Raw genomic sequence first — 56,631 nt, forward strand, 5'->3', positions numbered from 1 at the left:
CAAGATCCGGGGGCAACGCCCGAGTGACGGTGATCCACACCCCGGGCCACACAGCCGGCCATATCTGCCTCTACCACCACGCAAGCAAGACCCTCATCGCCGGAGACGCGCTGAACATCCTGCACGGAGAGCTGGTCGGTCCGAACGAGGATCCGATGGCCGAGGACGGCGTTGTGGCGGACGATGCCATTTCTGCTCTCGAGAAGCTCACGGAGTACGACATCGCGGCCATCATCACCTATCACGGAGGCCTGTTCGACACCGAACCCAACAAAAACCTCGGCGAGGTCATCGCCCAGCGAAAGCTCTACAGCTATAGGCGTTAGGAATGAGTTGCCAGGCGGCGCGGCAGTGGTTCTACATGGTGTCGGCCGCTGGCACCTAACAAGTTCAAAGCTCGCTTCGTGGTAGCCGCCTTGCAGCAACCCGAAGATGCCGGCCTCGACCAGGTGGAGAGCTCTCCAACGTCGAACGCAATCCTGGTCGCGTCACGGCGGGCACGGCCCATCGCCTGCGTGCCGCGGCTGCGGATTTGACCGCAGCAGAAACCGAATGCCTGGACGGCACCGGCGTTGACACGAATGTGCTGCATGACCCGGCGGCCGAGGTCACCGCCGGCCAGGAGTTCGAGGTGATCCGGAACTTGCAGCACAGGCTGGCCGCGGCCCACCCGGGCCTGGCCATCGACGCCGGCAGCCGCTACCACGTGGCGATGCGTGACAGGAGCGGTGCGCGACGCCCTGCGCCGCAGACCGGGGCCGCTGCCGACGCTGCCGGAGGTCGCCGGAGACCTGGGCAGGAGCGTCCGAACGCTGTCCCGCCGACTCGACGCGGAACATTCGTCGTTCCGCGCACTCGCCGACGAGGTCCGGCAGGCACAAGCCGAGGCACTGCTCACGACCGGCATGACGACGGACCAGGTCGCCCAGCGCCTGGGCTACGCGGAGACATCCAGCTTCATCCGGGCATTCGGCCGGTGAACCGGCCGCGCTCCCCAGACTTACCGCCGCGAGCGGCAGACCTCGACGCCCGACCGGCTGCGGTAGGTCATGCGTGATGGGTGCTCAGGTGCCGGCGGGGCGGCGTCCAGCCCGTTCGGCAAGACCCTTGTCTGGCGATCAGCGTGATCGTGGCAGGACTGGTCTCGTTCAGTGAGCCGCGTAGGACTACACCCAGGCTCGAACGGTGATCACGTACGAGCCATGGCACGGCGGCCCGGCAGAAGCCGTCAGCGGCCGCGGCTCACCGGCCAATCAGGCCGCATGACTTGATCTGTCACCTATCGGTGCAGCAGACCCGCCTGGGACGATGCGAGCAACAAGGTACGAGCTATCGAAAACGGCTGCGCCGCGTGTGCGCCGACCGGTGGCGGGGCTTGGCTCTAGTCTTGACGAGAGTGGCGGCCATCAGCCGATCGTGCACCGGGTCGGCGATCAACATCCAGACGTGAAACGATCATGGCCGCTGCTGTCGTGGCATCCGTGCCGGTCGTCGCCGCGCAGCGATTCACCGCCGCCGACGTGACCACCGGCGGCAGTCAGGAACTGAAAGGCGGGCCGTGGGCGCCGACTCGACATTTTCCATCCAGGACATCCCGTTCAGCTGTCGCGGATCCTGGTTCGGCATCTCCCCGGTCATCGCGCAAGATACTTACGCTGACCATCTGCACCTGGTCTCGCACCAGTCCGGCATGCATCCCGTGCTGCGTTTCGAGGTTCGCGGCGATCCGGCGGTCGTGGCGACGCCGGCCATGCTGTCGTGGCACGGCGAAGGGGGCCGGATCGACCTGGTCTTCGAGGGCTCCGACACGATCCGCATCCGCGGCGAGCACCTCGGCTTGCGTATCGCTGCGGCCGCCGCGGAACTGACCCCGTTCAGCGGAACCTACCTCTACCACGACCCGGTCGACGGAGCGCACGTTTTCACGTCGTACGAGACCGGTCGGCGCTACCGGATCACTGTGCTCGCCGGCGACGTCGCAGGGTCGGCCGGCGTACAGCTGCTGGGCGCGGGAGAGCGCCACGTCGACCTGCCCGCCGGCGCCGACTGGGAGATCTCCATCATGGAGTACGAGGCGGGCCGGTCGCCGTACTCCGCCGACGCCACCTTCGAGCAGGCCGCCCATGCTGCCCGGACACGATTCGCCACCTTCGCCGATGCGGTGGCGCCCTGGCGCAGCGAACGAACCCCGGCCGCCGAGCTCGCCGCGTACGTGGTGTGGTCCGCCACCGTGGCACCGTCGGGTTTCGTCACCCGACCGGCCGTACTGATGTCCAAACACTGGATGGACAAGGTGTGGAGCTGGGACCACTGCTTCAACGCGATCGCCCTCGCAGCGGGCGACCCAGAGCTGGCCTGGCATCAGTTCCAGCTGCCCTTCGACCACCAGGATCCCTCCGGGGCGCTGCCGGACTCGGTGACCCACTCCGAGGTCCTCTACAACTTCGTCAAGCCACCCATCCACGGCTGGGCACTCGCCCGGCTGCGTGAACAGACACCGCTCGACCGGCAACAACTGAGCGAGGCTTACCAGCGGATCAGCCGCTGGACGCAGTTCTGGCTCACCCACCGCCGCGTTCCCGGCCATGAACTCGCGCACTACCAGCACGGCAACGACAGCGGCTGGGACAACGCCACCGCCTTCGACGACGAACGGCTCCTCGAGACCGCCGACCTCGCCGCCTTCCTGGTGACACAGTCACGCGAGCTGGCCGTGCTCGCCGACGACCTTGACGAACCGGGCGCGGCCCGGCGCTGGACCGACATCGCCGATCGGATGCGCGCTGCTCTGCTCGAGCAACTCTGGGACGGCAATGCCTTCACCGCGCGAAGCGCCGTGACCGGGCAGCCGCTCTCGAGCACCAGCCTGCTCGCCTTCCTGCCCCTCGTGCTCGGTGACGAACTCCCGGCCGAGATCGTCGACCAGCTCACCGCCGCGCTGCGGTCGCACTTGACAGGCCACGGCCTGGCCACCGAACCGGTCAGCTCGCCCCACTACACCGCCGACGGCTACTGGCGCGGTCCGATCTGGGCGCCGTCCACCGTGCTGATCGAGGACGGCCTTCGCCGAGCAGAGCAGACCGAGCTGGCCGACGAAATCAGCCGGCGGTTCCGGACCTTGTGCGAAACGTCCGGCTTCGCCGAGAACTTCGACGCCGAAACCGGCACCGGGCTGCGCGACCGCGCATACACCTGGACGGCGAGCAGCTACCTCATTCTCGCCGCCGCTCATGAGCGGCGCCACGCCGGTCTCCAGTGATCTGCCGGCTCACGTCCGGGCCGGGCGAGGGTGACGCTGTTTGCCGGCATCAGCTTGCGGCCACAATCTTCCAGCGCTGGTTGACACTGGTGGAATCGCTGTACTGGCCGATACTCGCCCCGTTCGCTGTGCGGCCCATGCCGTCGAGATAGAGCCCGCTGCCCACGTTCCTGACCCGTACGTAGGTGCCTGAGTTCTCGATTACCCTCGCCCCGGTGTAGGTGTTCCAGTAGCCGGCCACGGTCGGCTCGTTCCATCGCTGGTTGGCCGCGCCGGTGCAGGACCAGATCCGCGCCCGGGCACCGGTGGAGGCGCTCGGGGCATCGAGGCACTTGTTGCCGTACACAACCAGCTGACTGCTTGAGGTCGCCGTCCAGCTCCGGTTCGCGCAGCCGTTGCCGTCCCAGATCTGAACGACCACCCCGTCGAACTGGCTCTGGCCGTTGACGTCCAGATAGCGGCACCACCCCCCACCGCGGATCTCCCCGGTGGGGGGTGGTGCCGTCAATGGCGGCGGTCAGGGTGCTGCCGTTGAGGGTGAGTGACAGCCGCTGCATCATCGGGCCCCGAGGGGATGGCGACTTGACGAGCAATGGGGCGGGGCTGGGTCGTGTCGTCGGTCAGGGGCTGGTGCAGGAGATGGCGCCCGGGGCCGTGTCGGCGCTCCCGTTGGCCAGGAAGCCGAACGTGGTCGAGGCGTTCGCGCCGACCGAGCCGTTGTAGGTGGCGTTGCGCACGCTGACCGTGCCGCTGGTGCCGGTGTTGACGCCGTTCCAGACATTGGCGATGCTCTGCCCACCGCCGAGCGTCAGCAGCACGGTCCAGCCGCTGAGCGCGGTGGACCCGTTGTTGGCCACCGTGACTTCCCCCTGGAAGCCGCCGCTCCACGGGTTGACCAGGCGGTACGTCGCGGTGCAGCCGCCGGGCTGACCCGTGACAGGCGGCGTGCTGGGAGGGGTGCTCGGTGGCGTGCTCGTCCCCGGCACCGAGGTGGAGGCGGCGTTGAGGGCGTTGAGGACCGACGTGTACGCGGCCTTGGGGTTGCTGTTGCGGTCGAACAGCAGTGGGTTCTCGCTGCCGCGCCAGGAGTCGCTGTCCCGCACGCCCCAGGTCGTGATGCCGACGCAGCGGGGAACGTTCATGCACGCCTGGGTCAGCCCCGCGTACTGCGTGGTGGACGCGTTGGTGACGTCGGCCTCCGTCAACGCCACGTCCACCCCGAGGTCCGCGAAGCTCGACAGCGTCTGCTGAAAATTGCCCGGCAGCGAACTGCCACCGGTGAAGTGTGTCTGCAGACCTACACAGTCGACGGGTACGCCGCGGGACTTGAAGTCCCTGATCATGTTGTAGACGCCCTGCGTCTTGGCGTACGTCCAGTTCTCGATGTTGTAGTCGTTGTAACACAGTTTCACGCTCGGGTCGGCGGCCCGGGCGGCCCGGAACGCCGCCTCGATCCAGTCGTTGCCGGTGGACTGCAGGTTCGACGACCGGCGGCCGCCGTTCTCGGCGAAGGCCTCGTTGACCACGTCCCAGTAGGCGAGTTTGCCCTTGTAGTGGGTCATGACGCCGTTGATGTGCTCGATCATCGCGGCTCGCAGGCTGCTGCTGCTGAGGCTCCCCCAGAACCTCGGCTGCTGTCCGTGCCAGGCCAGGGTGTGACCCCGGACCCGCATGCCGTGCTGGGTGGCCCAGTTGTAGATCGCATCACCGGCCCGGAAGTCGAACTGGCCCTGGTTGGGCTCCGTCGCGTCGGGCTTCATCTCGTTGACGGCCGTCATCATGTCGAACTCGCGGTTCGCGATTGTGAGGAAACCCTGGTCGCTGAGGCGATCTCCGCCCATGGCGGCACCGAAATACCGGCCACTGCGCTCGGCGGCCGCCTTGAGCGTGGCCCCGGGTGGGCCCGTGAGATCGGCGTGGGCAAAAGTGGCCACCGCCACCGAGGACACGGCGATCGCCACGGTGCAGGCAGCGCCGAGAAGCAGCCTGGCGCGGCTGCCGGCACGGCGTTTCCGGTGTGCGTTGACGTCCTTCATCCTTACGTCCTCCTCATAGTTCAGCTGACGGTGACGGAGACGGTGAGGGGCGGGTCGTTCACGCCGGTCACCGAGGCGATCAACCCGAAACTGGTGGCGGCACCGGGAGCGAGGGCACCGTTGTACGCGGCGTTGGTCACCGTCACCGTCGTGCCGCTCTGGGTGCAGGCGCCGTTCCAGACCTGGCTGATGTGCTGCCCACCGGGAAAGGTCCAGGACACGGTCCATCCCTTGATCGCCGTTGCACCGGCGGTCACCGTCACCTCGGCCTGGAAACCGCCGGACCACGAACTCGTCACCGCGTACGCCGCTCGTGCGCCGGTTGGCGACGGGGGTGACATCGTCGGTTCGGCCGAGGGCGGCACACTGGTGGAGGCCGTTGCCGACGGCGACGGTGTCACGCCGGGCCGCAGAGCCTGGTAGGTGTGGCCGGCGCGCATGGTGAGCTGCACGCAGTCGGACTCCGGGCGGGTAACGACCGGGGTGGTGCCATCGGTGACGTCGACGAGGGTGAAGCTCGCCGCGAACAGCCGGGCGCGGAGCTTCACGGCGCCGTCGCGATCAGCCTTGATCACCAGCTCGTCCGCCTGACCGGCGCTCCACGCCATGCTCACGGTGAATCCGCCCCGCCCCCGCAGGCCGGCTACCCGGCCGGTGGGCCAGGTGCTCGGCAACGCCGGCAGCAGGTGCAGCTCGTTGTTGTGACTCTGGAGCAGCATCTCGGCGATGCCGGAGGTCGCGCCGAAGTTGCCGTCGATCTGGAAGGGCGGATGCAGGTCGAACATGTTGGGCGCGAGCCGGTCCGTGCGCACCAGGTCACCGAGCAGCTTGCGCGCCCGGCCGGCATCCTCCAGCCGCGCCCAGAAATTGATCTTCCAGGCGAGCGACCAGCCGGTCCCGTCGTCGCCGCGCAACTCCAGGGTCCGGCGCGCGGCCTGGTAAAGCTCGGGAGTGCCGCGCCTGGTGATCTGATTGCTGGGGTGCAGCCCGTACAGGTGCGAGACGTGCCGGTGGTTCGGTTCGGTCTCCACCCAGTCGGCGAGCCATTCCTGGATGTTTCCCCGGGAGCCGACGCGCATCGGTGGGAGCCGGTCCTTCGTCGCCCGTACCCGGATCTGGAAGTCGTCGTCGACGCCGAGGACCTCACCGGCCCGGGCCACCCCGTCGAACAGGTCACGCAGGATCTGGTTGTCCATGGTGGGGCCGGCGCACACGCTGGCGTTCGCGTGGTGGGCGAGTTCCGGCGAGTTCGACGGATTGGTGACCAGGTAGCCGCGCGCCGGATCGGTGACCAGGGTGTCCAGGAAGAACTGGGCGGCGCCCTTCATGGCCGGGTAGTTGGCCCGCAGGAAGCCGAGGTCACCGGTGAACCGGTAATGATCCCAGATCAGGGTGGACAGCCAGGCGCCACCGGTCTGCCACATGCCCCACAGCGCCCCGTCGACCACCGACGTGCCCCGCCAGGCATCGGTGTTGTGGTGGGAGACCCAGCCGCCGGCGCCGTACTGCACCTGCGCTGTACGGGCGCCGCTGACCGCCAGATCTTTGATCATCTCGAAGACCGGTTGGTAGCACTCCGCCAGGTTGGTGGTGTCGACCGGCCAGTAGTTCATCGGCAGGTTCGCGTTGAGGGTGTACTTCGAGTCCCATTGCGGACTCGTCGAGTCGTTCCAGATGCCCTGCAGATTGGCCGGCTGGGTGCCCGGTCGCGACGAGGAGATCAGCAGGTACCGGCCGAACTGGAACAGCAGTGCGGAGAACTGCGGGTCGTTGACGGTGGCGTGTTGCGCGATCCGCACATCGGTCGGCTGGTCGGCGGCGGCGGTGCGGCCCAGATCGATCGTCACCCGGACGAACAACGCCTGGTAGTCGGCGATGTGCCGGCTCCGGAGCTGGTCGTACGCGACGGCGCGGGCGGCCGTCAACCGGCTGCGGGCGAGGCCTTGGTAGTCGCCGTTGACGGTGCGGTAGTCGACGTAGCTCGAGCCGATCGACACCAGCAGCGTCACGCTGGTGGCGCCGGACACCCGCAGGGTCCCGCCGGAGCTCGTGACCGAACCGCCGGTGACGACCGCCTGCGCCAGGGCGAGGAAGCGGACGGAGCCGGTGACGCCCTCCATGGTGCCGGAGATCCCGTCGAGGGCGATCGTGGCGCCGTCCGGGCTGGACATCGTCGTGCGTTGCGGGCTGGCGAAGGTGCCGCTGAAAGAGATCGCGCCGGCCCGGTCCGCGGTCAGCCGGACGACCAGCACCTGGTCCGGTGCGCTCGCGAACACCTCGCGCTGATGGCGTACACCGTTCAGCACGTACGTCGTGGTGGCGATGGCGGTCGTCAGGTCGAGCACCCGGCGGTACTGCGTCGCGCCGGCGGCCGAGCCGAGGGCGAGCCGGAGGTCACCGACCGTCTGGTACGCCAGCTGACCGCTGGGCGTACCCATCATGGTCTGGTCGATCAGATCCTGCGCCGACGTCCACTGGTCGGCCGATACCCGCCGCCGGATCTCGGCCAGCGCGGCCGCACCCCGGGGGTTGCTCGAGTCGTAGGGGCCACCGGCCCAGATCGTGTCCTCGTTGAGCTGGAGCCGTTCGGTATCGACGTTGCCGAACACCATGGCGCCGAGTCGTCCGTTGCCGATCGGCAGCGCCCTCAGCCAGTCGGAGCCGGCCGGCTCGTCGTACCACAAGGCGAGGTCGCCGGACGCCAGCACCTCCGGGGGCGCAACAGAGTCGGCTCGGGCGACCGCCGTCCATCCCAGAGGCAGAAGCGCCGCGCCGGCCGCACCCCCGAAGATCAGGCGCCTGCGTGTCACCTCAGGCATGGTTGTCCCTTCCATGAAGAAGAGCAGGGTCAGGCGCCGGACAATGCTGGGAGCGCTCCCAAAAGCGGCATCCCTAGATTGCCAGATTGTTTCCGACCCATCAAGTGATGGGCGTCAATCTTTTATCTATTTCTTGGCGGTTCGACGGCGTAACAATTTTTGCTCATTGGTTCTTGGAGAATGGCGAAAATGTCTATTGATCGCCTCACGCCCGCATTCAGCACCGCCCGGCCTGTCCCGTCGGTCGTCTACCCCGCATCATCCGCGTACGCCGACGTCCCGGCCTCACCGGCCGGGTCCGGGTCGCCGCTCCGCGGGGCGGCACGGCAGCGGTCGACTGCGCCGGCACCGACGAGGCGCTCGACGTCTCCCTGGAGCTGGTGCCCAACCTCGACCCGTCCACAGTGGCGGCTGACCTGCACGTCTCGGTCCGGGCCCTGCCGCACCTTCGCCCAGGACCAGCAGACCGTCATAGCTTACGTACGGCAGCGGCGCCTCGAACGCATCACCGCGGAACTGATATCCACCTCCTGGCCAATCGCCGAACTCGCAGGCCGCTGGTATTCACCGATGAGAGCCATCTCGGCGAGGCGTACAAGAAGCATCTCGGCGAAACCCGGGGAACGCGGAGCGGTACGCCATGACAGTGGGGTCAGCGTTCAGGTTGCGACGATCTGCCGGTCGTGGTGAGGCTGGTCCGGAACGCGATCGGCGTCAGGCCGGCTCGCGCGCGGAAGTATTCGGTGAAGTTTGTGCCGCTGGCGAACCCGAGGCGGGCCGCGATCTGAGCTGCGTTGTGGTCGCTGTGCGCGAGCATTCGTTTGGCCTCCAGGACGATGCGTCGATCGATGAAGTCCTTGCCGTTGACGCCCGCGGTGGCCATGGTCGCCCGGCTCAGGGTGCAAGCCGAGTAGCCGACTGAACGGGCGTAGTCGTCGAGCCGATGGATGCGGGTGAAGTCGCGTTCGAGGGCGGTCCGGAACCGTTGAAAGGTATCGCCGGTTTCGAGGTTCTGGTCGGCGGTGGACGCGCCGAGGTGTGTTGCCGAGCAGGGCGTCACCATGGTCTACGACACCGTGCACAAGGTCATCGCCGAGGGCAACTTCGTTCTGACCGTGTCGGAGGGTTCGTTCGGCCCGGCGCCGACGGCGTTCTACGACCTGTTCCGCGTCGACAACGGCAAGATCGTCGAGCACTGGGACATCACCCCGGAGATCGTGGCCGACCTGCCGCACAGCAACGGCCCGTTCTGATCACTCGTGTTCCGCCGGGCCGGGCTCGGCGGAACACGATCCACCTTGGAGAGCATTAGGGGCGGGCGAGGACTCCGGGGAAGGGCAATTCGGGTACGGCGGACCGCCGGGCATCCGTCGTCCGGCGCTGCTCCGGCGCCACGTGACAGGTGACGTCCCGGTTCGGGAGGACACCGGTGGCCAGGTATGAGTTGGCCACCGCGACCGCGCACGGGTTGCCGTCGTCGTACACACCGTGGTTCTTGGCCTTCTCGACCATGACCAGACGGGATTCTCGCAGCGCACGGTGCATGCCCACACCCATCGGGCCGGGCGTCTGCAGGTCCCACTCGTTCTGCAGGAGCAGCACCGGGACCTTGTTGTCGATCCGGAGGTCCGGCTCGGTGTGCGGCAGCGACCAGAAGCTGCACGGGTTGGCATTGACCAGGAAATCGCCGACCAGCGGATACCGGCGGATGGTTCGCTTGATGTCGTCGAGGGTGGCCTTCTCGCCCAGCGGCCAGGTCGAGCTGTCGTTGCACAACACCGACCAGAACGGCGAGGTGAACGCGTCGTCCTGCCCGCCGTCATCGGGGATGCTCAGGTCATGCGGCTTGCCGTCGAGGGCGCCGCGCAGCTCGCGGACATAGGCCACGCCGGCCTCCGGGCCGTCGATCGTCGCGCTCACCATGTCGGACCGCGCCTCCAAAGCGGAGTAGGACCTCCCGTCGATCTGGATCGGGTGCTGCGCGACCCGCGCGGCCAGATCCCAGAAGGACTTCTCGACGGCCCCGGGTGTGCGGCCGAGATGGTAGATGGCGTCCCGCTCGGCGGTCCACCGGGTGAACCGGTCGAAGTACGCGGTGGCGCCATCGGCCATCGCGTCGTAGACGCCCCGCCAGATTCGTGCCGGGTCCAGGTTGCTGTCCAGCACGACGCGGTCGGTCCGATCGGGGAAAAGCTGGGTGTACGCCGCGCCCAGGAAGGTGCCGTACGAGAGGCCGTAGTAGGAGATCTTCGGCTCGCCGAGGACCGCGCGGATCAGATCCATGTCGCGTGCGGTGTTCCGGGTCGAGATCTGCCCGGCCGTCGGGGTCGCCGCACACTTGGCGGCCACCGCTTTGGCCACCGCCACATCGCGCGTGAACCGCTGCGGCCGGTAGGGCCTGCTCTGCACCGCCTCGTCGCCGACCAGGCCGCAGGTCAGGGCACTGCTCCGGCCGATACCGCGCGGGTCGAAGCCGATCAGGTCGTACTGCTCGCGCACCTCCTGGGGTAGCCCCTCCCCGCGCCACAGTGGCTCGTCCAGCCCGGGTGCGCCGGGGCCGCCGGGGTTGAGGAAGAGGACACCGCGGCGCTTGGCGGGGACGCTGGTGGCGAGCTTGGAGAACGTGATCCGCAGGGTGCCGGCGTCCGGCCGCAGGTAGTCGACCGGCGCGTCGATGGTGGCGCACTGCAGCTCGGATTCGTCGTCGCAGGCGGCCCAGGTGACCGGCTGCTCGGTGAACCGCCGCGAGGGCGTGCCCGGGGTCGGCGACGGCTCTGTCGCCGCGCCGGCGTGCGGCGCGACCAGCAGCGCGGCCACGGCGGCCAGGGCGCCGCCAAGACCGGCGAGCGCTGGTGTGCGGAGGGGGCTTCGCCGCCGTGCCCGACGGGCCGGATACTCGGCGTCAGTCATCGGCGTCTCGGTGGCGTCGTTGGTACTCATAGTTGTAGATCGCTCCGAGCCCCCCGCCAGGTTTCGTCAGAGACTATGAGGTGGATCATATTCAGCACGTCTGCTGGATCGGGCCGTCCCTCGTCGCCAGTTCGTCCACGGAGACAATCCGTTCGTGGCGTTGCACAGCCGCGTCACCCTCATTTCCGCCTTCATCAAACTGTCCGCACATCCTCGAGAGGCGTACCGGCGCCCGCACGGAGCGCGACCTGGCTCCGGCGATCTTCGATGAGTTCGACCCGGAAGCCTGGTCGAGCTCCTGGGGGCACTCGGCGGCCGAGATCCGCGAACGAATAGCCGGCAACGGACCGTAATCGGACCGCCCGGTGTTCCGTACGCCTGGGGCGCGATCAAGAGTTGGCCGGCACTCACGGATGTCAGTCTGGGGTGAGATTCGCGGTTGGCTGTGGCTCACCAGGCTCACCAGGCTCACGGTCACGAGCGACCCGCACAACATCGTCGAGGAACTCACGAGGGTAGAGCTTGGGCACAGAACATATTCCAGCCCGCCGTCACGGCAAGCCGTCTCAGCTGTCACCTATCGGTGCAGCAGGTCCAGACATGAACGCGCTCGGTCGGTTGTCACTGTGACGCCCGACCGAACGGCGGGCCGCGTGAACTGGGCCGGTTCCGGTCGGCTGCGCGTGCGGATCAGCGGGTGACGGTGACCGGGACGGTGAACATGGCCGCATCCACTTTCGGGCTCCCGCCGTAGCTGATGACGACCTTGCCGGCGCCGGCCTTGGTGCTGGTTTTGATGGGCACGGTTATCTGGCCGTTGCTGTTGGTGGTGTGCGCTTGGTGGACCGTTCTGCCGCCGGGAAGCGTGACCCGCACGCTGAACTGTGCGGACGCCATGGGTGTCCCGTTGGTGCTGCTCGTAAACGTGAAGATCCGCCTGACGGTCTTCGACGTGCGGACCTTGATCGTGGACGTGCCGGACGCGCGGACCTCAGCCGGAACGGTTGTCGTCGGTGCCGGTACCGCAGGAGGTGTCGGCTTCGGGGGCGGCGGCGCGGTGCCACCGGCAGGTGCGTCTCCGACAGCTCTGATGATGGCGGTGTACGTGTTGTACGTCGAGGCGGGTTTTGGCGAGCCCCAGGTGCCCTGGATGAGGGCCCGCAGCGGGTCCTTCAGGTTGGTGGCGATGTCGTTCTCGGGCTCGTCACGGCCGGGCTCGCCCCAGAGGCTGAGTTGGGAGCCCAGCAAGTGCGGGTCCGACCTTGCGATGGTGGTGTTGCCGGTGCCGAAGGCGAACTGGTTGGGAACGAACGATTCGTAGATGGCAGCCGGGTCGGGCCGGCTGATGCCGACGATGTAGTACAGCTGGTTCCAGTTGGCGTTGATGAGGTCGTGGCCGCGGTCGGCAAGAGTCTGCGGGGTCATGTCGGTCGAGCCGTACCAGTGTGCAATCTGGACGGTCGGCGCGACGTTGACGACGGTTCCCGGGACGAGTTGGTCGTTCCAGATCCGTAGGGTCTTACCGTTGGCCCGTACCAGATGGTTGATCTTGTTGATGAAGTCGTATTGCAGGTCCCGGCCGGTAGCGGACTTGCCGAACAACTGGTGAGCGCGCTGGTCGAGCTGCGGGAACTGGGACATTTCCGCGGCGCTGAGCCATTCATCGGCGCCGAGATGCCAGTAGGGGCCGGTGAAGAGAGGTAGGTACTCGGTGATCAGATCACGGGCCAAGGGCCATGCCTGGTCGCTGGACAGGTCCAGGCTGCGTGTGCCGTTGTTGCGCACCAGGCTGAGACTGGGTTTGTCCCGCAGGATGCGGGTCATGTGTCCAGGCATGTCGATCTCGGGAACGATCGTGATCCGGTACTGCGCCGCGTAGGCCACGAGTTCGGCGATCTGCGCTTTGGTGTAGTGCGTTGCCGACACGACCTCGGGGTGGCTGCTGCTCTCGATACGGAATTCCTGGTCGTCGCTCAGGTGCAGGTTCAGCCGGTTGTACTTCAGGTATGCCAGTTCGCGTACCCGAGCGTGTAGCCAGTCGATGGTGTAGAACTTGCGGCCGGTGTCGATCATGAAGCCGCGATCGCGGTAGACCGGTGCGTCGGTGGCGGTGCCTTGGGGCAGGGATCGGTTCTGCTTGAGCATCTGCAGCAGGGTCTGGGTTCCGTAGAAGACACCGGCGGTGCTGCCGCTGATCGTGGCGGTGCCCGCCAGAGCGAGCCGATAGCCCTCGTCGCCGAAACTGCCTGCGGTGAGGACGACGTCACCGACGGCTGGGGTGCCGGACGCGATCGGCACTGGGTAGCCGGTCACGGCCCGTAGATCCGCGGCGAGCAGCCCCGCGGCGGTCTGCAGAGCCACGGTACTTGTCACGATCCGTGATGCCGCCGTGAAGATGTAGTTCCCCGAGGCGGCTGTCCATTGCTGGATGGATGGGATGGTGGCCGGTGGCGCCGAGGCGGCGGCTCCTGCGGGTGCCGATGCGGATGCGGACGCGGACGTCAGCGTGCATCCTGCAGCTAGAAAGAGGGCTGCGAGGAGCCTTCCGTGTCCGGGGCGCATGGCGGCACTGCCTTTCCTACGCGAGGCCAAGAACGGAACCGAGGGGTCTGCGAAGCAGGTGATGTGGAATGCGGCCGCACCCGAGTTCACCGGGGTTGTTCATGGTAGCCACGGAAGCGGCGTAGCCCGCCGGGTCCACCCCCTCCCCGCGGGCCAGCAAGCCGGTAACCAGCGCGTCCGCCGGCTCAGCCGGCCACGCGCCTCGATCCGAGACGCGGCCACCTACACCTGCCGCGTCATCCCGGCCAGCTGCTGTCGACATATCTCAGATGATCGGAAGCCGAGGCACCCACCTGAGTCTTTCACTAAATCTGGCTCCCGCCCGCAAACCGCTACCAACGCAGCTACGACCCGGGCGCGGCCCCGCACGGCGGGGAGTCCCCACCTGCGGCCATCATCGGTGCCTGCAGAACATCGCCAAGTCGCCGGGCTCGTCGTTCGGACTGTCGTGGACGTGCGGCGGCTCCTGGGCGTTCCTCAACGTCGACCATAGGTCCTCTATCGGCGCGTGATTGCACGGTGACCATCGACGGCCACCCCATCACCACCCGCATAAGGGTCGCCCCACCGAGCACACCAACCGATCTCCGCCGACCACTGTGCATCATCGACAGCGTCCGGAGGTAGCGGCGCGCGCTTCGGCGTGGTCGGTGGGAATCGCCCGCTTCGATGCACTCAGCCGAACGCCCCATCACCGATGATCGGTGATGGGGCTCCGGTTTCACCGATTCAGCATCCGTGCGACTGATGAGCCGGCCGGCTTCGCGCGTAGGCGATCATCGCTATACCGGCGCCGATGATGAGCGTGGCCCACACAACAAGCATTTGAACCGGTGCCCCGGTGGTGGGCAGTTGGCCGCTACCACCGCTGTCCCCGGAATCGCCGCGGGGCGGGGTCGCACTCTTCTCGACCGTGACCGCCATGCGGATCATGTGCGTTTCGCCTGAGGCATCGACGCCGGACGCGACGAGGTCGTGCTCACCGATCGCCAGAGAAGCGGGGACGGTGATCTGCCTGGTGAAGTTCCCGTCGGAGTCGGCAACGACGGTGCCCAGCACGATCGGGGCGCTGTAGACGATGATCACTGCGGTGGAGTAGGGCGCGAAGCCGGTGCCGAGCACGGTGATCTGCTGGCCCGGGTCGACGGTGCTGAGCACGCCTTCGGTGGTGGTGAGGGTGGCAGGCGCGGCTGCGGGGGCGCTGACCGGTACTGCGGGCTCCTGCGCAACGGTCGAGGTTGACGCGTCCGATTCGAGCGAGTCGCCGCCCGGACTGTGTGCGACGACGGTGTAGGTGTAGGAAACCCCCGCGGTAGCACCGATGACGCAGGACGTCGCCGTGATCGAGGTGGTGGCACAAGTAGCAGGCCCGGGGTGCGCGTAAACCGTGTATCCGGTCACCACGCCCGTCGTCGACTGCGGCCATGTGACTGTGGTGGATGACGTACCGGCGGTGGCGGTCGGGCGGGTCACCGTGGCCGGTTTCGTCGTCACCGAGGTGGCTGTGCTCGCCGTGCCCGTGCCGACCGCGTTGACCGCTCGGAGCGCGACGGAGTAGCGAACACCGCTTTGCAGACCGGTAGCCGTGCCCGTGAGCGGGGAGCCACTGGGGGTGAACGTGGTCCAGTTCTCCCCGCCGTCGAGCGAGATCTGGTAGCCCGTGATCGGTGATCCGCCGGAGTCAGGAGCTGTGAACGACAGGGTCAGTGCCTCCGGACCGGCGGTGGTGCTGATGCCGCTCGGCACGCCGGGAGTGGTCATCGGTGTGACCGCAGCGGTGGCGATGGATTCCCCGGAGCTACCGACGCTGTTCGTGGCGTGCACGGTGAAGATGTACGACGTGCCGTTCCGCAGCCCGGTCACGGTGCAGGGGGAGGCTGAACAGTTTGCGGTGACACCATCGGGCGTCGAGGTGACCGTGTAGGAGGTGATGGCTGCCCCCCGCCGGTGGAGGACGGGGTGGAGAACGACACAATCGCACGGCCCGCTCCGCCGGTCACCACCGCCGCAGTGGGCACGCCGGGTACAGCGGCCGGGGTGACCTGCACGGCGGCGGTGGCAGCACCGGCACCGACCGAGCTGCGCGCCCGGATTCTCACCGGGTAGGTGGTGCCGTTGGCCAGGCCGGGAACGGTCGCGGTCAGCGAGGCGCCGCCGGTAACGGTCAGTGTGTTCCAGGTACTGCCGTCGTCGAGGCTGTACTCGTATCCGGTGATCGGCTCGCCGCCGGTGTTGACCGGGACACGGAACACGAGGGTCGCGGCCCCGTCACCCCGCTGGACCGTCAGGGCCCCCGGAGCTGCCGCGACGGTAGCAGGGGTGACGGCGGCCGATGCACTCGACGATGCCGAGTTACCGGTGGCGTTCGTGGCGCGCGTCGTGAAGGTGTACGACGTGCCGTTGGACAGTCCGTTGATGACGCACGGGCTGGAGGGGCACGTGGCGGTAATGCCACCTGGCGTCGACGTGACCGTGTAGGAGGTGACCGCGGACCCGCCGTTGTCTGCCGGCGGGGTGAACGAGACTGACGCGGATGCGTTCCCGCGGGTGGCGGATACTGCGGTCGGTACGCCCGGGACGGCGGCCGCCGTGGCGGATTGCTCGGCCGAGGCGAGGCTGGGGCCTTGGTCGTTGACTGCCCGTACCCGTATCCCATAGGTCGTGCCGTTGATGAGATCGGCGACCGTGGCGGTGACCATGCCGTTGGTGGTGGTGCTCTGCAGTGTCGTCCACGGTCCCCCGTCGAGGGACACTTCGTAGCCGGTGATCGCCGAGCCCTGGGCGGCTGGTGGCGTGAACGACACCGAGACCTGCCTGTCGCCCGGTGTGACGGCGATCGTGGGTGCCGAGGGCACATCGACCGGTGTCACGGAGGCCGAAGCCGGCGACTCGGCCGAGTCGCCGATCGCATTCGTCGCGTGAACGGTGAACGTGTACGAGGTGCCGTTGCTCAGTCCCGTCACCGCGCACGGGCTGGACGGGCACGAGGCGGTATGGCCACCCGGACTCGCCGTGACGGTGTAGGACGTGATCGCCGAGCCACCGTCGCCTGCCGGAGCGGTGAACGACACGCCGGCCCCGGCGTGGCCGGCGGTCGCCGACACGGCGGTCGGCGCACCGGGCAGAGACGCCGGGGTGACGGCCGAGGAGGCGTTGGAATCGGTGGAGTCGCCGATGGCATTCGTTGCGTGGACCGTGAATGTGTACGACGTGCCGTTACCCAGCCCGGTCACCACACACGGGCTGGACGGACACGAGGCGGTGAAACCGCCCGGACTCGCCGTCACCGTGTAGGACGTGATCGCCGAGCCACCATTGCTCGACGGCGCGGCGAACGACACCGACACCTGAGAGTCACCCGGGGCTGCGGTCACGTCGGTCGGCACGCCGGGTTGCCCGATGGGCGTTGTCACGCTTGACGCGGTGGACTCGGGCGAGTCGCCGACGGCGTTCGTCGCGTGGACCGTGAACGTGTACGACGTGCCGTTATCCAGCCCGGTCACCACACACGGGCTGGACGGACACGAGGCAGTGAAACCACCCGGACTCGCCGTCACCGTGTAGGACGTGATCGCCGAGCCACCATTGCTCGACGGCGCGGCGAACGACACACTGGCCTGACCGTTGCCCGCGGTCGCTGTGACCCCCGCCGGAGCCGTCGGCGCCAGCGCGGGAGTCACCGCGGCGGAGGCGGTCGACTCGGTCGAATCACCGTTGACGTTGGTCGCGTGGACGGTGAACGTGTACGCCGTGCCGTTCGTCAAGCCTGTCACGACGCACGGACTCGAAGGACATGACTGAGTCACACCCCCCGGGTTCGACGTCACCGTGTAGGACGTGATCGGTTCACCGCCATCGCTGACAGGCGCGGTGAACGACACGGACGCCTGGGAATCGCCGGGCGTCGCCGAGACCGCCGTCGGACTGCCCGGGCTTGCCACACCGTTGAACGTCATGACGACCGAACCGGTGGAACCGTCGCTGGCTACCAAGCCGGGCAACTGCACACCGCCGGTGCCGGCCTGCACCGCGATCGAGGCCGACGACAGCGCGCTGGACGCGAACGAGGAGCCACCGCCTCCACCAGCCACATTGGAGCTGAGGATGGAACCCCGGCTACCGCCTCCGCCACCACCGCCACCGTATCCACCACCGCCACCGCCGCCTCGAGCACCGCCGGGCACCGCACCGCCCGTTCCGCCGGCCGCGATGGACTTCGCCGAGGGGTTGTTGCTACCTCCGGCCGTACCGGGAGCGTAGTTGCCTGTCCCGCCGGCCCCGCCGGTGGAACCGACGCCCGGACTACCGGGGCCGGACACGGCCTGGGCGTTGTCACTGGTACCCGCCGACCCCGCGTTGCCGCCGTCACCGTTGTACGAGCCGCCGCCACCACCACCGGCGATGACGAGTTTCGCCAGGACGGCGTTCGACGAGTCGAGAGCGAAGATGCCCGAGCCCGCGCCGCCGGTGCTCGTGCCATGGTTGTCGCCGGTACCGGCTAAACCGACCAGGACGTACAGAGATGCTGTACCAACGGGAAGTGTCAGTGTCCCAGTCACCTCGGCCGCGTTACCTCCGATGTGCGCCCGCGCGGGATAGCCGGCGCCGCCACCGGCGCCCACCACATCCACATCCACCGACGTCGTGCCGTTTGGCACCGTCAAGGTGTAGTTGCCGCTGGAGGAACAGGTGACCGTGCTGAGCAGGGCCGGCGTGGAGCCATCAGAACAAGGTGACGTGACAGCCCAAGCCGGTGCTGCCGCCGCCAAGGACATCCCGCCCCCGGCGAGTACGCCGCTGACCAGCACAGCGGTGGTCCGACGCAACCTCGAACTGACGTTTCGACACATACTCACTCGGCCGTCCTTTACCGCTGCGTGGCCTCGTCGCCACCGACCCCATCAACATCAACACCTCACTCTAGAGAAGATAGGGCGGAAAATGCATAAAAGCCGCATTTCTTCTCATAGTCGGTGACGACTAGCCCCAGGCCGATGAGCCGGTCCTTGAGGTGATGGTCGGTCGAGTCCGGGACCCATTTCTAGATCGGCAGCGGTATCGGCTGGTCCGGCGCCGCGGCAGCGTGCTGGGGCTGGACGAGATGCGCCGGCTGGGCCTCAACGTCAGCACCGCCGGGTTCGATGAGCCCGGCTGGGTCCACGACGAGACAGCAACCCAGCGTGCCCTCGCCTTGGCCAAGCACGTCACGGGTATCCACCTGAGCGAAACAGCACCGAACGTCACGGCCTTTACCGCCGTCGCCGTACCCAAGCAGGGCTCCGACCGGATGGCACCCACATCTTTCGTCGTGCCGCCCGCCGAGGATTACGACGAGGACGAATACGACGAGCAAGCCGAGCAGACTCAGGCGTGGACCGGCATCGACCTACCCGGCGAGCGGTTACGCTCGGGCGGATTCAGTGGTGCAGAGCCCGCCCGCCGGAACATGAACCTGCTCACGGCATTGGCCGACGCCGGGAACGACATGACGCTCTTCCCGATCCGGCGGCAGCTCGATCCTTTACCGATGGCTCCGCAATATCTTCCCGACGGCAGCCTGGACCGGGGATCGCGTCAGCACCTGGCCTGGAATTTGCTGCACAACCCGACGGACCCCGTCCCGCTGTCAGCGGCATGCAACGCCCTCACCACCGCCATCGCAGTCGACAACGGACGAGACCGGCAACTGTTCGCCGACCTGCGCGTACGGTTCCCTCAGCTCGGATAGTTCGCGGTGCCTGCCTGGCTGATTATCTTGCCCGCCACAATTCCGGTGGATTGACAGGGCTTCATCGAGGCTGAGGCGCCCGCCTTCCGGCGCCCCCCAAGACCCAGTTCCGGCGGATAGTGGATGCTCGGTGAGCGCGGCAGCCGGCCCAAGCCGGCGGCAACGGCGCACAGGACATGGCCGGCGTGGTCGTCACGCTCTACTCGGCGCAGAGCTGCACCTGGAGGGAGAAGAAGTCCTCCAGGTGCCAGGTGCTCTCGATCTTCCCGTTCGCGAATTCGCGTGGGTGCAGGAGGAGACGGCCAACCAGGGCGCATGGTCGTTCGTCGCGCTGAACCTGCTCGAGCACCTCGAAGGCGTCCGCCTACGCCCGATCTCGCGCCCGGCCGCCGCGGCGCCCGCCGTGGGCTCGGCCACGATGCACGACGCCGAGCAGGCCGCCCTGACCGAGGCGGCGCTGCCGAAGCCGTAGGGTTTGGCAGGTTGAAAGGGCGGGGCCACTGCGGCCCCGCCCTTCTTCGCATATGCAACGCTTCCGGGCCGGGCTGCGTCCTGGGTCGGAGGTGTGAGCACATGGCTGATGACAGCCTCTTCGCGGACTTTGTTCGCATGCGAGGTCAGGCGCTCTACCGGTATGGGTATCTGCTCACCGGCAACCATCACGACGCTGACGATCTGGTGCAGGACGCACTGATCAAGCTGCGGTCGCACTGGTCGCGAGTGTCCCGCAAGGACGATCCGACCGGGTATGTGCGGACGACCATGGCGCGGTCGCATGTGTCGGTGTGGCGACGGCGACGACGTGAGGTCCCGACCGCGAAGCCGCTGGACCACGCGTTCGACGATCCGGGGATCGACCGGGCGGAGCACACCGGCCGGGCCGGGCGGATCTGGGCCGCGCTGGCCCTGCTGCCGCCCCGCCAGCGGACCGTGCTGGTCCTGCGCTACTACGAACACATGACCGACGCCGAGATCGCGGTGTCACTCAACGTAAGCCCCGTCACCGTCCGCACCAATGCGTTGCGTGGTCTGGAGAAGTTGCGTGCGACCGGTGTCGCCGACCTGGAAGTGGTGAAGTGATGACCAACACGGACCTCAGTGCGGCGATGACCTCGTTCGCCGACGACGCCCCGCAGCCGCCGATCGATCTGCTGGAGCGGGTCGAGACCAGGCACCGGCGCCGCCGCCGCGCCCAAGCAGCGGTCGCCACCTGCGCGGCGGTGGCCGTGGTGGCGGCGGGTGCCGGTTTGTTGCGGCCGGCCCCCGAGACCGCCCAGCCGGCCGGGCCGCCGGCCACGGCCGGGTTCCACCTGCCGCCCGTCCCGGCCACGGTGCCGTCGATCAAACAGGCATGGCCGGACGCGGTGGTGGCCGACGCGATCGCGAACACGCCGGCCGGCCGGCCGCCCCTCGTCGTCGGCGTGCTCGATCCCACTCACTGGCTGGTGGTCAGCCAGCCGGATTCGGGAAAGATGTGGAGCTACGCGGTCGCGGATCGAAAGTACCGGCCTCTGCTCACGCACACGGGCGGCGCGGTCTTCCAGGAGAGCCTGGCGGTCACCGGCAAGGCGATCGTCCGGGCCGTCGCAGCCGGTGACCACACCGAGGTCTGGATGAGCACGCGCGACGGTGGAAACGATCACCGCGTAGGCACGGTGAACCAGAAGGACTCGAACAGCCTTTGGGCTGACGACACAAACGTCTATCTCTCGTTCAACGCCGTGCCGGGCATCTTCCGGATGTCGCTCAATGACGGCCGGGCCGAGCCGCTCGACGGGTTCGATCAGTTCCGTCTCGACAAGTCACCGTGGGCGTTCAGTGACGCCGGGCCGCTCCGCAACGTGGTCACCGGCCAGGAGATCGCCGTTGCCAGGTCGACGGGCGCCGGGCCCACCGCCCCGGCCGGAGCGCAGCCCAGCTCTGCTCCGAGCGGCGAGGAAACCGTGGAATGTACGCCCGCGTTCTGTGTCGCCTGGGACGCCGCGAAGTTCGTGCAACGGCCGGACGGCTCCGAGCGCACCCCGGTGCCCTACCCGGGAGTGGAAATGATCATGCCCGGCCATCTGCTGGTGTCGGACGAGAAGCTCCTGGTCGACCCGCTGACCGGAGTGATGGGCCAGGCCGGGCCGGAGTGCCGCTACGAGGGCTACCTCGCGATGTCGGGCGGCGTCATCGTCAACTGGAGGTGCAAGGGTTCACTCTCGCAGATCTTCCTCCGCACCGAGAACTGATCGGCAGGGGCGGGGCCGCGTGCCCCGCCCCTGCCGTTTTTAGTATCCGGGGCATGTACGTCACGGATCGTGGGATCGAGGAACTCGTCGAGCGGCACGGAGCCCGTGTCGCTCGAGTGGGTCGGCGAGCAGCTGCGGACGTTCGTCGACATGAACCCCGAGTTCGAGACGCCGATCGAGCGGTTCGCCACCTGGCTGGCCCGCGACGACGAGGACAATGAGGACTGATCGGCCGATCCGGCGGGTCTCGGCATCCTCTCGAATGCTCGCCGCCGTCGGGGGCCCGATCCTGACCGCCGGGGTCGCCGGCGGTGTCGATGGCCCTGGGCGAGTACGTCTCGGTCAGCAGCCAGCGCGACACCGAACGCGCCCTGCTCGCTAAGCGATGTCTCGCAACTCGGTGCAGGCGTTGCCCGTGACCGGTTCCGGATCAGCCGGCCAAGGCGATGTTGAGCTTCCCCCGGTAGCTCGCAGGGTTTCCAGCATGGTCTGATGACCGTGGGAGGAGTCCTCGTGGCAGCACCGAAGAAATACCCCGACGAGCTACGCCGGCGTGCGGTGCGGTTGTATCGGGAGTCGGATCCCAAGCCGGTGATTCGGCGTCTGGCCGAGCGACTCGGGGTGCATCCAGAAGCCCTGTCGAACTGGATCGAGCAGGATCAGGCCGACCATGGCTTTTTCGTATCGGAACTCGACCCGTCCCGGCGACGGTCATGACATTCGTTGCCGAGTTGCGTGAATGGTTCGGGGTCGAGCCCATCCTTCGGGTGCTCGGCATCGCGACCTCGACGTTCTACGGCTGGCTGAAACAGGCCGCTGAGCCGTCGCATCGCTGCCGGCAGGACGCGATCCAGGTCGAGGATATCGGCCGGATCCATGAGCGGTCCGGCCAGATGTATGGGTCGCCGCGGGTTCATGCCACGCTGCGGCGCCAGGGCCACCAGATCAGCCGTAAACGCGTCGAGCGGTTGATGCGTGAGCAGGGCGCCCCGCCCCGGCATCCGCGCTGGATCTGCAGCGCGCTGCGGTAGCCGCGCGCTGATCCGCTCACCGTGGTCATCGCCAGTCGAAATGCTCGCGGTGCAGGTTACGGCGAGCGATCCCCGCCGCACGAAGGCTTTGGATGAAGGCGTTGACCATCGGCGCGGGCCCGCACAGGAACACCGACACCTGGCGGGGGTCGTCGTCGGCGATGGCGGTCAGGGCGGCGTCCACGCTCAGGTAGCCGCTGGTGGTGCTGTCGTGCAGGTGTAACCGCAGGTGGGGAACTCCGGCGGCGAGGGCGGCGATCTCGTCCGCGAACGGTGCCGGGCCGGCGGTGGTGTAGAAGAAGTCGATGCGGGCGTTCAGATGATGGGTGTCGTGTGAGCGTAGCCAGCTCAGGAACGGGGTCACGCCGATGCCGCCGGCGATCCAGAGCTGCCGGGCCGTGCCCCTGGTGTGCGCGAAACGGCCGTGCGGGCCGCCGATCACGGCGGGCATGCCCGGCGCGACGGATTCCTGGATCGCGTGAGTGTCGTCGCCGAGTGCCTTGATACTGAACCGCAGCTCACCGTCGCTCGGGGCGCCGGAGATGGTGAAGGGGTGCCGACGCCAGCCGTGGCGGCCCTCCAGGAACAGCATCGCGAACTGCCCGGGCACGAAATGCAGAGGCCGTCCGACCGGTGTCAGCGTCACTTCGGTCAGGCCCTGCGCCACCGGGGTGACGGTGGTGACCTGGTAGTCGTGCAACGGCAGGAAGAACCGGGCGGCGGTCTCCCGGTAGACGTAGAAGACCAGTCCGGTCCCGCCGACGGCGAGGTAACTCCAGCGCAGCACCGGCGACCCGAACGTGGTGGCATCCAGCAGGCCGTGCACGAACCCGGCCGCGAGCAGCAGGCCGGTCAACCGGTGCAACGACCGCCAGCGCTCGTACCCGCCGAGCACCAGCCGGCCGATCGCGGCCGTCCGCCGCGCCACTGCGGTCGTGCCGAGCCGGTCGACGCGACGCAGGACATCGGGCGGCAGCCAGGACAGCAGAAACCGCCACCGCGGCATGATCGCCCACAGCGCCAAGGCGGCCAGACCCCAGATCCCGATCTGCGCGAGCAGACCACCCATCCCGGAACCGTGACCATCCGGAGGTGGTCCGGTCTGGCCCACCGGGCCGGACGGGCGATCACCCTGGGCGAACAGAAGGTGCGGGATGAGCAGCAGCAGGCCGGTGATCGACAGCCGCCGGTGCCAGATCGCGGCCTTGTCAATGCCGTCGAACCAGGTCTCCACCGCGGGCAGCACCGAGATCAACATGATCGCCACCGCCATCAGCAGCACCGCCTCGGCCCCGGCCAGCTGACCCAGGAACGACCCCCATCCCACGCCGGCCGGCCGCCATACCAACCACACGACGCCGAACACGCCAGCCAGCACCATTACGCCGGCAGGCCCGACGGTACGGGCCGGCGGCACCAACCGTGACAACGGCATGAAGGCCGGACGAGTCACCACGCTCACCTTGCCGACGATCCCACCGGCGACCGGCTGCGGTGGCGAAATGCCCTACCGGACCAGGTCTTCCGACGCCGGCGGCAGCCTGATCGTGAAGGCGGCGCCCTGCCCGGGGCTGCCCCAGGCCTCGATCGTGCCGCCGTGCCCGGTGATCACTTCCCGGGCCAACGCAAGCCCGAGTCCGAACCGGCGATGATCGTGGTCGCCGGCCCGGGCGAACCGGGCGAACAGGCGTTCGGCGTCGGCCGGGTCGAAACCGGTGCCGTCGTCGCGGACCACGACGGTGACCATGGCGCGGTCCCGGCCGAGCGTGACACTCACGTGCCCGCCGGTCTCGGTGTGACTCAAAGCGTTGTCGACCAGTGCGGTCAGCACCCGGCGCAGGGCCGCCTGGCGGCCGAGAACCCTGGTCGGCTCGCCGACTCCGGGGTCCAGTGTCAGGGCCACGTCCTGGTTCCGGGCACGGTCGGCCTGTTCCGCGATGACCGCCGATGCCACGGCTCGCAGGTCGATCGGGGTCTGGGCGTCGTCGCGGCGGCCGAGCTGGGTGGACAGCAGGAGATCCTCGACGACCTCGCCGAGGTGCCGGGTGCCGGTGACGAGGTGATCGACGTCGGCGCTGACCTGCTCGAGGTCGACGTCGGCGCGCAGATCCATCTGCAGCAACTGTGCCCGGGTGTGCAGCTGGGTCAACGGAGTCCGCAGCTCGTGGCTGGCGTCAGCGACGAACTGCCGCTGCCGGGCCAGGGCTTCGGCGAGGGGGGCGGTGGCGCGGCGGGCGAGCAGCGCGGCCGACAACACCGCGATGACCAGGCCGACCACTTCGCCGGCCAGCAGCGCGCCGAGGAGCCGTTCGCGTTCGTCGTGCTGCTCGTGGCGGCTCATGACGACCTGAACAGTCCGGGTTCCCCTCTGCCGGGTCAAGGCCAGGTAACCGCCCTCGCGGCCATCTATGCGGGTCGTCGCGGTCGGCGCGCCGGCACGGACCCGGTCGATCGCCTCCCGGTCGGGAAGCCCTTCAGGCACATCGTCGCTAGCATCGATCCCACCAGCAGCGTTCCGCACGAAGATCCACACACCGGGTGGTGGATCGTCCACGTCCTCCGCGGTCGCCGCGGTCTGCCGCAGCAGTGTCGCGGCGGCGGTGTTCTGGCTGTGGATCACCACGATCAGGGCCAGTGCACCGAGGACGAGCAGACTCACCGTGATCGCGGCCGCGGTCTGCGCCGCGATGACGCGCCGGGCCCGCGACAGCAGGGCCTGGTCCGGATCGCTCCTGGCCGTACCGGGCCGGTTCATCCGTGCCCCAGCCGGTAACCCACTCCTCGTACGGTGGCGATGGCGGTTACTCCAAGTTTGCGCCGCAGGTAGTGCACGTACGTGTCGACCAAGGCGACGCTCGCGGCGTCGGGGAAGACCTGGGTGACGATCTGCTCGCGGGTGAACGCCTGCGCCGGGTGCTGGGCCAGCAGGCGCAGCAGGTCACTCTCGCGGCCCGACAGGGCCGTGACCGACCCGTCCGGGCCGGTCACCGTCCGGGCGATCAGATCGAAGGTGGCAGCACCGACGGCGAGCCGCTCCCCCGCCCCGGTTCGGCCGCGCAAAAGTACCCGGACACGGGCCAGCAGCTCATCGACCTCGAACGGTTTGACCAGGTAGTCCTCGGCCCCGCTGTCCAGACCGGTCACCCGGTCGGCGACGGTACCGAGGGCGGTCAGCACGAGGACCGGGACGGTGACTCCGGAACGGCGCAGCCGGCCGAGCAGGTCGAGGCCCTCGATGGCGGGCAGCCCGCGGTCGAGGATCATGGCGTCGTAGCGGCGGGTCAGGGCCAGGTGCAGTCCGGCCTGGCCGTCCGGGGCGAGGTCGGGCTCGTAGCCGGCGCCGCGGAACAGGCGCAGCAGCAGCGGGCCCAGCTCGCGGTCGTCCTCGACCACCAGCACTCGGGCGGCGGGCAGGGCAGCATCGGTCATGGGGTCACTGTCGCAGGCTCGCATCCTCATCCGCCGTGTGCCGCGTCGAGCGCTGCTTGCAGTGACTGCCGGTAGCCGTCGCTGGTCACGGTGGCTCCGCTGACCCCGTCGATCCGGGCGCTCTGGGCCTGGAGGACCTGCTGCCGCAGCTTCGGCAGGGCGTAGGCGTTGATCTGGTCGTCGTGGCTGTTGCCGGTCGGGTGCTGCAGCACCCGTACCTGGGTGATCTTCGTCCCGGCGATCGTGGCCTGGATCTGGACCGGCCCCCACCGGGTCTGCGCCACCGTGCCGTTGACAGTCGTGGTCCGCACGGCGGGCTTGCGCGACGGGGAGCCGGCCGGCGGGGCCGCGGACGCGTCGGGGACGACCCCGGGTGCGGCGGCGGCCGAGGTGGTGCCCGGCAGTCCACCGCCGGTGCTGGTGCGGTAGCTGAACAGCAGCACGAGCGCGGCCAGGGTGGACACGATCAGCAGGGTGATCCGGCGCATTCTCATCGTCTCCCCGGTCGGTGCGGTGGGTTCACCATGCGAACTCCTCGGCATGGATGTGATCAGGGCCGACGCCGGCCTCGCGCAGCGTGGCCCGCACCCCGGCCATCCAGGGCGGCGGCCCACAGAGGAACGCGTCGTGCTGGGCCACGTCGGGCACCAGCCACCGCAGCGCGGCCAGGTCGCTGACCTGTGCGAAGCGGTCGGGCAGCCAGGAGCCGGGCCGGGCCCGGCCGCCGTCGAGGTAGATCACCCGGACCTGGCCGCGGCGGGCTGCCTCGTCGAGCTCGGTGCGAAACACGGCGTCCTCGGGCCGCCGGACCCGGTAGAGCAGGGTGACCTTCACGCCGGAACCGGCGAACTCGTCGATCAGCGCGCGCATGGTGGTGATCCCGACTCCGGCCGCGATCAGCAACACCCTCCGCGCACCGGATCGGCGGTCGGCGGTCAGGGCGCCGTAGGGTCCTTCGACCAGCACCCGGGTGCCCGGTCGCAGCGTTGCGGCGCGGGAGCTGCCGTCGCCGAGGTCCTTGACGGTGATCCGCAGTAGATCACCGGACGGTGCGGACGACAGCGTGTAGGGGTGTGCGCGGGTCCAGCCCGGCCCGTCGAGGAAGCGCCAGAGGAAGAACTGGCCGGCGCGGGCGGGGAGCCGGTCCAGGCGGTGCCCGCTCAGATACACCGACACCACACCCGGAGCCTCCGGTACGACCGCATGCACCCGGAGCCGGTGATACGCCGACCGGTACAGCGGCAGGCCGACCCGGAACACCACCACCGCGCCCAGCGCTACGGCGTACAGCCCCCACCAGTACAGCCGCGCGGGTGTTGAGGCGATGAAGTCAGCACCGGTCCACAACTGATGCGGCAGGGCCAGCCCGACCCCGAGGTACGCGTACAGGTGAATGAGGTGCCACGTCTCGTACCGTTGCCGGCGCCGTGCCAGCCGGATCGACAACACCACGACCAGGACGAGCAGTACGGTGCCGGCCGCCGCCAGGAGCATGCCGGGATATGTGGCGACCAGGTCCCAGATCTCGGCGACGACCCCCATGCCGCCGGCCTGCCCGTAGCCCACGGTGATCAGCACGACGTGGGCGATCATCAGCCAGAACGAGCAGAAGCCGACGAGGCGGTGACGGCGGGCCAGGGTGTCCTGGCCGTAGCTGCGCTCGACCCACGGGATCCGGGCCATCAGCAGAACCTGGAGCAGCAGCAGATCGGACGCGACCAGACCGGTCACCCGGCCGATCGAGGTCGCCGCACCACCCGGTGCGGCGAACCCGCGGAGCCCCCCGTTGTGCAACCAGAGCGCCACCACGACGACCACGCTGAGCAGTGCCGCCGAGCCGGCCAGCTCGGCCCACCACCGTCGCGGCGCACGCAGCCGGCGGCTCGTCCGGCCCGCGCCGGTCAGCCGGACCCGTCCTGTCACTCTGGTCACGCTCACGGCAGTTCACGGCCCCTTCCTCGTTCGGCTGACCGGTCCAGCGTCTCCGGCGAAAATGGGAAGACTCGAAGATTCGGTCCATAGCCTCTGCCCCGGACGCTCGGCCGATCTCGGGTCAGCTGGTTCGCGTCGCCTCCGCTGTCGTCTTGGAAGGACATTCATGGGCTCCGTCAACGGACTGCCGGCGCACATCCTGCTGGTGCACGCCATCGTGGTCCTGCTCCCGCTCGCCGCCCTCCTACTCGTGCTGACCGCCGTCTGGCCGGCCATGCGCCGCCGCCTGGCCGGCCCCAACGCCATACTGTCGGTGCTGGTCGTCGCGCTCGTGCCGGTCACCACCAGCGCCGGGGAATGGCTGGAACACCGAGTCGCCGAAACAGAGCTGGTGCGCGACCACACCGAGCTCGGCGACACCGCCATCTGGGTCGCCCTGCCGGTAGCCGTACTGGCCCTGCTGATCTGGTGGCGGCAGCGGGAAGCCACCGCCTCAGCCGGCACTAATGACACTGCCGGCACCGGTCAGCGGCGCACCTACCTGGCCCCGTTGTCGGTCACCATCACCCGGGTCGTCGCCGTCCTCGCGATCGTCGCCGGCACGGCCGCCGTCTACGACACCTACCGCATCGGTGACTCCGGAGCCAAAGCCTCCTGGACCGGCAACTTCAGCCCCACCGCCGCGCCCGGAGGACCCGACGGCGACTGAGTGAACCCGGCCGGCGCCAGGCCGGATTCCTCTGGCGTCAACCGGATGAACGGGAGCACACTGCGATCATGCAGACCGACCACCCGGCACCGCGACAATGACGCATCCCGGCGAACCACACACCGGCGGGCTGGCCGGCCGGTTGAACTGGCTGCGGGCCGGAGTGCTGGGCGCCAACGACGGCATCGTGTCCACCGCGGGCCTCGTCGTCGGGGTAGCCGGCGCAACCCTGGCAGCCGGCCCGATCCTGACCGCCGGGCTCGCCGGTCTCGTCGCCGGTGCCGTATCGATGGCCCTGGGCGAGTACGTCTCGGTCAGCAGCCAGCGCGACACCGAACGCGCCCTGCTCGCCAAGGAACGCACCGAGCTCGCTGAGTCCCCCGAGCAGGAACTCGACGAGCTGACCGCCCTCTACGAAGCCAAGGGCCTGACCGCAGCGACCGCACGCCTGGTAGCAGAGGAGCTCACCGCCAAGGACGCCTTCGCCGCCCACGCAGACGCCGAGCTGGGCATCGACCCCGACGCCCTCACCAACCCCTGGCACGCAGCCGGCGCCTCAGCGATCGCCTTCACCATCGGCTCGCTGCTCCCGCTGATCGCGATCCTGCTCCCACCGCCGCACCTCAGGGTGCCGGTCACCTTCACCGTGGTGATCCTCGCCCTCGCCGTGACCGGCGCGGTCAGCGCCCGGCTGGGCTCAGCCGGTATCACCCGTGCCGTCACCCGCCTGGTAGGCGGCGGCGCCCTGGCCATGGCAGTCACGTTCGGCATCGGACAACTCGTCGGCGCCGCTGTCGGGTAAGTCCCAGGTGCGGGTGTCACTACAAGCCGGTGTTCTGGCTGGCGGGTTCCGGACCTGACGAAGAAACCGCTCACACCGCCTTGAGCATCCTAGGAGGCTGGGTCATCGTATATTGCAGCGGTGCTGACAGCCCGCGGTCATCGCAGTGCGACGCTGCCGCGAGTGGCCAACGTTCGCGCCGCCGCCAGGCAAATTCCTGCCACCACAGGCCGGCGAGGCGATGGGCTGGGGTGCGCGCCTGCCGGAGATGCTGTCGCCGGGCCGGGGTGCTCCGGCGTTCGCGGGCTACCTCGTTCTGGCTGCGGTGTTGCCGCATGGCGGCTGCAGCACTCGGACGCCTGAGCTCGACAATGTGGCTTCCCGGCATCGCAGGTGCCGCCCCGGTGTCGGTCGCGGGCGTTGCCGAGGCGAGTGAAACATTCGAAGACCCGTTCCCGGTCGGCTCGGGAATGCCGGGGTCGTCGTCGGCGATGCTGATGCGCAAGCGGCTCGCCCCGGACCCTGCCCGTCCGGGTGGTGCCGGCGCCGCGCCAGTCGACGCGCGCCGGATCGGGCTCGTGCCTCTCGGTCACCACGACGGACGCACGCCGGAGGTCAATTCGCCGGCGGTCACCGTCAGTTCTCCCGGGTGAGATAGCGGACTGCGCGGATGGTCTCGGAAACGGCGATCGGGTTGCTCGGATCGGCGCGAACTGCGCGGAGGCGGCCCAGGTCATCGGGCTCGGAGGACAGCGGATCCCAGTCGTCGTACAGCTCGAGGTGGATCGTCTCGCCACCGAGAACCGCACGGCTGAGGCTCGTGTGGCCCTCACCGAAGCGCCAGCCCCGCGCGGCGAGCGCGTAGAGCCGCCGGCGGGGGAAATCCCGATCGAGGTACGGCTCGTACGGCTCGGCCTCGTAAACCTCCCGCTGCACCTGCTGGAACGGCTGCACGATCACATAATCGGCGAAGATGTCCGACCAGGCGGCAACATCGAGTTCGAGCGGATGCGCCACCCGTATGACGGCGTCGCCGGGGAGCACTACCGCCTGATCGGAGACGTCGGCGAGGGAACCGTCCTCGGCCACCCGGAAGGCCACCCCGGCGGACGAGATCCAGACGAGGCGGCGGGTGAGCACCCCCATCAGCGGATGCCTCACGAGAAACGCGAGGAAGTCCGGCAGTGCCCAGCCCCGGCCGGCGACCATGGCGTCGTCCAGGGCCCGGATGCGGTCGGCACCGATCGTGGTGAGCTCCTTCTTGAGGCGCTCAAAGCCGGGATGGCGGCGGGGCAGCCGGTTGACGACGACGCCCGAGGCATTGCGGAGGACGGGGCTGAGCGACTCGTCGACGGTGACGGTGTAGAGCTCGTCGCCGGCCTCGAGGGTGGTGCTGCCCCTACGGTCGAGGCCCAGGTCGGGCACGATCCGGTCGTCGAGCTGCTCGCGGCTCAGGCCACGGACGGCGGCGACCTTGTCCAGGCGTTTCCCGGCGTGGTTGCGCAGGCCCTTGGTGCGGGCCTTGGTAGCCGTGCGGTGCAGGTGGGTGATGGCTGTGTCCGTGCCGATCGAAGCGAGCGCGTCGAGGACGGCGGGCACCCTGGCAGAGGCCTCGACGGACCAGACCGGCAACTGCACGGCGAGGTCGTCCGCGGTGGTGTCGGTGCCGAGGTGGCCGAGCGCGGTCATCGGGAAGCGGCTGCCGTCCGCGTACTGGAATTCCCTCCACCGTTCGAAGATCGCCCACGCGAACCGGGCCGCGGACACCGGATCGAGCGCGGATCGGGCGGTGAGGAGCGCCGGGTGCGCCTTGTCCGGGGTCGAGCGGGCGATGAGTGCACAGAGCCGGTGCGCGGCGATCGGGGGCAGCGCTCCGGTGGCCGTCTCCAGCACCGGGAGACGTTGCACGACCAACCAGGTGGGGAGCCGGGGTGTGCGGCCCGGCACCTCGGCGAAGCCCTCGGGAAGCTCGCCGCCGGGTTCGGGGATGGTGTCGACAGGAAGCAGGGGGTCACCGGCGGGAAGCACTCGGGCGGCCCGCTCGGGGTCACGCCGGATGGCGGTGAGCAGGGCGGGTAGGACGTAATCCCGTTCCCGTTGCTCGGCGAGCACCGCGAACGCGTGGTCACCAGGCAGCGCGGCGAGGAACTTCACGATGGCCCGGCTCTCGACGGCGGAGCGGACGGCGGGCCATTCGCCCTTGGTCTGCGCGGCTATCAGCCCGGACAGGCCCGCGCCGACCGTGGTCACCCGGCCGGCCCGCAACTCCTCGACCTTGTCGCGGGCGGCCGGGGGCAGCGGTGACCAGTCGGTCCTGCCGTTCCTGGTCACGACGGCGGCGAGGAGGTCGGTGGCCAGGCCGGGGATGCTGAGCCGCAGATCGGCCAGGACGCGGGCGCAGAGCAGCGGATGCCGGATCAGCACGGTCGACGAGGAGACCAGCAGATCGAAGCGGGTGACCGCATGCCCCTCCCCCACGGCGGCTTCGAGCAGCAGCCGTACGGTCTCCTCGTCGGGGCAGAGCTCCAGCAGGCGCACAGTCTCGTCGTCGTAGCCCCGCCAGCCGCTGCGCAGCTCGGAACAGAGGTGCCGGCAGTCCTCGCTCATCAGCGCGGCGGCGGCGGCGGGGCCGACGTTGCGCAGCACCGTGCCGAACAACTCTCTGCTGTACAGATAGGTGTCACCGGCCAGGGTGTGCCGGCCGACGTGGCGCAATTGCCCGACACTGCGTACCGAGAACAGCAGCAGCCTGGACAGCTCCGTCCGTTCCCAGTGGGGCAGGTCGCGGCAGTCCTCGTCGATCCAGTCCGTGCGCTCGGGCACGAGATAGGAAGCGACGAGCCGGGCGGCGGGGTTGTCGCGACGCGGGGCCAGCTCCGCCATCACCTGGCCGATCAGCGCGGGTCCGGCGTGGACAAGTCTCGGGCGCAGGTGCTCCGCGAGGTAGATCGCCTCGGACGTGAAGGGCCCCAGGCCGGCCAGTTCGGCCACGGCCGCCGCCGCGAACGGCAGGCCGCCGAGGTCGAGCCAGGCGTCGACCAGGATGTCGAGGCTCAGGCTGATCGTGCCGTTCGGACCGCCGGTGGCGATCGCGACCTCGGCAACGCCCCGCGGTGTCGCCGAACCACCCGACCCGGTCAGGAAGTCCAGAGCCCGGGCACCCTCCGGGTCAAGACCGAGGCGGGGGGTACGGGAGAGCCAGTCGGTGTAACGGCTCAGCACATTGGGGCGAGGGTTGATCGGACGCAGGTCGGCGACGCAGCGCAACCAGTCCTCGGGGATCTCGAAAGGCACGCAGTGAAGCTAGCCCACCCCTACGACAAAAATTCCGCCCGATGGCGTCACGAGTCGCCGATGGCGCCGACGAGGTTTGGTAGACCTCGATGGCGCCATCGGAGTGTTGCTGGGAAGGAATCCGCGGTCAGCGGCAGGTCTTGCCCTTGTTGATACAGGTGGCGATTCTCTGCATGGTCTGCGCGGAGTTGACGTTGATGAAGTCGTTGTGGTCGGAGAAGGGGTTGTGGTCTTCCTCAGGGAAGGAGTCCAGCGCGTACTGGCCCTTGGTCTGCACATCGCGGGGGATGTCGTAGGAGAGGGTGATGCGTAGCTGCGGGATCGCGGCGAAGCCCTGCTTGCACGCGCCGGTTTTGGTATCGGCGAAGGCGACGTGGTCGCGGTGGTTGGTGCTGTCGATGTTCTTGCCGTCCCAGCAGCCGGGGAAGTCCTGAACGCGTTGGACCTGCTGACCCGGCGGGCAGATGGGGTACTTGTCGGAGAGGCGGTCGGTGAAGCCGGAGCAGGCCCAGGTGGCGCGGGCGTTGGCCGGACCGCGGCTGATCGGCTTGGCGTCACCGGTGAGCGCCCGCAGGAACTTCGGCATCGGGACGACCTTGCTGGTGGCGTTGCCGCGGTACTCGATGCGTACGGATGCGGGCCGGACGATGCCGCCGGTGTTGTTCGGCAGTTCGAGGTTCGGGCCCTGCGGGTCGGGCAGGGCGGCAGGAGCGCTGGGCGCCGCCGCTCCACCGTTCTGGTTGCCCGGGCCGTTCTGGCTGGGGGCTTGATCGGTGACGGTGCAGCCGGCCAGCTTCTCCAGGCCTTGCGGGCGTGCGGCACGGCGGGAGATGGCGATGCTGATGCGATCCAGGACGGCGGTGCGCTTGGCCTTCAGCGGCCCGAGGATGGCGTTGTCGACGAAGTTCTTCCCGCCCTGTCCGCGGGTGGTGACGAGACGTTCATTGGCCTCGGAGATCTGCCGGTCGAGTTCGGTGAGATTGCGGTTGACCTCGTCGAGCGCAGCGGTGGGTATGCCGGGGAGTTTGTCGCGTACGGTCGGGCACTGGACTTGCTGGTTGGCAGCCAGACCGGCTTTCACGCTGGCGGCGGTGTGGCGCATGGCGGCATGCATGCCGTCGTAGTTGGTGTCGCATTCCACGAGCGAGATCATGCCGGAGGTCCGGCCGCCACCGGCCGCGGCGATACTGTCGCTGATGCCCCTGATCAATGTGGTGCGCTGATCCCGCAGGTCGGCCAGAACGGAGGAGTTCAGGCGGGCATCGATGCGGCCCTTACCGGTCGCCATCCGCTCGTTGGCCGCGGCGTATCCGCGGTCGAGTTCGGCCAGCCTGTTGTCGACGGCGCGTTTGGCCTGTGCGGGCACGGCGGGCAGCCGGTTGCGCACGCTGGGGCATGTCACCATCGGGGTTGTCGCCGCGAGGGCACGCTGGGTGTCGGCTCCGGACCGGACGGTTTTGTCGATGCGTACGACGGGCCAGAAGTAGGAAGACTTGTCGCCGTTCTTGCAGGTGGTGCCGGAGGCGTCGAGGTCGGCGTTGGACGAGTTCGCGGTGATGGCGAGGTTTCCGACGAAGTCGTGGACGTGTTCGGCACCGTTCTTGATGCCGGGTTGCGCGACGGGGTTGTCCGGGCTGAACTTGCCGTTGCCGTTGGTGCCGCAGTCCACAGTGAAGGAACCTTTGGACGCTCCCGGACCGGATGCGGGATTCTGCACGTTGGGCCGGACGTTCTGGATGGCGACGAACTGGTTGATCTCGGTGGACGCGTCCGCAGTGCCTTTGCCGCCGCTGGAGACGAAGGTGGCGGTGAGGATCCCGGACGCGGCGACGACTGCCACGGCCACAGCGATCCTCGGGGTGGTGATGTGCTTTCGCCCTACTCGGCGTGGTGTAGTTCGCACGCTTTACTCCTCATGGTCTCTTGGGGATTCCGTGGCCGGCCCTGGTGTGAAGTCGCCACTCGCAAGTACGGGGAGAACGAGGCAGCAGACGGGTCTGCGGTGACCGCGTAAGCAGTCGGTAAGAAATCGGGCCGCTGATGATCGCGGCAGGCGCCTTCGCGCTGGTTACCAGACGACGAGGCCTTCCATGCCGGATCCGTCGGTGAACGCGGGCAGGCCCTCGTTCTCGGTTTCCACGAGGGTGAGTTCACCGTTCGGGCCGACTCGGAATCCTTCGACGGTGCCTGCGAGCGTGTTCTGGACGTACAGCAGCGTGCCGTCAGCGGTGGCGGCCAGGTCGATCGGGCCGGCGCCTGGGGCCTTGGCCGGTGCGGCGTCCGGGTCCTTCGCCGCGGCCGAGGCTGCGGCGGCGACCTCCGCAACCGCTTCCGGACCACCGGCGGCGGCGATCACGCCGTCCTTACCACCGATGCTGACTTTTCCTCGGCCGTCGACGGTGTAAAGGCTGATGGTGGAGCTGCCCGGGTTGGTGCCGTAGAAGAACTTTCCGGCCCGGGCGATCCAGCACAGCACCTGCTGGCCCGACTCCACCGACGGTGTGATGACGTCGAGGGTGCCGTTCCTGCGTAGCGCGTACGAGGTGACCCCGGACTTGGCGGCCTCGGTGACGAGTAGATGTCCGGACGGGTCGAAGACGAACGAGAACGGTACGTCTCCGGCCGATGTGGTGGTCACCGGTTTGGCGGAGAGCATGCCGTCGTGGGCGGCCGCGAAGACCTCGATCGTGTTCTTGCTTTTCGTGGTGACCAGTAGGTGCCGGCCATCGGGGCTGAAGCCGACTTGTGGCGGAGAGTCGGTGAACAGCGGCACGGCGGCGTTGGTGACACCCAGCTTCCGGATCGAGCCGGGAAGCGGACGCAGTCCGTCGTGAGTCAGCCGAAAGCCGGTCACGTTCGTGGTGCCCCCGGCGTTGAGGACGTAGACGGTCTTGCCGGAGACGGCGATGCTCGTCGGGAAGTCACCGCCGGATTTCACTGTGCGAGGGTTGGTGAGCTTGCCGTCCTGCTCTCGGAAGGTGGTGACCGAGTTGCTACCGGCGTTCACCGCGATCATCAGGTGTTGCCGGCGGTCGAAGACGAGGGATTCCTGCGATGCAAGGGGATCGAACGGGTTGTCCTTCTGAGCACCGCCGCGGCCCCCGGTCGGGTACTCGCCGGCTGCTGTCAGTTTGCCGTCCGCCGCCCGCCGGAAGGCCAGGATCGAGTTTCGTTCCGGGTCGTTCGACTGGACGAACACCATCCCGCCGCGTCCCGCCGGAGCGCGGTTGTCGGCGACCTTGGATCGCTTGCCGGACGGGTTCTCATGCGCCGATGCGACTCCCGTGGACACCCCACCAGCCGTTACCAACAGGCCAACGGCCGCGGCGATACCAGTTCTCCTACGCATGTCTGCCCTACCTCCGTCGACGAACGCTGCATTCCGTCATCAGGTACGGCACTACCGCAGCGCCAGTTGAACGTCGGAGCCGGTCGTAAGGAGTGCGTAATACCTCCCGCCGGATGGGTGACCCGGTCGGACGCCGCGAACCCCGTCCGGCGTGTCACCCAACCCGGCCGACGTTTCCCTTCAGGGGCACTCGCTGACGTTTCCGAGCAAGGTGGACGGCTCGGTGTGGCCCGACGTCCAGACGATCGGCGTCTGTTCCGGCATCTGGCGGATGCACTGACAGATCACCTCGTCCTCGTCGGCGCAGGCGGCGTACCAGCGGATAGTGAACGACCCGTTCATGAACCCGTGACATGTCCCGATCGTCTTGCCTGTCATGGAGAAGAAAGTGGACGCCACCATCGCGTGGATCGATGCCCGGATCGAGAACCCGCCCGACGGCGTGCTGGTCCTGGGCGCGGTCACCGGCCGTTACCCGGCCGACGAGGGCGAGGTCTCGTCGGCCGGGCAGGATTCCTGGCTGGTGATAGCCATGCACCTCCGCTCGGTTCATCCGGTCGAGGGCAGCGACCAGGTCATCCGCGGCCGTTACTGGGACTGCGACCAGGTGGTCCGCAAACCGTAAGATGCCGTGTCGAAGGAGGGTGTGACCCACTGGGCAGCCCTGCCACCGCTGCCGGGGGCACCCACGTCCCTGCTCACAGGTGTGCCGGTCGCATCGGACCCTGACCTCAGCGGTGCTGTGGGCGGCCGGGAACTGGATCTTCGACGCTGCCTCGCTGTGGCTGTTCCTGGCCGCCTACGGCCACCGCATCAACCCCGTCACGCTGTTCGTCGCCTACGGCATAGCCAACCTGCTGGGCACCCTGCCGGTCAGCCCCGGCGGCCTGGGTATCATCGAAGGTGTCCTCGTCCCGTCCCTGGTCGGCTTCGGCGCCCCGTCCGCCGTCGCAGTGCTGGCGGTGGTCTCCTGGCGGCTGTTCGAGTTCTGGGCACCGATCCCGATCGGCAGCCTCAGCTACCTCTCCCTGCGCCTGCAACGCTGGTGGAGCACCCGCGGCCCGACCCAGTGAACGCCGAAGCAAATCATGATGTCTTCATCCGGTCATGATGCGCTCAGACGACGCGGCCTGAGAACGCGACGAGGCGGTCCAGCGCAGGTGCGGTGTCGTTGATCGGGGTCGATGGGTTGAAGCCCGCGCTCTTGCGCAGTTCGGGCGTGACGATCTTTTCCGCGAGCCCAAGTACGTAGGTGGCGACCTCATCAGACACGGCCACCTTCTGCTCCGTGGCTGACGCGAAGTCCCACGCGTGCACGAGGAACTCCACGGACAGGATGCTCGCTGCGATGGTTGCCGGCAGGTCCTGCGGCCCGGCTTTCACCGTGCCCTCAAGACCTCGCTCCATCCAGGTCTCGACCGCCTGCTGCGCCGCGTCGGCGATCCGCGACTCCAGATCACCGGCTGACGCGGGAATGAGCGTGCTGCCGGCCAGGCTGGTCAGCGATGTCAACGAACCCAGCAGGTGCGCCTCGAGCTGACCCACGGTGAACTCCGGGCACGGCGTCGAATTGCTGAGGTCGTGTTCGCCGATGCCGCGCAGCACGTGCTGCAGGACGGCGAGCGTGGCGTTGGCAGACGTGAGTGGGTCGAGGCGCGCCGGGGCGGCGGCCCACTCGTCGGGACCTGCGTCACCGGCGGCGGCGGCGCGTTCCAGCCGTTCGAAGAAGTGGGTCCAGCCTTCGAGGAAGTCCTTGCCTTGGTCTTCGGGAAGACCCTCGTGGACCAGGCGCACGAGGGTGCCGCCATCGGTGGGCTCGATCGTGATGGTCACCGTGTCCGTGCGAGGCTCGGCCGGCAGGTCCGCACCGAAGCTGAAAACGATCCGGCGGCCGGGGTCGACTTCGGTGACCGTGCCGACCATGACGGCCATGGGGGTGAGGATCCAGCGAAACTCCCCGCCCGCTCGCAGGTCGACCCGGGCGGAGACGGTGAGCCAGCGGCGCAGACGGTCGGGCTGGGTGATGAGAGCGAAGGCCTCGTCGGCAGAGACGGGCAGCAGTGCGGTCTTCTCGATGGTCATGGGCGGTGCTCCTCGGGTTGCGTGGTGGCTCTCTTGGTGGCGTCGTCGACCAAGAGGTCGAGCTCGGTGCTCCAGAAGCGGTCGATCTCGGCGCGCAACTGGACGATGCCGGCGGGTACGACGCTGTAGAGGCGCTGCCGACCGTCCTTGCGGGCGGTCACGAGCCCGGCGTCGGCCAGCACCGCAAGGTGCTGGGAGATCGCCGGCCGGGTCACCGTGAACTGCTCGGCCAACTCGCTGACCGTCCGTGGACCTGCCGCCAGCAGCTGCAGCAGGCGTCGCCGGGTCGGCTCAGCTGCTGCTGAGAGGGCGTCGGCCACTCGAATACGTTAGCCCGGACTTACGCATTTGCAAAGGAGGCCGGCGCCCCGTGCCGCGAGTACTCGAACCACTCGACGGCGCTCGGGTTCCTCGACACCCGCCGCATCCAGGTGGAGGCGGTGCACCTCAAGTGGTGCGGCCACCCGCCTCGCTGACCAGCACGTGACGATCACGGCGACGCTGACCGCGCATGCGCTCAACGTCGGCATCGTGCCGGCAATCTCCGACCGGGCGCTGGCCCCGGGCCGGATCAGCCATGTCGACGCCACGGCAAGTAGAACGCGAACCGGGCTATTCGCCCGGGCGCGGGCGGCAAGGCAGATCTGGCGGCCGGGGGCAGCGGCGGCGCCCACCCGCCGAGTAGAACGGGGCGATCGGTTTTGCCTCACCGAGCCGGCGGTGGCGCTGCCCATGGTGTAGGCGAGCCTTTCGTCACGAGGGGCCCCGACGCTAACGGCGCCGGGGCCCTCCCGTTCCACTGCTACCACCGTTGCCCGCTGTCAGCAGCTACCGAGGCACGTCGGGAAGGATCACGAACCGACAAGAACCGACATGATGCCGCTGCAAGGTGCAGGTGTCTCCAGTGGGCAGATGCACCCGGCCGCATTCGCCCCGCCGGGCTGAGTCCTCTTCGAGCGACGGGATGTGCAGTTCCGGCCGGTCGTCGTCATCACGGTGGTCGCTCACAAGATTCTCCCGATCGACCGGTGGTGGGTCGCTTTTCACGACGTCCACGTCCAGTCGCGGACCTCGGGCAGGTCCTCGAAGTTCTCCCGGATGTAGGCATGGTGCCGCTCCAGCATCTGCTGACAGTGTTGAGCCAGATCAAGACCCTTCTCCGGTACGCGGCGGGAATGGCGAAGCGCCTCGAGGACCAGGTGGTAACGGCTCATCCGATTGAGCACGACCATGTCGAACGGTGTGGTCGTGGTGCCCTGCTCGTTGAAGCCACGCACGTGGAACCGCCCCGGGTGCACCCGGCCGTGCAGCAGCTCGTGGATCGCCCGCGGGTAGCCGTGGAACGCGAACACCACATCGGTGTCAGTGGTGAACATGGCCTCGAACTGCTGGTCGCTGAACCCGTGCGGGTGATCGTCGGCGGGCAGCAACGCCATCAGGTCGACCACGTTGACGACCCGGACCCTCAGGTAGGGCACCCAGTCCCGCAGCAGCTTGGCCGCGGCCAGGATTTCCAGGGTGGGCGTGTCACCGGCACGCCACCGTCAGATCAGGGTGGTCGAAGGCGGCGCCGGCCGCGTGCGCGAGGGCGTAACCGAGCTCCCCGCCCTCGTGGATGCTGCCCGGCATCTGCACGCTGACGTGGCTGGGCACCCCCCACCCGGAGTGGAGAACTGTCGCACCAGGGCAGTCAACCCGTCGAGTCCTGCGGCGATGTTCGGATAGATCTCGCTGTAGGTGCCCTCGAGGTAGACATTCGCGAGTAGCGCGGGCCCGCCGTGGCCCGGCCCGGCGACGTAGATGACGTCTGATCCGGTGTCCCGGATGAGCCGGTTGAGCAGGGTGTAGATCATCGACAGGCCCGGGCTGGTGCCCCAGTGCCCGAGCAGGCGGGGCTTGATGTCGGCGACGCTCAGCGGGTCACGGCCCAGCGGGTTGCCCTGCAAATAGATCTGGGCGACGGTCAGATAGTTCGCGGCAGCCCACCACCGCAGATCAAGCTCCCGATCATGGTCGGTGTAGTGCAGTGCCGTCGTCACCGGTTCGGCCAGGGTGTCCATGAATGAGTTCTCCTTCGTGCCTTGTGACAGCGCCGGAGGACGTGTGCGGTTGCGCCGCCCTCTGACAGCCTGCTTTCTGGGCATGGCCGGATTTTCTCTCGGCAAGTGGCACCCGAGGCAGAGGCTTTGGTCCCGCCCGCGCCGGTCATATCACCCCCATCTCAGCCCCCACCGGGGGGCGGGTGGACGCCCTGCATCCGACCCGTCGAGTGGGGCCGTTCGGCCCTGCACCGAAACATGCCGGGAGCCGACCGTGGAACAAGACCCAACTCTGGAGGTTCCCTCATGACCGCATCAACCGAGCGGACGAACCGCGAGACGACCGCCGTCCTCTACGCTGCGGCCCGGGCATCGCTGCGCGCGCCGTCGGTGTTCAACACCCAGCCGTGGAAGTGTCACATCACCGGCGATACTCACCGTCGATCGGTTCCCGGACCCCGCACGCCCCGACCTGCTCACCCGCGTCCACCTCGGCAAGGCAGTACCACCCGACCCGGAGGCGCAGCGGATGGCCGCGGTCATCCCGCGCCGACACACCGACCGGCGAGCCTTCGCCGACCGGCACGTGTCTGAAGCGATCCTCACCCGCCTGCGTCGCTTCGTCGAGTCCGAGGGCGCGTACCTGCATGTGGTGCCGCAGGATCAGATCCCGATGCTGGCCGTGTCCACCGAGCAGGCCACCGGCGCGGAACGCAACGACCCCGCCTACCGCGAGGAGCTCAACAAGTGGACCAACCGGCCGCAGTGGCGTGGCGACGGTGTGCCGCCGTCGACCGCTGTACAACCCACCCTGCGCCGGGTCGGCGTTCGCGACTTCGTCCCGGAGGGCGCGACCGGCGGTCTGACCGCCGGCGACGGCTTCACCCACCGGTCGTCGAACCCTCGTGGCGGCTCACCGCCCGCTCGACGACCCTCTATCTGCCGTATACGTCCGCTCCCGGCGCGGCCGGTCGGGATGATCAGGTCGAGGCGGATCTTCTTGACGGACTCGCCCGCGGCCCGCTGGCGCAGCATGTCGTCAGTGACAACCATGACAAGGCCACGGCATACCGGCCTGGTGCACTGCCCGATGCGCTGACCGCGGCTATGTGCTGTGGTCGACGGCGTACGGATTCCGGCCGAACCGGTGCCGGGCTCACCGGCTCCACGCGACCGTCCGGTCGGTCAGACCCCTAACGGGTGATCAGGCATACAGCCGGGTAGGACTGTCAGTAGAGTATTCGACGGTGACTTGTTCACCGTTTCTGCTGCCCCAGCTCCCCGGTAGCGCATTTCGGGCCGTGCCAGGTGCCTTGTGGGAGCAGCAGTGTATTTCCGATTGATTGTCTTCGCGCGTACACCGTCAGTCGGGGTAGCGCCGACCGTGCTGTCACTTCACGGTGGGCACCGGGCTCAGGCTTCTCGCCGACCCCATCCTGCCAGAGTGTGCGCCTCGATGACCACGCCAGCCTCGGAACCCGCGAAGGTGGCCTGGTCGCGGCCAAGGGGGAGGTGACCCCATGCGAACAGGCTGGCCGTATCCCTCATCAGCCTGTGACGACATCACCACTGCGGTGATCGTCACTGACGGTCCGGTCGCCGCGTCGGTGGAGATGTCGGTGCACGGCGTGTGGTCGCGAAGGCTCGGCGTGGATATCGCCGCTGAGCTGCGGGGGCGTTTCGCAGACCGTCCCGGTGCGGTCATCGTCGATCTGCACGGTCTGCTCGATGAAGACGCTGCCAGCATGCCCTTGTGGTTGGCGGCGTGCCGAATCGCTGCCGCGCTCCGCCCGTCCGTACACCTGGCTCTGTGCCTGCCCGCCGACGCGGTGCTGGCACAGCGGCTGCGGCGCATCGGTGCTCACCGCCTGCCGGTATTCGCCACCAAGTCCGAAGCGCGCGCAGCGGTGACGAAACTGCTACCCGCCGCCGCCTGCTCGCGTCAGGGTGAAGTGAGGCCGCATGTCGGCCGCCTATGAACGCGTCGTGTCCGACGGAGAGAAGGGCCGCATGGATTTCTTGTCGCCACCGGGCGAGATCGGTGAGGTCGCGTCGCTGGTGATGCAGTTACGCGCCGAGGGAGGCACCGCGGCACTCTGCGGTCACTGCCATCACGACATTCCCTCACTCTCGGGGGTGGGATTGACGGTGCTCGCTTCCGGCGGCCGGCGTTTCGTGCTGGGCACCTCGGGCCTACTGATCGACCAGGTCGAAGATCTGCAGATCCGCCTCGACCAAGGACCTTGCCTGCAAGCGCTCACCGTGCGGGCACCGGTGCTGGTCGAAGACCTCGCCGATACGCAAGCCCGCCGGAGCTGGCCACAGTTCGCACCCGAGGCACTGCGTGGAGGTGTGGCGGCGGTGTTCGCTTTCCCGGTGCTGACCGGCACTCTGCCTGTCGCCATCCTCGACCTGTGCCGCGCAACCGCAGGCCCGTTACCGCGCTACGCCTACGAACGGGCCGTGACGTACGCCGCCGCCGCCGCGGTCCTGCTGGTCGACGACCTCCCGGACAAGGCACACGACGGTGACGGCGCGGCGGTGTCGATACCGGCCGCGCGAACTCAGGAAGCGACCGGCAGGGTAATGGGTCAGGCCGCCACCGACGCCACCGACGCGCTGCACCGCCTCCGCGCCCACGCCTTCGACCGCCACCTGCCGCTGGGCACCGTCGTCAACGACGTCCTGGACGGCACACTGCGCTTCGAACCCCAGCCCGACTCATGAGCAACCCCGACACCCCCACCGGACGACCACCGCGCGAGCAGCGAGTGGCTGAAGCGTTCGTCTACCTTGCCGACACCCTGGTGGACGATTTCGACCTGCCCGACTTCCTCTACGAACTGACCAACCACTGCGCCGACCTGCTCGACGCCGACGGCGCCGGCGTGATGCTCGCCGACGACGACGGACGGATGCGACTGCTCGCCTCCTCCGACGAGACCGCCCGCCTGCTCGAGTTGTTCGAGATCGACGGCAACCAAGGGCCCTGCCTCACCGCCTACCGCACCGGCGAGGCCGTCGAGCACAGCCTGCTCTCCGCCCCCGACCCCCGGTGGCGACTGTTCGCCGAACGCGCCCATCACGACGGCTACCGCTCCGCCCACGCCATCCCCATGCGACTACGTGGACAAGTCATCGGCGTAGTCGACCTGTTCAGCCGCAACCCGGATCCGCTCAGCGAGCCGAAACAGAAACTCGGCCGGGCCCTCGCCGACGTCGCCACCATCGCCCTGCTGCAACACCGCACCATCGACATCCACCGCACCCTGGCCGAACAACTCCAGACCGCCTTCACCACCCGCCTCGACATCGAACAGGCCAAAGGCCTGCTCGCCGAACGACACGGCATCGATTCCCACGAGGCATTCCAGCGCATGCGCGCCCACGCCCGCCGCACCAACCGCAAACTCTCAATCCTCGCGGCCGACATCATCACCGGCACCGTGACCCTGCCCGACTGACATCTGATACGCAACGAGCGCCGGGTTCCCAGCCCGGCCAGGATTACCGGAGCACTGGGCCCGACACAAGAAGGCAGCGGCCCCCACCAACGCCATCAACCAAGGCGGACAACCGACTTCACTTCGTCCAATGGGCGCCGGGACTCGGGATCCTGGCTACGCCATCGGGTGACGTACGTACCGCCTCCCCGCACCCACCAGCCGTCGGCGCCATCGCTGGACACATGCCGCGACACACATTGCCCAGCACTGTTCCGGCCGACGATCCCTGATCATGCAGCATCGACGGCTGGACCCTCGACGTCGTCGCACCGGACCGGCCCCACCACCGCGTGCTGGAGTCCGGCGACGGCGGCCTCTGGCGAGGCCCTGCAGGCGGGTATCGATGAGGACTGCAGGTAGGCGATACGAGACAGTTGAACGTGCCTGAGCCTGTTGCAGGAGAGCGGCCGGTCAACTAGCTGGTGCAACATCCATGGCTGCTGAAATCGAACCGCCCGGTCTTCTGGAACGCAGCAATAGTTTGCGGAACTCGTCCGCAGCCAGCAGCAGGACACCGTAGGCCACCAGGATCGCCCAGTCGGCCGCATTCAGCGGCGCGGTGTGGAACAGGCGGTGCAGCAGCGGCAGATAGGTGATCGCGAGGATCGCCACGAGGCTGAGGCTCTGGGCGGCGAGCATCCGGCCGCTGGAGCGCAGGCCCAGGGTGACGATGCTGGCCCGGTCGCTGCGTACGGTCAGCCCGACGAAGACCTGGCTGATCACGATGCCGGCCTGAGCCATGGTCAGCGCCTCCCGATAGACCGGGTTGTCCGCGGTGAAAGCGCTGAAGGCCAACCCGGCGCTGTGGATGTGCCAGAAGAACACCGCCGTGACCCCAGCCGCCTGAATGCCGCCCAGGAACAGGATTCTGCGCACGACCGCACCGGAGAACAACGACTCGCGTGGACTGCGTGGCGGCTTGTCCATCGTGCCGGGCTCGGGCTGCAGCGTGCCCAGCGCGAGGGCGGGCAGCACGTCCGAGCCGAGGTCGATCGCGAGGACCTGCACGGCGGACAGCGGCACGAGGGGGAACCCTGCGAAGGTGGCCACCAAGATGGGGACGAGCTCGCCGACGTTGGACGTGAAGACGTAGATGAGGAACGTCCGGATGTTCTGGTAGACCGACCGTCCGCGTTCGACTGCCGCGGCGATGGAGGCGAAGGAGTCGTCGAGCAGCACCATGACGGCGGCTTCGCGGGCCACGTCCGTACCGGAGGCTCCCATCGCCACGCCGATGTCGGCCCGGCGCAGGGCGGGTGCGTCGTTGGCGCCGTCGCCGGTGACGGCGACGATCTCCCCCAGATCCTTGAACGCGGATACGACGCGCATCTTGTGCTCGGGTTTGACCCGGGCGAACAGAATCGGCGACGGATCCGCCAGCAGGGCACGTAGCTGTTGGTCGTCGAGGTGGTCGAGGTCGGCGCCGGTCAGCGCGCGCGGGGACGGCCCGCTGACGAGTCCGACCTTGCGGGCGATGGCTTCCGCGGTCAACGCGGAATCTCCGGTGACCATGACGATCCTGATCCCGGCGCGGGCACAGGTTGCGATCGCCGCGGACACCTCGGGGCGGGGTGGGTCGAGCATGCCGATCAGGCCGAGCAGGATCAAACCCTGCTCGGCCTCAGTTTGCCCGGTGTCCGCCGCGACCGGCCGGTAGGCGACGCCCAGCACGCGCAGCGCGTCGCGGGACATGTCGTCGTTGACGGCCGTGACCCGGGCGCGCATCACGTCGCTGATCGCGACGACGCCCTCGGCGCCCTGCTCGATGTGGTGCACCGGGCGAGCAGTTCCTGCGGTGACCCTTTGACGTACGCGACGACCGTGTCGCCGATGCGGTGCACCGTGGTCATCATCTTGCGATCGGCATCGAACGGGAACTCCTCGATGCGGGGCGCCGCGACCTGCTCAGCGCTGACGTCCACGCCGGCCTTGGCCGCCACGACCAGCATCGCACCCTCGGTCGTGTCCCCCCAGGACCCGCCAGCCCCCGTCGGAGTCGGGCGCCCGGAGTCTCAGGATCCGGTCGCCGCTGCCGGGACGTGGGTTGCGGTCCTTGATGGCTGCCGGCCACGACACCCTGTCGCGCTCACGCGAATGTCTACATACCGGCCTGGGCGATGACGGGTCGAGCGCCGAGCTGCGGGGAGAAACCATCGAGAAATATCGCTTGACGCGCATAGTTAACGTCATTAGCCTCCAGTTAATGCCGTTAACCAGCCCTGTGGAGGTCGTGATGACCGAGTACTTGAGCATCGCCGATAACACCCTCGCCTATGAGGTGTCCGGGCAGGGCCCTCTGGTCGTCCTGGCGCACGGTATCGGCGACAGCCGGCACTCCTATCGTTTCCTCGCTCCGGCCCTGGCCGACGCCGGGTACCGGGTCGCCAACGTCGACATCCGCGGCTGCGGCGACTCCAGCCTCGGCTGGAACGGCTACAGCCGCACCGACATCGCGGGCGACCTCGTCGCCGTCGTGCGTCACCTGGGCGGCCCCGCCGTGATTATCGGCCAGTCGATCAGCGGCGGCGCGGCGACCATCGCGGCAGCTACCGCGCCGGGCCTGATCAACGGGGTCATCGAGCTGGCGCCGTTCACCCGCGTCCAACCGTTCGACCTTGGCGGGCTGATGCGGGTGAAGCGTTTCCGGAGCGGTTACACCCAGATGGGGCTGGTCATGGTCCGTGGAAGTCTGGCGAGCTGGAAGAAGTACCTCGACGCGGCGTATCCGGTCAAGCCCGCAGACTGGGGCGCCGAACTGACGCGGATCGACGCGAAGCTGAGCGAGCCCGGCCGGATGAAGGTCCTGCAGGCCATGTGCAAGACCAGCCCGACCGACGCCGGCGCGCAGCTGGCCAACGTCACCTGCCCGGTCCTGATCATCGAGGGCAGCCTCGACCCCGACTGGGCCGACCCCCGCGCCGAGGGCGAGAAGATCATCGCCGACCTGCCCAGTGGCCTCGGTGAGCTTGCCGTCATCGAGAGTGCCGGTCACTACGCGCACGCCCAGACACCGGATCAGGTCCTCGCGCTGGCCCGGCCTTTCCTCGACAGGACGCTGACCAGTGCCTAGGGCCCGGCTCACCCCAGTGTCGGTCACCGAGGCCGGCGCCGCCCTGATCGACGAGATCGGTCTCGAGAAATTCAGCATGGGACTGCTCGCCGAACGGCTCGAAGTCAAGACCCCCGCGCTCTACAAACACGTCACCAGCCAGGCCGATCTGGTCCACCGCATCGCTGTCCGAGCCATGGCCGAGTTTGCTGACGCCATTCGCGATGCCATCCAGGGCCGGGCCGGCAGTGACGCTTTAGCCACCGGCGCACAGGCGATGCGGACCTATGTGCTGGAACACCCCGGCCAGTACGCGGTCGGCGATGCTGCTGCTGCCCGCGCGACCGGACCCGATGACCCGATCATCCCCGCCGTCAAGCGGGTCGTCGCCTCCTGGGCAGCCATGCTGCGCGGCTACCACCTGGACTCCAGTCAGGAGATTCACGCCCTGCGGATGCTCCGCAGCGCCCTGCACGGGTTCTCGACCCAGGAAGCGGCAGGCGGGTTCCAAATCGACGCATCCGTCGACAACAGCTTCACCTGGATGATCAATTTTCTCGACCGCGGCCTGCACGACATCACCGCCACCGCCACCGCAGCCACGACCACCCGGACACCACCACCCGGCGGCCACTGATGGTGAACATCGACGAAGAGCCCAGAAACATCAGGATCGAGCGGCACGCGAGCTGGGCCGAGCTGTTCTTCGACCTCGTGGCGGTGGCCGGTGTGGCCGCCCTGGCCCACGTGCTCGGGCCCGAGCTGGACGCCGCGGCGCTCGGTCTCTACGCGCTGCTGTTCCTGGCGCTGTGGCTGTCCTGGACCACGTTCATGCTGTACGGCAATGTCGCCGCCGGCCAGACCCGCGTGCTGCGAATGATGGTCGGCATGTTCGGCCTCGGGGTCATGGCCGCGTCCGTGCCAGGCGTGGCGCACACCGTGCTCGAGCACGGCGGTGACCTCCTGCCGCTCAACGTCTTCGCGATCGCCTACATCGCGACGCGCGTCTACGGGTCCAAGTCGTGGCAACGCGGCGCGGTATTGCTGGACTTCCCCGTGGTGCAGTACTCGGCCGGACTGCTGCCCTGGTTCGCATCCCTCTGGGCCGACGAGCACTGGAAGCTCGCGCTCTGGGCCGCCGGAGTCTGCCTCGACCTGCTGCTGATCCTGGTCCTGTCCGGCAGCCGGATCCTCCAGCGCGTCCAGTCGTACCTCAGCTCACCGGAACGCAGCCGGCGCCGGCGTCGATCATGGGGTCGCTCCGACGGCGCGGGACCGGCGATCCATGGGGTATCGGTCGATCCGGCCCACCTCTCCGAACGGTTGGGACTCTTCGTCATCATCGTGCTGGGTGAATCGGTGGTGCAGGTCGCCGCCGCCGCCAGCGAGGCGACCTACGATCTCGGTCTGCTGGCCACCGCAATCGCGTCCTTCATTCTGCTGGCCGGGCTGTTCGGCTTGTCTGTCGTCTTCGGATACGCCGGTCTGCCGCACCTGCGCGCCGGCCGGATCCCCACCCGCGCCGCCCTCGGCCTGCACTGCCTGGTCACCGGCGTCGTCGCCACCATCGCCGTGCCGCTCTCGCTGGTGGTCAGTCACGGCTCCGACCCACTGCCCGACCATGTTCGCTGGCTGCTGTGCGGCGCGGTTGCGGCCTACTTCACCCTCGGCGTGGTCACCGGCGTCGCCAGCCACAGTTCCGACCTGCAGAGGACGATCTCACGAATCATCACGGGCATCGCGGCTCCACTGCTGCTCGGCCTGCTCGCCACCGCCGTCAGTGGCCGGATGCTCGTGGTCTACCTGACCCTGATAGTCCTGGCCCACCTCTGGTTCGAACGACGACTGACGCCGATCGAGGCCGCTCCCACCGACTCATCGCCCGACCCAGCGGGCGGCTCATGAACCTCTTCCCGTGAAGCAGCCGTCGCGCCGTGGCTCGTCCTCCAGACACACCGTCCCCCCAATGACTGGCCAATCGATAGCCCCGACGGAAATGGACCACACCATGAACAAGCTCCGCCCCTTCACCGCCGCCACCTTCCTGCTCGGCCCGGTGATTTACCTCGCCGCCGAAGCGATCACCGCTGCGGCTTGGAAAACACCCCGCTACAGCTACGCCGACAACTGGATCAGCGACCTCGGATCCGCAAAAGCCGGCGTGTTCCAAGGCCGCGAACTCGACTCACCGCTGCACGTCATCATGAACGCCGGCTTCATCGTTCAGGGCGTCCTCTTCGGGATCGCCACACTGTTGCTCTCACGGACGACCAGCGGGCGGCCCCGTACCTTCACCGCCGTGACGGGGATCGTGACCATGATCGGTTACATCCTGGTCGGAACCTTCCACGGTTCCCTGCAGGCACAGCAGAACGGCACGCTCCCCCTGCACTTCACCGGAGCAACGCTGGCGATCCTCGGTGGGAACGTGCTCGCGCTCGTCCTGGGCATCCGCTGGCGAAAGACTCCCCAGACGCGGCTGATCGGCCTCATCAGCATCGTCCTGGGAGCCTTCGGCCTGGCCTCCGTAACCGCTCTCTTCCTCACCTTCAATGCCGGCCTGCCGTCAGGCGCGATTGAACGCTGCTCCGTCTACACCATCGTCATCTGGCAATTCGCCGTCGCCGTCGCACTCCTCCGCAACCGGGCCGCCTTTGGCGCACCCCGCGTCGCCGCGGCTGGTGCATCCGCAAGCGACTGACTCCCGCCATCTCCACAACCCCGATCAACAACGCGTCAATTCAGCGTGCCCGGCAACGGAAAGTGACCCCGAGGTTCAGGAGGGTTCCGGGATTCCTCGTGCATGCTCCCGGGCTTGTGAGGCGGCGGGGCTGATGTCCGGACTCAGGGTTTCGGCACAGGCGAGAAACAGTTCGTCGTACGTGTTCGGGGCCATGAAGTCGCGTGGGGTTCCCGCATCGGCGGACAGCAGGAGTGATGCCCTGGTCGACCGCCCCGCGCAGGACGGCGATCTCGTGGTCCCGGCCAACGCCGCGCAGGCTCACGAGGCCCTCGCTCCCCTACGCGACCAGGTCGTGATCGCGACCAAGTTCGGGTGGCGCATCGAAGGCGGCAAGTCGGTCGGGCTCGACAGCCGGCCCACTGTCAACGTCCCGCAGGTGGCCGCCTGACGACCTGCCCGATCCGCGGGCCTCGCCCGCATCTCCATGCTCCATGCCGACGACACGGGGAGCCGCTCTCATCTGCGTCGAGACAACCAGCCCTGCCGGCCAGTCCGGCCAGTCCGTCATCGAAGCGGCGCCCACGGCGCCCGGCCGGGCAGTTCAGCGGACATCGTCATCCGTTCGCCGGACAGCGGCACCACGACAACGGACCAGGAAAGCGACCAGCATCCGCGCATGGCGGGCCGGCGCTCTCGCGAGGCCGACGGCAGGCGCGCACGGTCGTGCAAGCAACGCAGGCAGGTCTTCGGACTCGCTGGCCGCCAACGGGCCATCGCTTCCCGGAACATCGCGGATCCAGTACTTACTGTAAGTGCTGGCTGAGCCGATGATCCTCCTACTCAATCACCAGGTCACAGCGAGCATGTATCGCCAGTTCGTCGACGGGAACAATCAGCTGATGGCGCCGCACGATGGCGAAACCCAGCATTTCCGCCTCCACCAGTACCCCGCGCACGTCCTCGACGGGCGCGCCGACTCCGTCCGCCAATCCCTCCAACGTCACCGATAACGTGCCACCCGCCACCCTGGCTCGCCGCACGATTGCCTCCCAGATAGCCAACGTCATGGCAGAGAACTGCCGCGACGGGCGCACCTCACGACTCTCCGCCAGACTCGGGCTCCGGACACCCAAGCCGGCTCGCGCGTCGCGCGCTTTACCTTGGACAACAGCAAGAGCTTTCTCGATACGGCCGGCATGCCACGATGCCAACCGTCCATCGCCCAACTGCTCCGACAACTCAAGCAACGCTTGTTCCCAGCCACTGGCGGTACGCGGGTACCGCCTTCGTACGACGCGTTCGACAATCCGTTCGGCGGGCTCCGTGCGCACGACGCCGGCCGCTACGTCTGCCTTCAGTCGTCGGCTGGCGGCACGTACTTCATAGGCACGTTGGCGGCACGATCGATCGCAGTAGCGCACCAGCCGCCCTGTCGGCCGCTGCCGGACCGTGTTGCCGCACCATTGGCACGGAGTCTGCAATGGCCGGTCAACGGTACCCATCGAACAACGGTAGAGGCGTCTCATCAAACGGGCGACCGCACCACCGGAGATGACGGTATGAACGTCACTGACGTTGCGGTAGCCGTGGCAATGCCAGGGGGTGTGCCATGTTCAAGAAGGGGTGTCGTGGATTGTTGACTACAACGTCACTGACCTGGGGTGACACGTACCAGGACAATGCATGATTCCCCAAAATTGCAAGGAGAGCTGCCAGCGAGTAGCGAGGCAGCAAAGAAATGTTCGGCTAATTGTCAACGACTCCTGATTCCGAAGGCTTCACGACGTGTTTTGCGTCGGCTTGGACACCCTCCTCAGTCGAATCGCCTCCGCATGCCGACAGCGGCAACGGCAACGGCAGAGCCCTGAGCTGGTTCTGCTGAGGCACTTCAGTCGTACTTTGGCCCAGGGTGGGTATACACGGCTTGACAAGATCATTACATCAAACCGGGAGAGCCCTCATGCCTTACGCCACCACCCGCTCACTGGACGGCACCGTCGTCGCGATCACCGGCGCCAGCGCCGGCATCGGTGCGGCCTCGGCCTACTCACTGGTCGACGCGGGGGCACGGGTCGCCGTGTCGGCTCGCCGCGAGGACCGTCTCGCCAAGATTGTCAGTGACCTCGGTGAGGACAAGGTCGTACCCGTCGTCGGCGACGTCCGTGACCCCGCGCTGAGCGACGCCCTGGTCAAGGCGGCCGTCGACAAGTGGGGCCGGCTCGACACGATGGTCGCCAACGCGGGCATCGGCGCGTACGGCGGCATCCTTGACCTTGATAACGACACCCTGAGCGAAATGGTGCAGACCAACTACCTGGGCACGGTCTGGAGCGCTCGGTCAGCGGTCAAACAGTTCCGATCGCAGGACGGCGGCGGTGACATCATCATCCTCTCCTCGGTGGCGGGATTCCGCGGCGGCGCCGACGAGGCCGTCTACGCCGGCACCAAGCACGCCCAGGTGGGGCTGGCCGGCTCCCTCGACCGCGAGTTGCGAGCCGAAGGCACCCGCGTCACCCTGATCTGCCCGGCCGGAACGGCAACCGAGTTCGCCATCGGCGCGGGCCGCACCGAAGGCTCCCCGGACCTGGATGCCTACCTGCGTCCCGAGGACGTCGCACACGCGATCCGCGTAGTGCTCGAGCAGCCGCGTTCGGTCCGTACGACGGTATGGCAGCTTTGGAGCACTGAGCAGCAGAGCTGAGGGCGGCGCCTGATCGCCGGTGGCCCGTGGGCGCGCAGCGGCAGCAGGGCGTCGAGGTCGGTCATCGGTTACGCAGAGCGGGCGAGGATCTCGGACACCCGCTTGGCGAAGTCCTAGATCGCCTTGTCGGTGGTGGCCGCCGAGAGGTACATCGGGTCCTCGATGTCGGGAGCCAGGTGATACCCGGCCTCGCGCATGCCCTGGTAGAGGTCGGTGTAGGGCTGGCGGGGCTGGCGTTCCACGTCCTCCTGCCGGCGGATGGGCGTGCCGGGCGGCAGGAAGATGAACGCGAAAATACTCCCGGTGCAGACGAACGTTAAGGCCAACCAGTGCGCGGCGCGGTGCTTCTCGACCGCCGCTTCCAGCAACGCGCCCTTACGCTCGAGTTCCTCGTAGAAGCCGGGGGTGCCCAGCTCGTCGAGGATGGCCAGCCCGGCCGCCATGGTCAGCGGGTTGCCGGCCAGGGTGCCGCCCTGCAGGACCTTCTGCTCCTCCAGCAGGCGCATCACGTCGCGGCGGTCACCGAACGCGCCGACCGGCGTGCACCCGCCGATGATCTTGCCGAAGGCGGTGAGGTCGGGGGCGACGCCGAGCAGGTTGCTGCTCGGGCCGAAGGTGAGCCGGAAGCCGGTGATCACCTCGTCGAAGATCAGCAAGGCGCCCACGCGGTCGCAGATCTCGCGCAGCCAGGGCAGGAAACCGTCCTCGGGCAGCACCAACGACATGTTGGCGGCGATCGGCTCGACGACCACGGCGGCAATCTCGCCGGGGTGGGCGGCGAACAGCCGCTCGGCGCTGGCGACGTCGTTGTGGTCGGCGAACAGGGTGGAGCGCATGGCGGCCGGGTCGAGGCCGGCGCCGAGCATCCGGGCCTCGTCCTTGTTCTGTACCAGGTCGAAGTGTCCGTGGTAGCCGCCATTGAACCGCATGATGCGGGTGCGGCCGGTGTACGCGCGGGCCAGCCGCATGGTGGACATGACCGCCTCGGTGCCGCTACACACGAATCGCAGCTGGTCCAGGTGGTCGGCGGTCGCGGTGATGCGCTCGGCCAGCTCACGCCGACAGCGCGTATGGCTGGGTATGGATCTCGGGTTGACGATCATGCGTCGAGGTGCTGTCCAGCGGGCATACCGGTGGCGTGGGTCAACTGCGTACGTCACCGCCACCGCTTCAGGGCCGGGAACTGCACGCCTGGGTGCTGCAATCGAGTACTGAGCTGAAGGCACTGCGGGCAGCATTGCATCAGACGGTGCACAAGCATCCCTCGGTAGCTGACCAGTGCACAGATCACGTGCTCGAACAGATGCTCCTGGTGGTGACCGAGTTGGCGTCGAATGCGATCAAGCACGGGCTGCCACCGACCGAGGTGCGATTGTCCTGCACGGACGAGCAGTTCATCCTCGATGTCGCCGACCACGATCTGAGCAGCGTGCCCGAACTGGCGGACACCCGGCCTGTCGATGCTGGCGGGCGCGGCCTGAAGCTGGCGCTGTCGTTGTCGCTGGACGTCGGCTGGTATGCCACCGACTCCACCAAGCACGTCTGGGCGTCGTTCCCCATTGCAGGCGTGACCCTGCCCAGACGAAGCCTATTTCAGAGTTCACGCGTGGCGGCGAAGCGTCCGTACACGTGGGGTGGAACTGGATGACCCGGACCGCATCCTCGACCTCGTGGGGTCTCCCCGGCCGGGGCCGCGCCCGCCTCGACGAGCTCACGCCGGGCGGCCGGCAGCACGCCGCCCTCGCCGGGGGCATCGCCGCCGGCCCGGGGTACTGCCGGTCGACGAGCCCACGGGCCGCCTCGACACGTCGGCAGCAACGAGGTGCCGGCCGCCCTCGAAACCGTCGACCAGGAACGGCACACCACCATCGTCTTCACCTTCGACAACGAGGTCGGCGCGCACCTCGACTATGCGGTGACCATCCGGGTCTGCCGGGTCGATGCCGAGGGCCGCGATGGTCAGGACTTCGCCGTGGTCGCCAGCGACGGCACCGTCCAGCTGCCGCCCGAGGTGCTCGGCAACTTCCCGCCCGGCATCATGTTCACCGTCGACCGCGAGAACGGCACCTCGCCCTCGTGCCCGGCGGCACCGAAGCCGCCTCCTGACGGGGTGTCGTCTAGGGCCACTACGCGGCGGTGACCCGGGACGAAGAGGTCCGGGCTCGGGGTCACCGGACCCCTCCGCCGGTCAGACCGGTGATCCCCGGTGGCGTGTGTTACCACCGAGATGATCAGCAGCGTCCAACGACAGGCCTCCCGGCGCTCACCCGAGATCAGCCCGGTTTAAGATCATCTATTGGGTGCTGCCCAACAACAACCCGGGCCTTTCCGGAATCGGCGACCAGCGGCGGGCCGTGTTCAGCGATGACGGCTAACAACTGACAAACTGTTAATCAGAGTGTCCACAGTGAATAAGCCTCCCCGCCGCGTATGGCGAGGTCGGGGTACGGAAACGGGTCGAGATCGCGTCCTGGGCTTCCGCTCCGGTCTGCAGGCCGACTCACCGCAATTCCGGTGATCAGCCGACCCGATGCGGTATTCGGGCCTGGCCCCGAGCGACCGGCACGGCTCGTCCGACGGCCGGCGGCCGGACACCCACCTGCCTCGTCTGCACCGGAATGCCGACCGGCATCGCCACCATCCCGATCGCCTTCGGCCAGATGTACAGCGGCGCGTCCCCGGTCAGGTCGGCGACCGGCGCCGGACCGGTTACGGCGGCGATGAGCAGCCCGCCCAGAATGGTGGCGCAGGCCGCCCATGCGGTCGTGGTCAGCCGTTCGCCGAGGATGAGGGTGCTCAGCAGGGTCGCGGCCAGCGGCTCCCCCAGGCTCAGAGTGCCGGCAAGGTTCGCACTGACACTTTGCAGGCCCTTGGTGTACAGGGCGTAGACCGCACCCGTGGTGATCAGGCCGAGCCAGGCTATGAGCAGCACGGTACGCGGCTGACCGACCTCCCCGGCATCGGTGAGCATGGCGGGCGCGAGCACGACCGCCCCGATCAGCATCGTCAGACCGGTGGAGACGTGCACGTCCGGGACGTCGGTCGACAACCGCTTCGACAGGACGGTGTAACCGGCGAAGATGGCACCGGCCAGAACCCCCCAGAGGAGGCCGACCGGATTGACCCGGGCGCCGGCGCCGGGCAGTAACAGCAGGACGGACCCGGCCACGGCGACACCGGAACCCAGCATCCAGTTGCGGGTGAGCGGCTCACCGTCGACACGTCGCGCCGCGATCCCGGAGAACAGCGGCACCGTCGCCACCGCCACGACGGTGCCCATCGCGCCACCGGTCAGCGATACCGCCATCAGGAAACTGAACTGGTAGCCGGCGCTCAGCACCCCGGTCGCGACCACGTTCGTCCACACCCGGCGACCCCGCAGCGATTGGAATGCCTCAAGGTCGCGCAGAGCCATCGCGGTGAGGGCCAGCCCGCCGATCAGGTGGCGCCAACCGGCCAGCGCCGCGGGCCCGATCGTGTCGCCGATGAGCACCTGGGCGGGGCCGATCGTTCCGCCCAGAACCATCGCCGCCAGCACGAACGCGGAACCCCGCCCGGAGCTCCGGAGACCGACCGGTGGCCGGGCCGCCGGCGGGGACGGCCGGCGTACGGGGCGGCCCGCGGGGGCGGGTGTCGATGTCATGGTTCAGATCATGGTGATGGCGGACCCGTGTGGCTTCGGTCCGCAGGCCCGGGCCGGGTCGGCGGCAGGAGGAGATCCTCGGCCGCGGTCTCCTCCGAATGGCGGAGATCATCACCCGCCCCGTACTGCTCTCGGTGGCGGGCAGGGAGACTTCTGATCCCTCGGAACGTCGACATTGATTTCACCAGCGTCGTCGGTGATGCCTGTCTGCCCGCGGTTACCGTTGCCTTCATGGTGGCGGTGCCGGTTACGGCGCTATGAGATCCGATGTGGACGCGGGGCGAGGCGCCGGGTAAGACGGCATTCCACGATCAAATGCTCGACCCGCGTCTCGCCATGTTGTCCTGACTGCCGCTTCAAATGCCACCGCTACCAGCCGAAGCAGACACGATGGCAGAAGAAGGTCAGCCGCTCCATGGTCGAACGCGCCAACGCCACCCTCGAACTTGACAATTTCTACCAAACTGTGGCGCGCCCACGGCGAGAGCCCGGCTACGCAGGATGAAAAGGGCACCGATCGGTGCTGGACGGAGATCACCGGCGCCGTCCTCCAACGATCGGTGGAGCCGCTACCGGGCCGGCTCCGCCAGGGGCAGGTCGGCGACCACCTGCCAGCCCCCGTCGGGCTCGGGTCCGGCGGCGAACCGCCCGCCCAGCAACTGCACCCGCTCACCCATGCCGACCAACCCGAAGCCGCCGCCGTAGCGCTGGGGTTGCGCGCCGGGCCGGCCGTCATTGCGGATGGTGACCCGTACGATCCCCTCTCCCGCCGACACCGTCACGGCGATCTCCCGGGCCCCGGCGGCGTGCCGGCGGGCGTTGGTCACCGACTCCTGCACCAGCCTCAGCACCGACGTC

The 56,631-nt window shown here is 68.3% G+C and carries 54 protein-coding genes and 3 pseudogenes (1 of these 57 only partly in view); 30 read left to right on the forward strand and 27 right to left on the reverse strand.

Translation table 11 applies throughout. The features are described 5' to 3' along the window. The 3 genes from Aco04nite_RS45635 to Aco04nite_RS45645 form a co-directional block, all read left to right on the forward strand. Positions 1 to 326 (forward strand): MBL fold metallo-hydrolase (locus Aco04nite_RS45635; protein ID WP_213003435.1); only part of this gene is annotated, 326 nt, incomplete at its 5' end. Between the two features lie 390 nt (positions 327 to 716). Further along, positions 717 to 980 (forward strand): helix-turn-helix domain-containing protein, encoded by a 264-nt coding sequence (locus Aco04nite_RS45640; RefSeq protein ID WP_213003436.1) that lies wholly within the window; start codon positions 717 to 719, stop codon positions 978 to 980. Between the two features lie 578 nt (positions 981 to 1,558). Beyond that, the gene (locus Aco04nite_RS45645; RefSeq protein ID WP_213003437.1) at positions 1,559 to 3,259 is read left to right on the forward strand and encodes an amylo-alpha-1,6-glucosidase; all 1,701 of its coding nucleotides are present in this window, start codon (positions 1,559 to 1,561) and stop codon (positions 3,257 to 3,259) included. 49 nt (positions 3,260 to 3,308) lie between these two features. On the opposite strand, the gene Aco04nite_RS45650 is transcribed toward Aco04nite_RS45645, so the two are convergent. The 4 genes from Aco04nite_RS45650 to Aco04nite_RS45665 all read right to left on the reverse strand — a co-directional run bounded on the left by Aco04nite_RS45650 (position 3,309) and on the right by Aco04nite_RS45665 (position 9,177). Beyond that, positions 3,309 to 3,767, reverse strand: a complete 459-nt coding sequence (locus tag Aco04nite_RS45650) for an RICIN domain-containing protein (RefSeq protein WP_213003438.1) — start codon at positions 3,765 to 3,767, stop codon at positions 3,309 to 3,311. A gap of 112 nt (positions 3,768 to 3,879) precedes the next feature. Then, on the reverse strand, positions 3,880 to 5,295 hold the full coding sequence (locus Aco04nite_RS45655) for a glycoside hydrolase family 10 protein (RefSeq protein WP_213003439.1): 1,416 nt from the start codon (positions 5,293 to 5,295) through the stop codon (positions 3,880 to 3,882). 20 nt (positions 5,296 to 5,315) lie between these two features. Next, positions 5,316 to 8,114 carry a glycosyl hydrolase family 95 catalytic domain-containing protein gene (locus Aco04nite_RS45660; RefSeq protein ID WP_213003440.1) on the reverse strand — a complete coding sequence of 933 codons (2,799 nt, stop codon included), beginning with the start codon at positions 8,112 to 8,114 and terminating at the stop codon, positions 5,316 to 5,318. 652 nt (positions 8,115 to 8,766) lie between these two features. Next, positions 8,767 to 9,177, reverse strand: coding sequence for a helix-turn-helix domain-containing protein (locus Aco04nite_RS45665; protein ID WP_213003441.1), 411 nt, complete (start codon positions 9,175 to 9,177; stop codon positions 8,767 to 8,769). Here Aco04nite_RS45665 and Aco04nite_RS45670 point away from each other — a divergent pair. Beyond that, positions 9,176 to 9,367, forward strand: coding sequence for a nuclear transport factor 2 family protein (locus Aco04nite_RS45670; RefSeq protein ID WP_213003442.1), 192 nt, complete (start codon positions 9,176 to 9,178; stop codon positions 9,365 to 9,367). The genes Aco04nite_RS45665 and Aco04nite_RS45670 overlap by 2 nt on opposite strands. Before the next feature lie 55 nt (positions 9,368 to 9,422). Here the strand turns inward: Aco04nite_RS45670 and Aco04nite_RS45675 are convergent, their stop codons facing one another. From Aco04nite_RS45675 to Aco04nite_RS45690, 4 genes are all read right to left on the reverse strand, one after another. Then, the gene (locus tag Aco04nite_RS45675; RefSeq protein WP_213003443.1) at positions 9,423 to 11,054 is read right to left on the reverse strand and encodes an alpha/beta fold hydrolase; all 1,632 of its coding nucleotides are present in this window, start codon (positions 11,052 to 11,054) and stop codon (positions 9,423 to 9,425) included. Between the two features lie 660 nt (positions 11,055 to 11,714). Further along, positions 11,715 to 13,529: a family 20 glycosylhydrolase gene (locus Aco04nite_RS45680; protein ID WP_244876790.1), complete on the reverse strand. Its 1,815-nt coding sequence runs from the start codon at positions 13,527 to 13,529 to the stop codon at positions 11,715 to 11,717. Between the two features lie 786 nt (positions 13,530 to 14,315). Beyond that, positions 14,316 to 15,518, reverse strand: coding sequence for a fibronectin type III domain-containing protein (locus Aco04nite_RS45685; protein ID WP_438875004.1), 1,203 nt, complete (start codon positions 15,516 to 15,518; stop codon positions 14,316 to 14,318). Next, positions 15,446 to 18,244 carry a fibronectin type III domain-containing protein gene (locus Aco04nite_RS45690; protein WP_213003446.1) on the reverse strand — a complete coding sequence of 933 codons (2,799 nt, stop codon included), beginning with the start codon at positions 18,242 to 18,244 and terminating at the stop codon, positions 15,446 to 15,448. The genes Aco04nite_RS45685 and Aco04nite_RS45690 overlap by 73 nt, the downstream gene beginning before the upstream one ends. A 356-nt stretch (positions 18,245 to 18,600) precedes the next feature. On the opposite strand from Aco04nite_RS45690, the gene Aco04nite_RS45695 reads away from it, so the two are divergent. The 8 genes and pseudogenes from Aco04nite_RS45695 to Aco04nite_RS45730 all read left to right on the forward strand — a co-directional run bounded on the left by Aco04nite_RS45695 (position 18,601) and on the right by Aco04nite_RS45730 (position 22,576). Next, entirely contained in the window at positions 18,601 to 19,314 is a 714-nt protein-coding gene (locus tag Aco04nite_RS45695; protein WP_213003447.1) for a DUF6461 domain-containing protein, read from the forward strand. Positions 19,315 to 19,588: 274 nt separating this feature from the next. After that, positions 19,589 to 19,786: pseudogene (locus Aco04nite_RS45700) on the forward strand (hypothetical protein); the annotation flags it as partial. A 101-nt stretch (positions 19,787 to 19,887) separates the two neighbouring features. Then, positions 19,888 to 20,394, forward strand: a complete 507-nt coding sequence (locus Aco04nite_RS45705; RefSeq protein WP_203841492.1) for a SigE family RNA polymerase sigma factor — start codon at positions 19,888 to 19,890, stop codon at positions 20,392 to 20,394. Continuing rightward, on the forward strand, positions 20,394 to 21,545 hold the full coding sequence (locus tag Aco04nite_RS45710; RefSeq protein ID WP_213003448.1) for a hypothetical protein: 1,152 nt from the start codon (positions 20,394 to 20,396) through the stop codon (positions 21,543 to 21,545). The genes Aco04nite_RS45705 and Aco04nite_RS45710 overlap by 1 nt, the downstream gene beginning before the upstream one ends. Positions 21,546 to 21,598: 53 nt before the next feature. Then, a pseudogene (locus Aco04nite_RS45715) lies at positions 21,599 to 21,773 on the forward strand (DUF6104 family protein). Positions 21,774 to 21,862: 89 nt separating this feature from the next. Further along, positions 21,863 to 21,964, forward strand: coding sequence for a hypothetical protein (locus tag Aco04nite_RS50160; RefSeq protein ID WP_369076674.1), 102 nt, complete (start codon positions 21,863 to 21,865; stop codon positions 21,962 to 21,964). A 94-nt stretch (positions 21,965 to 22,058) separates the two neighbouring features. Next, positions 22,059 to 22,262, forward strand: coding sequence for a transposase (locus Aco04nite_RS45725; protein ID WP_213003449.1), 204 nt, complete (start codon positions 22,059 to 22,061; stop codon positions 22,260 to 22,262). Beyond that, positions 22,259 to 22,576: an IS3 family transposase gene (locus Aco04nite_RS45730; RefSeq protein ID WP_213003450.1), complete on the forward strand. Its 318-nt coding sequence runs from the start codon at positions 22,259 to 22,261 to the stop codon at positions 22,574 to 22,576. Before Aco04nite_RS45725 ends, Aco04nite_RS45730 begins: the two co-directional genes overlap by 4 nt. A 25-nt stretch (positions 22,577 to 22,601) precedes the next feature. Here the strand turns inward: Aco04nite_RS45730 and Aco04nite_RS45735 are convergent, their stop codons facing one another. The 5 genes from Aco04nite_RS45735 to Aco04nite_RS45755 are packed head-to-tail and all read right to left on the reverse strand — an operon-like array spanning position 22,602 to position 27,928. Then, positions 22,602 to 24,029 carry a ferredoxin reductase family protein gene (locus tag Aco04nite_RS45735; RefSeq protein WP_213003451.1) on the reverse strand — a complete coding sequence of 476 codons (1,428 nt, stop codon included), beginning with the start codon at positions 24,027 to 24,029 and terminating at the stop codon, positions 22,602 to 22,604. Between the two features lie 54 nt (positions 24,030 to 24,083). Then, positions 24,084 to 25,331 carry a sensor histidine kinase gene (locus Aco04nite_RS45740; RefSeq protein WP_213003452.1) on the reverse strand — a complete coding sequence of 416 codons (1,248 nt, stop codon included), beginning with the start codon at positions 25,329 to 25,331 and terminating at the stop codon, positions 24,084 to 24,086. Then, a complete protein-coding gene (locus Aco04nite_RS45745; RefSeq protein ID WP_244876782.1) occupies positions 25,328 to 26,005 on the reverse strand; it encodes a response regulator transcription factor in 678 nt (225 codons plus the stop codon). The genes Aco04nite_RS45740 and Aco04nite_RS45745 overlap by 4 nt, the downstream gene beginning before the upstream one ends. A 26-nt stretch (positions 26,006 to 26,031) precedes the next feature. Then, positions 26,032 to 26,493 carry an FMN-binding protein gene (locus tag Aco04nite_RS45750; protein WP_213003454.1) on the reverse strand — a complete coding sequence of 154 codons (462 nt, stop codon included), beginning with the start codon at positions 26,491 to 26,493 and terminating at the stop codon, positions 26,032 to 26,034. Positions 26,494 to 26,524: 31 nt separating this feature from the next. After that, entirely contained in the window at positions 26,525 to 27,928 is a 1,404-nt protein-coding gene (locus Aco04nite_RS45755) for a ferredoxin reductase family protein (RefSeq protein WP_244876783.1), read from the reverse strand. Positions 27,929 to 28,103: 175 nt separating this feature from the next. Here Aco04nite_RS45755 and Aco04nite_RS45760 point away from each other — a divergent pair, with 175 nt between their 5' ends. The 3 genes from Aco04nite_RS45760 (at position 28,104) to Aco04nite_RS45770 (ending at position 30,080) form a co-directional block, all read left to right on the forward strand. After that, entirely contained in the window at positions 28,104 to 28,646 is a 543-nt protein-coding gene (locus Aco04nite_RS45760) for a DUF2231 domain-containing protein (protein ID WP_213003455.1), read from the forward strand. A gap of 97 nt (positions 28,647 to 28,743) precedes the next feature. Then, a complete protein-coding gene (locus Aco04nite_RS45765; protein WP_213003456.1) occupies positions 28,744 to 29,448 on the forward strand; it encodes a VIT1/CCC1 transporter family protein in 705 nt (234 codons plus the stop codon). Positions 29,449 to 29,831: 383 nt separating this feature from the next. Continuing rightward, positions 29,832 to 30,080, forward strand: coding sequence for a hypothetical protein (locus tag Aco04nite_RS45770; protein WP_213003457.1), 249 nt, complete (start codon positions 29,832 to 29,834; stop codon positions 30,078 to 30,080). Here Aco04nite_RS45770 and Aco04nite_RS45775 read toward each other — a convergent pair. The 4 genes from Aco04nite_RS45775 to Aco04nite_RS45790 form a co-directional block, all read right to left on the reverse strand. Beyond that, entirely contained in the window at positions 30,064 to 32,721 is a 2,658-nt protein-coding gene (locus Aco04nite_RS45775; RefSeq protein ID WP_213003458.1) for a DUF4132 domain-containing protein, read from the reverse strand. The two genes, Aco04nite_RS45770 and Aco04nite_RS45775, sit on opposite strands and share 17 nt — an antisense overlap. A gap of 127 nt (positions 32,722 to 32,848) precedes the next feature. After that, entirely contained in the window at positions 32,849 to 34,561 is a 1,713-nt protein-coding gene (locus Aco04nite_RS45780) for a DUF1996 domain-containing protein (RefSeq protein WP_244876784.1), read from the reverse strand. A gap of 228 nt (positions 34,562 to 34,789) precedes the next feature. Next, positions 34,790 to 36,013: a lactonase family protein gene (locus Aco04nite_RS45785; protein WP_213003459.1), complete on the reverse strand. Its 1,224-nt coding sequence runs from the start codon at positions 36,011 to 36,013 to the stop codon at positions 34,790 to 34,792. A gap of 237 nt (positions 36,014 to 36,250) precedes the next feature. After that, positions 36,251 to 36,448 (reverse strand): hypothetical protein, encoded by a 198-nt coding sequence (locus Aco04nite_RS45790; RefSeq protein WP_213003460.1) that lies wholly within the window; start codon positions 36,446 to 36,448, stop codon positions 36,251 to 36,253. Between Aco04nite_RS45790 and Aco04nite_RS45795 the strand changes: the two genes are divergently transcribed. Continuing rightward, on the forward strand, positions 36,447 to 36,695 hold the full coding sequence (locus Aco04nite_RS45795; protein WP_213003461.1) for an AQJ64_40280 family protein: 249 nt from the start codon (positions 36,447 to 36,449) through the stop codon (positions 36,693 to 36,695). The genes Aco04nite_RS45790 and Aco04nite_RS45795 overlap by 2 nt on opposite strands. A 79-nt stretch (positions 36,696 to 36,774) precedes the next feature. Then, on the forward strand, positions 36,775 to 37,143 hold the full coding sequence (locus Aco04nite_RS45800; RefSeq protein ID WP_213003462.1) for a lysylphosphatidylglycerol synthase transmembrane domain-containing protein: 369 nt from the start codon (positions 36,775 to 36,777) through the stop codon (positions 37,141 to 37,143). Between the two features lie 43 nt (positions 37,144 to 37,186). Here Aco04nite_RS45800 and Aco04nite_RS45805 read toward each other — a convergent pair whose 3' ends face one another. Together Aco04nite_RS45805 and Aco04nite_RS45810 are read right to left on the reverse strand one after the other, a co-directional pair. Continuing rightward, entirely contained in the window at positions 37,187 to 38,152 is a 966-nt protein-coding gene (locus Aco04nite_RS45805; protein ID WP_213003463.1) for a TIGR03086 family metal-binding protein, read from the reverse strand. Then, positions 38,149 to 38,472, reverse strand: a complete 324-nt coding sequence (locus Aco04nite_RS45810) for an ArsR/SmtB family transcription factor (RefSeq protein ID WP_213003464.1) — start codon at positions 38,470 to 38,472, stop codon at positions 38,149 to 38,151. The genes Aco04nite_RS45805 and Aco04nite_RS45810 overlap by 4 nt, the downstream gene beginning before the upstream one ends. A 163-nt stretch (positions 38,473 to 38,635) precedes the next feature. Between Aco04nite_RS45810 and Aco04nite_RS45815 the strand changes: the two genes are divergently transcribed. Then, positions 38,636 to 38,893: a hypothetical protein gene (locus tag Aco04nite_RS45815; RefSeq protein WP_213003465.1), complete on the forward strand. Its 258-nt coding sequence runs from the start codon at positions 38,636 to 38,638 to the stop codon at positions 38,891 to 38,893. A 302-nt stretch (positions 38,894 to 39,195) separates the two neighbouring features. On the opposite strand, the gene Aco04nite_RS45820 is transcribed toward Aco04nite_RS45815, so the two are convergent. After that, on the reverse strand, positions 39,196 to 39,630 hold the full coding sequence (locus tag Aco04nite_RS45820; protein WP_244876785.1) for a phosphoketolase family protein: 435 nt from the start codon (positions 39,628 to 39,630) through the stop codon (positions 39,196 to 39,198). Between the two features lie 55 nt (positions 39,631 to 39,685). Next, positions 39,686 to 40,212: pseudogene (locus Aco04nite_RS45825) on the reverse strand (phosphoketolase family protein); the annotation flags it as partial. A gap of 565 nt (positions 40,213 to 40,777) precedes the next feature. On the opposite strand from Aco04nite_RS45825, the gene Aco04nite_RS45830 reads away from it, so the two are divergent. The 4 genes from Aco04nite_RS45830 (at position 40,778) to Aco04nite_RS45845 (ending at position 43,655) form a co-directional block, all read left to right on the forward strand. After that, a complete protein-coding gene (locus tag Aco04nite_RS45830) occupies positions 40,778 to 41,290 on the forward strand; it encodes a hypothetical protein (RefSeq protein WP_213003466.1) in 513 nt (170 codons plus the stop codon). Between the two features lie 421 nt (positions 41,291 to 41,711). Beyond that, positions 41,712 to 42,170 (forward strand): hypothetical protein, encoded by a 459-nt coding sequence (locus tag Aco04nite_RS45835; protein WP_213003467.1) that lies wholly within the window; start codon positions 41,712 to 41,714, stop codon positions 42,168 to 42,170. A gap of 31 nt (positions 42,171 to 42,201) precedes the next feature. Further along, positions 42,202 to 42,918: a GAF domain-containing protein gene (locus tag Aco04nite_RS45840; RefSeq protein WP_213003468.1), complete on the forward strand. Its 717-nt coding sequence runs from the start codon at positions 42,202 to 42,204 to the stop codon at positions 42,916 to 42,918. Between the two features lie 44 nt (positions 42,919 to 42,962). After that, complete coding sequence (locus tag Aco04nite_RS45845) at positions 42,963 to 43,655, forward strand: GAF and ANTAR domain-containing protein (RefSeq protein ID WP_213003469.1); 693 nt, start codon at positions 42,963 to 42,965, stop codon at positions 43,653 to 43,655. A 453-nt stretch (positions 43,656 to 44,108) separates the two neighbouring features. Here the strand turns inward: Aco04nite_RS45845 and Aco04nite_RS45850 are convergent, their stop codons facing one another. Both Aco04nite_RS45850 and Aco04nite_RS45855 read right to left on the reverse strand, forming a co-directional pair. Continuing rightward, the gene (locus Aco04nite_RS45850; RefSeq protein ID WP_213003470.1) at positions 44,109 to 45,473 is read right to left on the reverse strand and encodes a cation-translocating P-type ATPase; all 1,365 of its coding nucleotides are present in this window, start codon (positions 45,471 to 45,473) and stop codon (positions 44,109 to 44,111) included. Beyond that, complete coding sequence (locus Aco04nite_RS45855; RefSeq protein WP_213003471.1) at positions 45,422 to 45,646, reverse strand: hypothetical protein; 225 nt, start codon at positions 45,644 to 45,646, stop codon at positions 45,422 to 45,424. Before Aco04nite_RS45855 ends, Aco04nite_RS45850 begins: the two co-directional genes overlap by 52 nt. 284 nt (positions 45,647 to 45,930) lie before the next feature. Here Aco04nite_RS45855 and Aco04nite_RS45860 point away from each other — a divergent pair, with 284 nt between their 5' ends. The 5 genes from Aco04nite_RS45860 (at position 45,931) to Aco04nite_RS45880 (ending at position 49,877) form a co-directional block, all read left to right on the forward strand. Then, positions 45,931 to 46,767 carry an alpha/beta fold hydrolase gene (locus Aco04nite_RS45860; protein WP_213003472.1) on the forward strand — a complete coding sequence of 279 codons (837 nt, stop codon included), beginning with the start codon at positions 45,931 to 45,933 and terminating at the stop codon, positions 46,765 to 46,767. A gap of 16 nt (positions 46,768 to 46,783) precedes the next feature. Continuing rightward, positions 46,784 to 47,383: a TetR/AcrR family transcriptional regulator gene (locus Aco04nite_RS45865; RefSeq protein ID WP_244876786.1), complete on the forward strand. Its 600-nt coding sequence runs from the start codon at positions 46,784 to 46,786 to the stop codon at positions 47,381 to 47,383. Then, entirely contained in the window at positions 47,383 to 48,651 is a 1,269-nt protein-coding gene (locus Aco04nite_RS45870; protein WP_213003474.1) for a low temperature requirement protein A, read from the forward strand. Before Aco04nite_RS45865 ends, Aco04nite_RS45870 begins: the two co-directional genes overlap by 1 nt. 103 nt (positions 48,652 to 48,754) lie before the next feature. Beyond that, positions 48,755 to 49,447, forward strand: coding sequence for a DUF998 domain-containing protein (locus tag Aco04nite_RS45875; RefSeq protein WP_213003475.1), 693 nt, complete (start codon positions 48,755 to 48,757; stop codon positions 49,445 to 49,447). Between the two features lie 193 nt (positions 49,448 to 49,640). After that, positions 49,641 to 49,877, forward strand: coding sequence for a hypothetical protein (locus tag Aco04nite_RS45880; protein WP_213003476.1), 237 nt, complete (start codon positions 49,641 to 49,643; stop codon positions 49,875 to 49,877). A gap of 388 nt (positions 49,878 to 50,265) precedes the next feature. Here the strand turns inward: Aco04nite_RS45880 and Aco04nite_RS45885 are convergent, their stop codons facing one another. Then, on the reverse strand, positions 50,266 to 50,931 hold the full coding sequence (locus Aco04nite_RS45885) for a hypothetical protein (RefSeq protein ID WP_213003477.1): 666 nt from the start codon (positions 50,929 to 50,931) through the stop codon (positions 50,266 to 50,268). A gap of 458 nt (positions 50,932 to 51,389) precedes the next feature. On the opposite strand from Aco04nite_RS45885, the gene Aco04nite_RS45890 reads away from it, so the two are divergent. Next, positions 51,390 to 52,130: an SDR family oxidoreductase gene (locus Aco04nite_RS45890; RefSeq protein ID WP_213003478.1), complete on the forward strand. Its 741-nt coding sequence runs from the start codon at positions 51,390 to 51,392 to the stop codon at positions 52,128 to 52,130. Between the two features lie 113 nt (positions 52,131 to 52,243). Here the strand turns inward: Aco04nite_RS45890 and Aco04nite_RS45895 are convergent, their stop codons facing one another. Further along, positions 52,244 to 53,368 carry an aspartate aminotransferase family protein gene (locus Aco04nite_RS45895; RefSeq protein ID WP_308161739.1) on the reverse strand — a complete coding sequence of 375 codons (1,125 nt, stop codon included), beginning with the start codon at positions 53,366 to 53,368 and terminating at the stop codon, positions 52,244 to 52,246. On the opposite strand from Aco04nite_RS45895, the gene Aco04nite_RS45900 reads away from it, so the two are divergent. Continuing rightward, on the forward strand, positions 53,269 to 53,778 hold the full coding sequence (locus Aco04nite_RS45900) for an ATP-binding protein (RefSeq protein ID WP_213003480.1): 510 nt from the start codon (positions 53,269 to 53,271) through the stop codon (positions 53,776 to 53,778). The two genes, Aco04nite_RS45895 and Aco04nite_RS45900, sit on opposite strands and share 100 nt — an antisense overlap. Positions 53,779 to 53,952: 174 nt before the next feature. Continuing rightward, on the forward strand, positions 53,953 to 54,270 hold the full coding sequence (locus tag Aco04nite_RS49425; protein WP_244876787.1) for a hypothetical protein: 318 nt from the start codon (positions 53,953 to 53,955) through the stop codon (positions 54,268 to 54,270). Positions 54,271 to 54,648: 378 nt separating this feature from the next. Here Aco04nite_RS49425 and Aco04nite_RS45910 read toward each other — a convergent pair whose 3' ends face one another. Both Aco04nite_RS45910 and Aco04nite_RS45915 read right to left on the reverse strand, forming a co-directional pair. Next, positions 54,649 to 55,773 (reverse strand): DMT family transporter, encoded by a 1,125-nt coding sequence (locus Aco04nite_RS45910; RefSeq protein WP_213003481.1) that lies wholly within the window; start codon positions 55,771 to 55,773, stop codon positions 54,649 to 54,651. Between the two features lie 569 nt (positions 55,774 to 56,342). Continuing rightward, positions 56,343 to 56,631, reverse strand: partial view of a sensor histidine kinase gene (locus tag Aco04nite_RS45915; RefSeq protein ID WP_213003482.1) — the end only. The gene runs 881 nt beyond the window's last position; 289 of the gene's 1,170 nt are visible here — the last part of the coding sequence; its start codon lies beyond the right edge, outside the window; its stop codon occupies positions 56,343 to 56,345.

This window comes from Winogradskya consettensis (assembly GCF_018332715.1).
In the GTDB taxonomy this organism is placed as follows: domain Bacteria; phylum Actinomycetota; class Actinomycetes; order Mycobacteriales; family Micromonosporaceae; genus Actinoplanes; species Actinoplanes consettensis.

Excerpts from the sequence above, each read along its gene's own strand:
- Aco04nite_RS45655 (WP_213003439.1), bottom strand. The coding sequence starts at position 5,295 with ATGAAGGACGTCAACGCACACCGGAAACGCCGTGCCGGCAGCCGCGCC.
- Aco04nite_RS45660 (WP_213003440.1), bottom strand. The coding sequence starts at position 8,114 with ATGCCTGAGGTGACACGCAGGCGCCTGATCTTCGGGGGTGCGGCCGGC.
- Aco04nite_RS45670 (WP_213003442.1), top strand. The coding sequence starts at position 9,176 with ATGGTCTACGACACCGTGCACAAGGTCATCGCCGAGGGCAACTTCGTT.
- Aco04nite_RS45665 (WP_213003441.1), bottom strand. The coding sequence starts at position 9,177 with ATGGTGACGCCCTGCTCGGCAACACACCTCGGCGCGTCCACCGCCGAC.
- Aco04nite_RS45675 (WP_213003443.1), bottom strand. The coding sequence starts at position 11,054 with ATGAGTACCAACGACGCCACCGAGACGCCGATGACTGACGCCGAGTAT.
- Aco04nite_RS45695 (WP_213003447.1), top strand. The coding sequence starts at position 18,601 with ATGGTCGGTCGAGTCCGGGACCCATTTCTAGATCGGCAGCGGTATCGG.
- Aco04nite_RS45705 (WP_203841492.1), top strand. The coding sequence starts at position 19,888 with ATGGCTGATGACAGCCTCTTCGCGGACTTTGTTCGCATGCGAGGTCAG.
- Aco04nite_RS45710 (WP_213003448.1), top strand. The coding sequence starts at position 20,394 with ATGACCAACACGGACCTCAGTGCGGCGATGACCTCGTTCGCCGACGAC.
- Aco04nite_RS50160 (WP_369076674.1), top strand. The coding sequence starts at position 21,863 with ATGGCCCTGGGCGAGTACGTCTCGGTCAGCAGCCAGCGCGACACCGAA.
- Aco04nite_RS45730 (WP_213003450.1), top strand. The coding sequence starts at position 22,259 with ATGACATTCGTTGCCGAGTTGCGTGAATGGTTCGGGGTCGAGCCCATC.
- Aco04nite_RS45740 (WP_213003452.1), bottom strand. The coding sequence starts at position 25,331 with ATGAACCGGCCCGGTACGGCCAGGAGCGATCCGGACCAGGCCCTGCTG.
- Aco04nite_RS45745 (WP_244876782.1), bottom strand. The coding sequence starts at position 26,005 with ATGACCGATGCTGCCCTGCCCGCCGCCCGAGTGCTGGTGGTCGAGGAC.
- Aco04nite_RS45750 (WP_213003454.1), bottom strand. The coding sequence starts at position 26,493 with ATGCGCCGGATCACCCTGCTGATCGTGTCCACCCTGGCCGCGCTCGTG.
- Aco04nite_RS45760 (WP_213003455.1), top strand. The coding sequence starts at position 28,104 with ATGGGCTCCGTCAACGGACTGCCGGCGCACATCCTGCTGGTGCACGCC.
- Aco04nite_RS45765 (WP_213003456.1), top strand. The coding sequence starts at position 28,744 with ATGACGCATCCCGGCGAACCACACACCGGCGGGCTGGCCGGCCGGTTG.
- Aco04nite_RS45795 (WP_213003461.1), top strand. The coding sequence starts at position 36,447 with ATGGAGAAGAAAGTGGACGCCACCATCGCGTGGATCGATGCCCGGATC.
- Aco04nite_RS45790 (WP_213003460.1), bottom strand. The coding sequence starts at position 36,448 with ATGACAGGCAAGACGATCGGGACATGTCACGGGTTCATGAACGGGTCG.
- Aco04nite_RS45805 (WP_213003463.1), bottom strand. The coding sequence starts at position 38,152 with ATGACCATCGAGAAGACCGCACTGCTGCCCGTCTCTGCCGACGAGGCC.
- Aco04nite_RS45835 (WP_213003467.1), top strand. The coding sequence starts at position 41,712 with ATGCGAACAGGCTGGCCGTATCCCTCATCAGCCTGTGACGACATCACC.
- Aco04nite_RS45840 (WP_213003468.1), top strand. The coding sequence starts at position 42,202 with ATGGATTTCTTGTCGCCACCGGGCGAGATCGGTGAGGTCGCGTCGCTG.
- Aco04nite_RS45855 (WP_213003471.1), bottom strand. The coding sequence starts at position 45,646 with ATGCTGGTCGTGGCGGCCAAGGCCGGCGTGGACGTCAGCGCTGAGCAG.
- Aco04nite_RS45860 (WP_213003472.1), top strand. The coding sequence starts at position 45,931 with ATGACCGAGTACTTGAGCATCGCCGATAACACCCTCGCCTATGAGGTG.
- Aco04nite_RS45870 (WP_213003474.1), top strand. The coding sequence starts at position 47,383 with ATGGTGAACATCGACGAAGAGCCCAGAAACATCAGGATCGAGCGGCAC.
- Aco04nite_RS45875 (WP_213003475.1), top strand. The coding sequence starts at position 48,755 with ATGAACAAGCTCCGCCCCTTCACCGCCGCCACCTTCCTGCTCGGCCCG.
- Aco04nite_RS45880 (WP_213003476.1), top strand. The coding sequence starts at position 49,641 with ATGAAGTCGCGTGGGGTTCCCGCATCGGCGGACAGCAGGAGTGATGCC.
- Aco04nite_RS45885 (WP_213003477.1), bottom strand. The coding sequence starts at position 50,931 with ATGGGTACCGTTGACCGGCCATTGCAGACTCCGTGCCAATGGTGCGGC.
- Aco04nite_RS45890 (WP_213003478.1), top strand. The coding sequence starts at position 51,390 with ATGCCTTACGCCACCACCCGCTCACTGGACGGCACCGTCGTCGCGATC.
- Aco04nite_RS45895 (WP_308161739.1), bottom strand. The coding sequence starts at position 53,368 with ATGCTGCCCGCAGTGCCTTCAGCTCAGTACTCGATTGCAGCACCCAGG.
- Aco04nite_RS45910 (WP_213003481.1), bottom strand. The coding sequence starts at position 55,773 with ATGACATCGACACCCGCCCCCGCGGGCCGCCCCGTACGCCGGCCGTCC.